The organism is Flavobacterium sp. SM15 (genome assembly GCF_022012335.1).
Taxonomy (GTDB): Bacteria; Bacteroidota; Bacteroidia; order Flavobacteriales; family Flavobacteriaceae; genus Flavobacterium.
The window spans coordinates 1-57,671 of sequence record NZ_JAKLTO010000004.1 but is presented as its reverse complement, the minus strand read 5'-3'; the positions used below and the strand labels follow the sequence as shown (position 1 = coordinate 57,671).

Sequence of the window (57,671 nt, the reverse complement as noted above, 5' to 3'; positions counted from 1 at the left end):
CGAGGCATATAACTATCAATTTGCCGGTAAAATTTACAATGAAGCAGAAGATGAAATCATTTACATTATTAAATTTTCACCTAAAAAAAACAGGGCGTTATATAACGGAACTCTTTATGTAAAAGAATCAGACTATGCTGTTGTAAAATGCAACTATAATTTAGAGGAAGGCAAAAAAGTTAGCGGTTTCAACTTAAAATTGATATTGGGCGTTAAAGCTGCAGAAAATGCCGGTTCAGGTACGCTTATTTTCAAAAAAGATCCAGAAAGCAAAAGTTATTATTTACAGTATGCCTATGAAGAAACAGGAAACTACTTTTATATAAACAGACCTCTAAAATTTATCGAACTTACTAACCAGGAAAAAGATGTTGTGGCTCTGGATATAAAAATAGAAGGTAACTCGATAAACAAAACCGAATTATTGAATATTTCCAGTTCTGAAATAACCGAAAATGAATTTGATAACTATAAAGAAGCTGATTTCAATTTTATTCAACTAAAACGATATGATCCTAAAATCTGGCAAAACCATGTTTCGTTAGAACCTTTGGAGGAAATGAAGCAATATCATGTAACAGAATAAAATCTAATAAAAAAACCCGAATCATCAGATTCGGGTTTTTTGTATTTCAATTATATCTTTTAAACTCTTCCTTTCAAAGCATTAAAAACCCATGCATTAGCCAAAAAGCCTACTCCTACTGCAGAAAATCCCCATCCGGCAACATCTGCATATCGGTAAATGCCCAGACCGATCAACAATAATCCCATTATCATCATAATTAAAGTAGCCCAACCTAGCACTGTGTTTTTATTCATCATCTTGACTTATGTTTTATATTTTGAGGATGCAAATTTCGTGATTTTAATTGACTTTGAAAAATATACCTTATTAAGGTTATGACGCTTTTACCACTTTAGAAGCCATTTTCCCAGCTAAATACCCCATTGGAATATACGCTAAAATTAAATCAACAGCCATAAACCATACGGGTGCTGGCAACATAAAACAGTTTGAAATTCCACCTAAAAGAAAAAGCACTCCAATACCAATGGCAATTCTCATTTTATTAGTTGCTGCAAGTTTAGCGGCTACAAAAGCTCCTACAAGTGTCCCTAAAGCATGAGCAAGAAAAGGAAATAAAAAATGCTTAGGTTCAAACAAATGTATTGACGCTTTTAAACCTTCCAAGGTAGTAACATCGGTTCCGTTTGGTGGTGGGATCACTTTTCCGCTTATTGAAATCAGGAAGCCGTTTACAAGACTTCCAATTACAGCTCCGGCAATTACCGCCAGTACATTTCTTACTATTGGATTCATGGTATTTTGTTTTTGGTTTGTATGACTAATTTAATTAAAAATCTTTACCAACATCTCTTTAAGCAAATCTTCCATTGCTAAATTGTTAGCTCCTACACCTTTGCTTTTCACATCAATGTCTCTTAAAGCACTTATAATAGCGCTTACCTTCTTCATTGGATAATTACGCACTGCAACTTCATAATCTCCAACAAAATAAGGATTGATTTTAAGCACTTTAGCCACATTAGCTTTCGATTTATCTTTCAAACCATGATATTGCAACAATTGGGAAAAGAAGCCAAACACCAAGCCAATAGTAAGTACAATCGGGTTGTCTTTTGGATTTTGGGCAAAGTAATCTGCAATTTGGTAGGCTTTTAGCTGATTTTTCTCCCCGATGGCTTTTCGCAATTCGAAAGGATTGAAATCTTTACTGAAACCGATGTTTTCCTCAATAATTGCAGGGGTTATCGTATCTCCTGGTTTTAAGATGATAGCCAACTTGTCGATTTCATTAGCAATTCTGCTTAAATCGGTACCAAGGAAATCTACAAACATTGCTGCCGCTTTGGGTTCAATACTTAGTTTTTTTCCTTGCAATACCCTAGTAAGCCACGTCCCTACTTGATTTTCATATAGTTTTTTACTCTCGAAAACCACTCCGGCTTTCTCTAAGACCTTAGTTACTTTTTTACGTTTATCGAGTGTTTTGTATTTGTAACAGAAAACCAAAACCGTCGTGGGCTGCGGATTTTCTGCATACGTTTCCAGCTTATCAATGGTTCGGGATAACTCTTGAGCTTCTTTAACGATAACCACTTGTCGGTCTGCCATCATTGGAAAACGTTTTGCATTACCAATCACGTCTTCAATGGAAACGTCCCTCCCGTATAAAACCGTTTGGTTAAAATCGCGCTCGTGTTCCTGAAGTATGTTGTCTTCGATATAATCCGCCAATTTATCGATGTAATAAGGCTCTTCCCCCATTAAAAAATAAATTGGTTTGATCGATCCGGCTTGTATGTCTTTTATGATTTTTAGTACTTCGTCCATTTCGGTTTTACGTGTATAGCGCGGTTGGCAGTTTAAATGAAATACCTATTTTTGTTTCATGCAAAAACTGAATTTCCCGACTTATTCGTTTCGGTTCAAAAATAGCGAAAATAAAGTCTTGATCTTTGATGAAATCCGTAAAAAGTTTGTGGTGCTCACTCCGGAAGAATGGGTGCGCCAACATGTGGTTCAGTTTCTTCTGCAGGAAAAAAAATATTCAAAATCGTATATCAATGTTGAGAAATCCATAAAAATTAATGGATTAACCAAGCGTTATGATGTTGTTGTTTTTCAGCCGAATGGAAAAATATTTTTACTGATAGAATGCAAAGCGCCCGAGGTTTCAATTTCTCAGGAAACCTTCAATCAGATTGCGCGCTACAATATGATTTTGGAATCTGAATATTTAATGGTTACCAATGGGCTAAATCATTACTTTTGTCAAATGGATTTTGAGAAGGAGCAGTACCGGTTTTTAAGAGAACTTCCTGATTTTATTTCCAATTAAAAAACAAATCTGCAAATACATTGAACAAAATAGCCGTAGTCATATTAAACTGGAATGGTGTTAAACTATTGGAACAATTTTTACCTTCGGTTGTTGGCTATTCTCAACAGGCGACTGTTTATGTGGCCGACAATGCTTCAACCGACGCCTCTTTAGACTATGTAAAAGCAAACTTTCCCTCTGTAAAAATTATTGAAAACAAAGGAAATTATGGTTATGCAAAAGGATATAACAAAGCCCTGCAATTTGTAGAAGAAGACATTTATGCACTGGTAAATTCGGATATTGAAGTTACCGAAAACTGGTTAGAACCCCTACTTGATTTATTTGAAAGTGAACCCCAAACAGCCATCATTCAGCCAAAAATTCTAGACTTCAAAAACAAGGAATATTTTGAATATGCCGGTGCGGGCGGTGGTTTTATTGATCAATATGGTTTTCCGTTTTGCAGAGGACGTATTTTTGAAACCATAGAACAAGACCACGGGCAATACAACGACATCACACCTATTTTCTGGGCTTCAGGAGCGTGTTTGTTTATTAGAAAAGAAGTCTTTCGTGAGTTACAAGGTTTTGATCCGGATTTTTTTGCCCATCAGGAGGAAATCGATTTATGTTGGAGAGCCTTCAACAAAGGATACAATGCCAAATACTGCGGAACCTCAACAGTGTATCATGTTGGCGGAGCAACTCTGGAAGCAGGAAATCCTAAAAAAACCTACCTGAATTTTAGAAATTCTCTTTGGATGCTGCTGAAGAATCTTCCGAAAAACAAGTTGATTCCTATTCTTTTTATTCGACTTGCTTTGGATGGAATAGCCGGAATTCGGTTTTTATTACAAGGAAAACCAAAACATTTATGGGCAATTTTGAGTTCACATTTTGCATTTTACTCTCAGATTTTCAGGTTTTTAGACAAAAGAGACAGTCAGCAGCACGCAAATTACTTTAAAATAAAATCTATAGTTTATCGTTACTTCGTAAAAAGCGGTAAGATTTTTGATGTTAATTTTTAACATTAGTTTATCGTTTTAAACTATTCAAGCCTTACAGAACTTACTAACTTTGTAATTCATTATTAAAATCATTAATCATGAGAAGAGTATTTATTATCCTTTCCGTAGCAGCAATTACCCTTACATCGTGCGGATCTAAGAAAAAAATTGCCGAATTAGAAGCCAAAAACAAAGAAATTCAGGATTTGCTTAACACCTGTACTGTAAAACTTAACACCTGTCTTACAGAAAAAGATGCCTTAAACAGCCAAAACGAATACCTGAAAAAGAACAACTCAGACCTTATAAACAGCTCCAAAGAAATGACTGTTTTAACAACAAAAGGAGCTGAAAATCTTGAAAAATCATTAGAAAGTTTAAAGGAAAAAGACCTAAAAATTTCTCGCTTACAAGATGCTTTAACCAAAAAAGACAGCGTTACTTTAGCATTGGTAACCAGTTTAAAACGTGAGGTTGGAATTGACGATCCGGACATCAACATCAACGTTGAAAAAGGTGTGGTAATGATCTCCATTGCAGACAATCTTTTATTCAAATCTGGAAGTTACGAGGTAAGCGACCGCGCTAAAGGTGTTTTAAGCAAAGTTGCCAAAGTAGTTAACAGCAAGCCGGATTTCGAATGTATGGTGGAAGGTCACACCGATAATGTGCCTATCAAAAACGCAGTCCTTTTAGACAACTGGGATTTATCGGTTAAAAGAGCTACTTCTATTGTACGTGTGTTACATAAAGATTTAGGAGTGAATCCGAAGCAATTGATTCCGGCCGGAAGAAGTTACTATATTCCTTTAGCGGATAACGATTCTCCGGCAAACAGAGCAAAAAACAGAAGAACAAGAATTATTATCATGCCGAAAATCGATCAGTTCTACGATATGCTAGAAAAAGAGATGAAAAATTTGAGCAAGTAATTTATAGTTAACAAAAAACGCTTCGGAATTCCGAAGCGTTTTTCTTTATGTTTAACTTCAAAAAAACTATTTTTCTATAAAGTGATTTAGTCTAAAAACCCCAACAAATGCAGTAACACTTTCCTTTTATCTTAAAACCTGTACAACGACCACCACAACTGCATGAGGTAGATGCTGATTCTTTGGATTGGGCTTTAGTTTCAACTTTTACCGGATGCTCTTTAGTGCTAACAGGACAATTACAATTATTTGTATGCACTGTGATATTTTTTGAAAATGATGACATTGAAAATAACAAGACAACGAAGCAAGAAACAATCAATATCAAAGTCCTTTTTACCTTTTTGTATTTTTCATTTGCTTCCATGATTTTTCTTTTTTCAAATTAACAAATCAGCTCATATTTTATACAAAGTTACTAAATATCAACGTTTTAATACATTTTTAAACTATGGATTATCATGCCGAAAATTGATCAGTTTTATGATATGATTGAAAAGGAAATGAAGAATTTAAGCAAGTAGTTTCATAATAAATAAAAAAAGCGCCTTGAAAAATCGAGGCGCTGTTTTTTATATCATCTTTAATTCTCTTTTGAGCATTAGTTTTTCAATGACAACAACAATTACAATTCCTGCTGTGTACATCAACAAATCCCCCAGGAAAAAGAAGTACCGATAACAATTCTGGCCAATTTTGATTTTTCTAAATGAAGCCTTTCTACAACATTTAAAAACTGAAGAAATTCAATTGTGAAAGAAAACATCAATACCATTAAAGCCGCAGGTAGAACTGATAATTTAAGAAAGGATTTCAAAAAACAATAAATCAAAATCACTACCAAAACATCACCCAGATAAGGCCTTACGAAGTTGTCATCAATAAAAAGTGCTATAAAAACCTCAACAAAAAAAATGAAAATTGCTAAGCCAAAATACTTTTTGTTGAATGTGAGCATAGATTTATTATGTGATTGCAATTAAAGAATATCCAAACTCCCTTTACCTTCACGAACAACAACTGGTTCCCCTTCAGACAAATCAATTATGGTGGAAGCTTCGTTATCTCCATAACCTCCATCAATAACCAAATCTACAAGGTTTTGCCACTTTTCGAAAATCAGTTCCGGATCTGTGGAATATTCTAAAATCTCATCATCGTCATGTATAGAAGTCGTAACAATCGGATTTCCTAGCTGACGAACAATCTCCAATACAATATTATTATCAGGCACACGAATACCAACTGTGGTTTTCTTCTTAAATTCTTTAGGAAGATTATTGTTCCCTGGAAGAATGAAAGTATATGGCCCCGGCAAGGCTCGTTTCAGGATTTTAAACGTTGAAGTATCAATCTGTTTCACATAATCCGAAAGATTGCTCAAATCATGGCAAACGAAAGAGAAATTCGCTTTTTCTAACTTCACGCCTTTAATTTTAGCAATGCGTTCTAAAGCTTTGGTATTGGTAATATCACAACCTAACCCGTAAACCGTATCGGTCGGATAAATGATTAAACCTCCATCACGAAGTGTTTTTACTACTTTGGCAATTTCTTTTTCGTTGGGGTTTTCCGGATATATTTTTATGAATTGTGCCATTTGTACTATCTCTAAAGTTAATAATTACATTCTCAAAAAAGTTTTAACCTTACTGTCAGCTGAAATTCTTTTCAAAAATTCAGTTTTAGAATTATCAATTCGTGCATATTCACCAAACGACGTTTTAAAAATAGAATTTGATTTATTTTTTTTCCAAGACACCTTTCCTTCGCCGTCACTTTTTCTATAAATATACTTATTTTTCCACGTTTCTGTCGAATCAGGATTTATTTCTAAATTCGTTTCGATGTTTAAATACTCCTGATCATAGCGTAGCATTACCCCATCTTTTACAATCTCATAATTTCCTTTTAAATAAGAATCTTCGTGCAAACAATAAGCAACCTCGATAAATTTACTTTTATCAATGAAATAAAAATTACTTGAACAGCAGTCACAGCCTAATTCCAAATCACCATTATCATCCAAGCTTGTGGCGGTAATAAATAATTGATTTTCAAAATCATTCCTTAAGGGAACTTTTACATCTTGATTATTCTCGTTTTTAATTAATACATTGGTTCGCTTTGAAGTATTGCTGTTATTGCATGAAACTAAAAAAACAAGAAATAGCAAAAAAGATATCTCATTAAATTTCATATTCTTACCCAATCACATCCAACTTAGCAAAACGAAGCAACAGTTTCTTAATTCCACCAACATCAAACTTAATTTCCGCTTTCTTGTCTGCTCCTGCTCCTTCAAGATTCAGAATCTCACCTTTTCCAAAACGCTCGTGCATAACGATATTTCCAACGGCTAAATTCGAATCGAACAAATTTGTTTTATTATTTGATGATGTACCCGAAACCGGCTTCAACCTGCGGATATTCATACTTGGACTCGGCTCATTATCCGTAATGTATTTTGGTGGTGTCCCAGCTACCGGTTTTGATAAACGCAATTTTGATTTATCCACATCGCCAAAAATATCAGTGTTAATAATTGGTTTATAACGGTAATTGGTTTCCACTGGTGTTAAGTATTCCAAATACTGCGGATCGATTTCTTCAATAAAACGGGAAGGCTCACTGTCTACCAATTTCCCCCAGCGGTAACGCGACTGCGCATAAGTTAAATACGCCTGATGCTCGGCACGGGTTAATGCCACGTAAAACAAACGACGTTCTTCTTCGAGTTCGCTTCGCGTATTCATACTCATCGCGCTCGGAAACAAATCTTCCTCCATACCAACAATAAATACGGTCGGGAATTCCAGTCCTTTAGCCAAGTGAATGGTCATTAACGCCACTCTATCGTCGTCACCGGTATCATTATCCAAATCTGTGGCCAAAGCAACATCTTCAAGGAATTCTGATAACGCACCGCGTGCTCCGTCTACTTCTTTCTGACCTTCTGTAAAGTCTTTGATACCGTTTAAAAGCTCTTCGATGTTTTCGATACGGGCAATTCCTTCCGGTGTCCCGTCTTTTTTAAGCTCCTGAATCAAACCCGTTTTCTTGGTAACATGATCCGTTAGGTAAAAAGCATCCTGATTTTCATTTATGATTTGAAAACTCTTAATCATGGTCACGAAATCCTGTAACTTATTCTTAGTACCGGAATTCAGTTTTAAATCGATTTTATCAATATGTTCCATTACTTCGAAAATGGAACGTTTGTAGTGATTCGCTGCTACTGTAAGCTTTTCAACGGTCGTATCTCCAATTCCTCTTGCGGGATAATTAATGACACGAACCAGTGCTTCTTCGTCTTTAGGATTGATAACCAAACGAAGGTAACACAAAACGTCTTTGATTTCCTTACGTTGATAGAACGATAACCCTCCATAAATACGATATGGAATATCGCGTTTACGAAGTGCATCTTCAATAGCACGCGATTGTGCGTTGGTTCTGTATAAAACCGCAAACTGACCGTTGTGCATTTGCTGCTGCATCTTCTCTTCGAAAATGGTTGAGGCGATGAAACGTCCTTCTTCACCATCGGTTATACTGCGATGGATTTTGATTTTCGGGCCGAAATCGTTGGCAGTCCAAACTACTTTATCAAGCTTTACTTTATTCTTATCAATAATGGTATTGGCTGCTTCCACAATATTTTTAGTGGAACGGTAATTTTGTTCCAGACGATAAGTTTGCACATTATCGTAATCCTTTTGGAAATTCAGAATATTGTTGATGTTTGCCCCACGGAAAGCATAAATACTCTGCGCATCATCTCCAACTACACAAATATTCTGAAAACGGTCGGAAAGTGCGCGAACAATTAAATATTGCGAATGGTTCGTATCCTGATACTCATCCACCAAAATATAACGGAATCGGTCCTGGTACTTGGCCAAAACATCCGGAAAACGATTTAATAACTCATTGGTTTTCAGCAGCAAATCATCAAAATCCATTGCTCCGGATTTGAAACAACGTTCCACATAATTTTGGTAGATTTCACCCATACGCGGCTTTTTGCTCATCGCATCGGCTTCAATTAATTCGGGATTGTTGAAATAGGCTTTTACCGTAATCAAACTATTTTTATACGAGGAAATACGTCCGAAAACCTGCTTCGGCTTGTAAATATCCTTATCCAACTGCATCTCCTTGATTATCTGACCAATCAAACGAACGGAATCCTGAGCATCATAAATGGTAAAATTGCTCGGATACCCCAATTTATCAGCTTCAATTCGTAAAATTTTCGCAAATACCGAGTGAAAGGTCCCCATCCAAAGATTTTTGGCTTCGGCACCAACAATGTCGGTAATACGTTTTTTCATCTCACGTGCTGCTTTATTGGTAAAGGTTAACGCAAGAATATTGAACGCATCTACATTCTGATGAATTAAATTGGCAATACGAACGGTAAGTACACGCGTTTTTCCGGAACCGGCTCCCGCGATTACTATCATTGGACCGTCTTTCTGTAAAACCGGAGCGCGTTGTGCCTCGTTAAGCTGGTTGATTATCTGCTGCATTTGATCTTTTGTAGCCACTCGTAAAATATCTTATTAAGGTATAATTCTGAATTCAAAGCAACAAAAATAGCCATAAAAAAAAGACATTCAAATCCTGAATGCCTTATTATCGTTTTAATTAAAGTTTCGTGGCCAAATCTTCAATTATCTTTCGTTCATCGTCTGTTAAAGTTAAGCCGGAATCCATTTCCCAATAATTGGTTATGATGCTATTTCGCTTGTTGTTAAGGGATTGGTCTTTATACACATCGTCTTTATCATAAGGAACCATTTTTTTATCGAATTGGGTGGTCACAAAATAATTCTTTACTTCGATACGCTCTGTTTCTTTTTTCTTGGTGTTTCTTGAAAAACCAATTTCTTCGTTGGAACTTGACAAATAATAATCTTTCCCGTCGTACTTATAAACGGCATTAAAAATCGAATGGTAAATTTTTCCTTTTACAACGTTAAAATCTGTTGTATTGGCATAATCGTAACGTTCTTCTGAAATGGCAGAATGAATTTCAATAATGATGTTTTTCTGATAGTCATACACGATTGTAAAATCCGCAAGATATTCCTCAACATCTTTCAGCGGATAAATTTTCATCATATACCAGTCACGGTTTCCCGGAAAAGTCTTGATTTCATAATCGTATTTCTTACGGGCAGAAGATTCTATAACGCGGTTCAAATACCTGAATTCGTAGTAATTATTAATCAAATCGTTCAGATTATAACCTAAAGGCATTTTCTTTTGAAAGTCTTCATTTAATAAGCCGTAAAAACGGTTTTGCTCCACAAGGATATCGGTCTTAACGTTCTTAGGATTGCCTTGTATGCAAAAATTAAGAAGCCCATCGTTAAACGAAGTATACTTATCGTTCTTCTTAAAAAACTCTCGGGTGTACACTTTCAAATTTACAGGAACGGTTAAATTTTCAATGGATGTTTTCACTACTTTTTTCAAAATTTCCTGCGGATGGTTTTTAGTAACAATAACCTCTTCCAGAAATTTATTGGTGCGATCAAGATAAATGATGTTTTCTTTCTCCGTTAGGCTTGAAGTATTAACAATAAGTGTTTCAAAGGAAGCGTGTGAAATTTGAAGACGGACAGGTTTTTTGGTGAAAAGCTTAAAAACACCTTCCGAGTTACTTACCAAACCCTGCTTTGATGGTAAAACCGTTATGGAAGCTCCTTCTACCGGTGTATTATTTTCCTTATCCAACAATTTAACTACGATTTCCGTGTTTTGAGAAAACACACTGATCGGAATAAGTAACAGTAAGAAAAATAGAAGTTTCTTCATAAAATCGTATTTAGAGCAAAACAAAAATAAATAAAAAGCTTACAGTATTTTCAACTGAACATTATATTTTTATTTTTGTAAAAATTAAATTATTATGGATTACTCAAAACTTATTGATATAGCGGCTTATACTTTACCTTCTTTAATCACGGGTGGAGTTGCCTATTACTTTTTTAACGCCTATTTGAAAAATGAAGATGGAAGAAGACGTTTTCTGCTTCACAAAGACGCTCAGAAAAATGCGCTTCCCTTGCGTTTACAGGCTTATGAGCGCATGGCTTTATTTTTGGAACGCATTAATCCGGGTAAATTGTTGGTTAGGATCGCACCGCTTTCTACTGATAAAAATGATTATGAAGCGCTGTTAATCCGTCATATCGAACAGGAATTCGAGCACAATTTAACGCAACAGGTTTACTTAACTGACGAATGCTGGAATGTTATCCTGACTGCAAAAAACACGATCATTCAAACCATCAGAAAAACAACATTGAAAGCAGAAAACGCAGATAAACTTCGAGAAATGATCTTAACCGATTTAATGGAAGCACAATCTCCTACTGTTTTAGCCTTGTCTTTTATCAAAAACGAAATAACCGAAATTATCGGATAAAAAAAAGCCCTGAATTTCAGGGCTTTTTTAGTACTAATTGTCTCTAATAATATGTGCAACTCCAGAAATAACTAGGGGTTCACCACCACCAAGCGTTGATGATCCAGAAAATGCAATATCAATATAATCACCAACAGCCCCGTATTTATTTATTTTAATAATACAGGTTTGGGCTCCGGTAGATGAACTTATACTATATCCGTTTACAATATTACCTTGAACACGTCTAAAGCCAATACCTATTGCAGTATTTGGGAGTGAGTAAGTACCAACATTTGTTGAATTACCATAAATTGAAACACCTGGCTGATTGAATAATCCAGAATTGCCCTGAATATATAAGGGATTGTAACTTCCCACGTGAGAATCGATATTATTAAAAATATAACAAACCGGGTCATTATTAACTTTGTATGAAATAAATTCTGTTACAGAATTACAAGCTGGGATATCACCTAGATTAGTGACAGCAGATGAGAAAGAATAATTTAAATCTCCGGTAGTCTGCATGCCTTCTATATCAAATCCGATCAAACTAAAATTATTGTTTGCATTACAAACTAATGTTCTAAAATTAAAATTCCCATCTGTAACATTACAAATCAATGACTGATTTCCGTTAACGAGCTTCACATATCCATTAGTAACTTTAGATTTATCACATTTAACCAAATTTCCAACAACATTAGTTGGCATGACATTATCTAGTACAATATTGATGGTAGTATCTGATGAAAAAGGTCCAATTGTAGATGTGTAAACCACATTTGAACACAAATCAATTATTTTCATTGTCAATACTTCATTTGAAGGTATTAATCCAGATACTTGACCATGATCATCCGCTTGTGAAATAACCGGATTAGTAGAATTATTTCGAATTAATTGAACGCTTACATAAGGCAACTGGTTACGACTGGCATCAAAAACATTTACGGTTAATGAAACTGTTGGAAATTGAGCATCACAATTCCACCATGAAAAAATGGGAAACTCTTCCAACATAATTACTTCCAACTTTTTGAGCACTTCCTTCTTCTTTCCAATAGCCATTTACCTCATCAAAATGCCATAATGGAATAGTAGTAGGTGCGTTGGATAGTTGTGCATCGTCAATATCCATAGTGATTTGAGCTGTATGACCATTTGCTATTTGAAGTTTCTGCCCTGATGCTCCTTTTAATTCCACATTCATCATACCATAAGTTTCCAGTATTTTTTCATTTCCGTCTTTATCTTGAGCATAAAGCATTCCCGGCATCAAACTACTTAAATTTCCATTGGATGACTCCAAGTGATACATAAAAACCTGAACTGTTCCCGAATAAGCGTTCCCGTTTTCATCTTGAAATGCTCCATCAAAATTTACTTTGGTTCCGTTTGGTAAAGTTACTTCGCTGGTTGTTCCGGATTGAACTGTTTGCACAGGCACATTGGTAATCATCATGATTTTTACCTTGTTCTTTCCATCAGTTGGAATCAATGCTCTTGAACCATCAATATATCCTGATTTTTTCGTGATTATGTATGCAAAATTTTCATAAACATCAGCTCCATTGATAATGAAAACACCATTCGCATCAGTTTGTACTGTATTAGTACCAATTTTAACTGACACTCCTTGAATTGGGTGATTAGCTTCATCTACAACCTCTCCAATAAAATCGCGTGAAATCTAATTTCCAAAATTTTCCTTAAAATCTTCATTCAAATTATTATTCTCAGAATTATCATCATTCGAATTACAGCTCAAAGTAATTAGGAACAATAAAAAAAGCACTAATTATAAAAGAGATTTTTTCATATAAGGAGTTTAATTATCTCAAAAATATTAAAAAAACAAACTCTATTACACTAGCAAAAAATATCTTACAATAATTTCTTTAATTGTGATTTTTCATTCTCAGGTAGTGTAGGCAAAACTTCTTCAAAATACTTTTTAAATACTTCCTGTTTAATCAGTTCCCTGATTTTTTCTCTACAGAATTTCACAAACTGCCATTTATGATGCACCAATCCATTGATAAGATTGGGCAAAACGTTTTTATCCATTTTGTTTAGAAACAATAAATTGATAATTGCATTTTGTCTGGTATTTGCTTCAAATTTTGGTGTCGAATAACCTAATAGCTCATCGTAATAAGCAAGTTTTTCATCGGTTTTATACTCTTTTGTTGCTAAAGCTAAAGTTAACCATACGATTCTAGTGCTTCTGTCGGAGAAACCAACCCAACCATTAGTTTTGTTCAGAAGATTAATTCTATCGTCTGGAAAATGAGCCCATAAATATTTTAAAGACGTTTCTTTGGTTTCATAAGAAGCATCATTTAATAGTGTTTCATACTCCGATTTGAATTCAACGGGAATTTCTTTTAAACTTTTGGCAACAGCTTGTCTTACTTTTAAATTATTGGTTTGCAAAGCCAGTAAAAGCATTTCTTTTTTTTGTTTAAAAGGAACTTGCTGCAATTGATAAACGACTTCTTCTTTTAAAGGATAAAAACCATCCGATTTTAAAATCGCTTCAAACTGATTCTTTTTTTCAGCTAAGGGTTTGTCATAAAGTTCTGTGAGTGCTAAATACTCTTTGATAAATTTGTTCTTTTCAAGAATTGTCAATGCTTGCTGAACCTCAAAACCTTTTTGCTCCAGCCAGTTTTTCTTAAAAGCTTCCGTATCGAAATTGGAAACCTTTTTAACCTCATCAAGGAAATTATCGGTATTGACGTTTTGGAAACTATACTTAATCAAATAATTTTTAACTGCTTTCCTGAAATTATCGGCTCCAATATTTTCGCGTAAATAATGCAAAGCCCAAGCGCCTTTCTGATAAAAGGTAAGCGAACTCGCCTTTTCATTCATCAAGGGAATCGTGTCTGTTTTTGAAGCTCGTTGCAATGTTTCTGCCGTTTGATATAATTCGTAATTGAAATGATCTTCCCCAAACAATTCCTTTTCCGCCAATAAAGCATAATAAGTAGCAAAGCCTTCCTGCAACCAATGGTGTTTGGAAGATTGCGCCGTTACCAAATCTCCAAACCACTGATGCGCTAATTCGTGAGCGTTTACATTAGTATAGGTTCTGTCATTAAATCCGATTTCATCTACCACAAAATCCTGAGCAAAAATGGTTGACGTCGTGTTTTCCATTCCGGCATACAAAAAATCCATCACCGGAACTTGGCGGTAGATTTCCCAAGGATACTTCACGCCTATTTCCTGTTCAAAAAAGTCGAAAATCTCTTTGGAATATTTGTAGGTTGTGGCGAATTTGTCTTTGTCTTCCTTTTTCAGATAGAATTCTAAAGGTGTTCCTGATTTTGTAATTTCGGTTTGTTTTGTGAATTTCCCGATGGCAAGCATAACCAAATAAGAACTCATCGGTTTTTGCATTTCATAATACCAAACTTGGCAAGAATCTAAAAGCGCACCTTTTACAAATTTACCATTTGTGAGTACCGTAAAATTTTCATCATAACAAACAGAAACAGCAAAAATCACTTTCTCGTTCACATCATCAAAACTCGGGAGCCAATGGCTGGTGTATTTCCCCTGCCCTTGGGTCCAAATCTGATCGTCAACAAAATACATGGTTTGTTTTGGTTTTGCGGAATAGGTAAATTCAAGTTTATTTTTCCCTTTCTTATAACCTTTAAACAAGTTTAATGATTTACCGGAATTCTTAAAATTTACTTGCTTGCCATTAATCTTGACTTCGGAAAACTCCATCTTAACCGCATCGATTTTAATAGTATCGATTTTCGATTTAACCACAAAATCATAAACCACTTTTCCGCCAATGGATTTCTCTATCGCATTAGGAGTAAGATATGCCTGCATCGAAATAAAATCAACTTTCTTAGTTTGTTGAGCAAGTGCTATGGAGCTTATCAGAAGGAATAAATACTTCATTTTTCAGTTATAAGAAGTTCAAAAATACAAAGGAATTTCGGACTTTTTAGTAAGTTTACACTCAAATTAATTTCCGTGAAAACAAAAGCAATTTTTAACTGGAGCAGTGGCAAAGATTCTGCTCTGGCTTTATATAAAACTCTTCAAAATCCTGAAATCGAAATTGTTTCGCTTCTAACAAGTGTGAACAAGCAATACAATCGTATTTCCATGCACGGGGTTCGCGCTGAACTTTTAGAACAACAAGCTGCAAGTATCGGTTTACCACTCCATAAAATGGAAATTCCCGAAATGCCAACTATGGAAGTTTATGAAGACGTAATGCGTGAAACCTTAAAACAATACACCAATAATGGCGTAACGCATTCAATTTTTGGCGATATTTTTTTAGAAGATTTACGAAAATACCGTGAAAGCAAACTAGCTGAAATGCAACTCGAAGGAATCTTTCCACTGTGGAAAATTGACACTAAAGATTTAATTAAAGAGTTTTTATCTTTAGGATTCAAGACAATTGTTACTTGCGTAAACGAACGCAATCTTGATAAAAGTTTTGTAGGCCGAATCATCGACGAACAATTTATTGCTGATTTACCTGATGATGTAGATGTTTGTGGAGAAAACGGAGAATTTCACACCTTTACTTTTGACGGCCCAATTTTCTCTAAACCGATAGATTTTGAACTAGGCGAAATCGTTTACCGAAAATATGAAAAACCGAAAACTGACACTTCAAACACAGCTTGTGACACGAATGATACTGAAGCTTTTGATTATGGTTTCTGGTATTGTGATCTAATTCCGAAATAAAACATCAGCTATGACTGCAGAATTACATAAAATAATTGCCTTTTTAGAAGAAATTGAACTCAAAACCATCGAAAAAGAATTAAACGACGATACTTTTCTGCCAGGACTTGAGTTAGGTCCGGATTGTCTTTACATTGATTATTCCAAATTGCAATATCCGGGTGATATACTTCACGAAGCCGGACATCTTGCCGTAACTTCTGCAAGTGAAAGAAAACTTATCGGTACCGATGCTATGGCTAAAGAATGGCCGTCTCAGGGCGATGAAATCGGTGCCATGTTATGGTCATATGCTGCAGCTAATCATTTAGAATTGCCTCTTGAAGTCGTTTTTCATAAAAATGGCTACAAGGGAAATTCTGATTGGCTCATTGAAAATTATTCGCAGAAGAATTTTATAGGATTACCTTTTTTGGAATGGGCCGGACTTGCCCTAAGTGCTGAGCGGGCTGAAAAAAATAACCGCAAAGCTTTTCCGGTAATGCAAAAATGGTTACGCGATTAATATGGACAACTTAATAAGACACATAAAATTCCCTATGGTTTTCGATGTGGAAAAATTGAAAATCGATGTGGAAAAAGTAGTGCCAATAAACTGGGTGGATCATTTCAATAAAAATGATTATGTTGGGAATTGGTCTTCCATTGCATTGATGTCGGAAGATGGGAAATCGGAAAACATTAGCGCAATGAATTTAGGGAACAAAAGCCTTATTTACACCGAAGCACTTAATTCCTGCAACTACTTTAAAAAAATCCTTGATGAACTATTATTCGAGAAAACATCGGTACGTTTATTACGATTAGCTGTTGGTGCGGAAATAAAACCTCATAAGGATTATTGTTTAGGTTATGAAGACGGATGCTTTCGTATTCATATTCCAATCATAACAAACCCGGAAGTTGAATTTATTCTAAACAATGAACGAATAATAATGAACGAAGGGGAATGCTGGTATATCGATGCTAACTTTACCCATTCCGTTACCAATAAAGGAAATGAAGATCGAATTCATCTGGTAATTGACGGAATCCGAAATAAATGGACTGATGCTTTATTTTTTAAAGAAGCTGACCAAACCAATTTCATCAAACCAGTTCCTGAATTAAAAGAAACAGATAAAGAACGAATCATAGAAGAATTGAAACGACAAAACACAGCTACTGCCACTAAAATTATCCAAAATTTGAGGTAAATAATTTGGTTGTGTTTTTCTTTTCCGATTAAAAACTATCTTAGCGGTATGCAACAAAACCTGCTTGAAACTCCCATAGAATATTTAAAAGGCGTTGGCCCACAGCGCGGGGATTTGTTGCGCAAGGAACTTAATATTCATCGTTACGGCGATTTAATCAATTTATATCCAAATCGTTATATTGACCGAACCCGATACTACAAAATCAATGAGTTGCAAAACAGCAATTCGGAAGTTCAAGTTGTCGGGAAAATCATCAATATAAAAACCGTTGAACAAAAAAAAGGAAAACGCTTAGTTGCCACTTTTGTTGACGATACCGGACAAATGGAACTCGTTTGGTTTCAAGGTCATAAATGGATACGCGAAAGTCTGAAAATCAATGTTGTGTATGTGATTTTTGGCAAAACCACTTCGTTTAACGGTGTTTTTAATATGGCGCATCCGGAAATGGAACTGCTTGAGGAACATAAAGCAAGTTTAAGAAGCGCCATGCAGCCGGTTTATCCAAGTACGGAAAAACTGAGCAATAAAGGGATTTCCAACAAAGTCATCAACAAAATAATGCAGCAATTGTTCATGGAAACCCAAGCTTTATTTACAGAAACTTTACCAGGTTATTTACTGGAAGAGTTGAAGCTGATTCCGAAAAACGCTGCCTTATTCAACATCCATTTTCCTAAAAATCAGGATTTTTTAGCTAAGGCGCAATTTCGATTGAAGTTTGAAGAATTGTTCTTTATTCAATTACAACTCATTACCAAAAACCTCATCCGAAAACACAAAATAAAAGGACATCCCTTTGAAAACGTTGGCGATTATTTTACCAATTTTTACAACAATCATCTTCCGTTTGATTTGACCAATGCTCAGAAAAAAGTACTTAAGGAAATTCGAAATGATTTAGGAAGCAACGCACAAATGAATCGTCTCTTACAAGGTGATGTGGGTTCCGGAAAAACCATCGTAGGATTAATGAGTATGCTTTTGGCTTTGGATAATGGATTTCAAGCATGTTTGATGGCTCCGACAGAAATTCTTGCCTCTCAACATTTCAACGGAATCACGGAATTAGCCAAAGACTTGAACCTCAACATAAAACTATTAACCGGTTCTACTAAAACTGCCGACAGGAAAATCATTCACGAAGAACTTGAAAATGGCAGTTTACACATTATCATCGGAACCCATGCTTTGCTTGAAGATAAAGTGAAGTTCAAAAATTTAGGTTTAGCAATAATAGACGAACAACATCGTTTTGGTGTAGAACAACGAAGTAAATTATGGAAGAAGAACGAAGTGCCACCACATGTTTTAGTGATGACCGCAACGCCAATTCCCCGAACTCTTGCCATGAGTTTATATGGTGATTTGGATGTTTCCGTAATCGATGAATTACCACCGGGACGAAAACCGATAACAACAGTGCATCGCTACGACAACAATCGTTTGAAAGTTTGGAAATTCATTCGCGATGAAATTGCGAAAGGAAGACAGATTTACATCGTGTATCCGCTCATTCAGGAATCTGAAAAAATGGATTATAAAGATTTAATGGATGGTTTTAATGGAATTACACGCGATTTCCCTTTACCACAATATTCGGTTTCCATCGTTCACGGACAAATGAAACCAGCGGAAAAAGATGCTGAAATGAAACGTTTTTCTGAAGGTAAAACCAATATTATGGTGGCCACAACCGTTATCGAAGTTGGTGTAAATGTTCCTAATGCCAGCGTAATGATCATTGAAAGCGCCGAACGTTTTGGTTTATCGCAATTGCATCAGTTACGCGGTCGTGTTGGTCGTGGTGCCGAACAGAGTTACTGTATTTTGATGACCGGTCATAAATTAAGCAACGATACCAAAACACGAATCGAAACCATGTGTTCCACTAATGACGGTTTCGAAATAGCGGAAGTCGATTTAAAACTACGAGGACCGGGCGATATTATGGGAACCCAACAAAGCGGCGTCTTGAATTTACAGATTGCCGATTTAGTCAAGGACCGTGAAATTCTGCAATTGGCACGTCATTGTGCCATTAAACTTTTAAAAGATGATGCTTCGATGGAAAAACCGGAACATCAGACTTTACGAAGGGTTTTTATCGAACTTGGAAAAAAACAGAATATTTGGAATTATATCAGTTAAATTATGAATTATGAATTATGAATTATGAATTATGAAATCATTTAATTTTTAAATCTTTCAATTAAAAAATGGTACAATACAATACTAAGGACTGGATTACTTTTATTTTTCGTTTTCATAAGTCGGATACTTTTCGTCAGTTATTGCCTATTATGTTTTTTATTGGACTTTATTCCGGAATTGTTGGCTGGTTGGAAGTGGAGTATCTAAATCTTCCCGAAAAAAGCTATGTAAGAAACCTTGGCACTATGCACGGAATGCTTGGCTTTGTAATTTCTTTATTATTGGTTTTCAGAACCAATACTGCTTACGATCGTTGGTGGGAAGGCCGAAAAATGTGGGGAAGTTTGGTAAACAACAGTCGAAATTTTGCTATAAAACTTTCTGCGATTTTAAAAAACGACCATGACAGGGCTTTTTTTAAAAAAACGATTCCGAGTTATGCTTCAATTTTAAACAAACACCTTAAAAACGAAGAAACCGGATTAATGCTCTTTGAAGGACTGGATTTAAAAATCGATCATGAAAAGCACCGTCCGAATCAAGTGGCAAAAATGATGTTTGAGAAGATAAACGATTTGTATACTTCAGGAAAAATAACCGGCGATCAGCTGATTATTCTTAACAATGAAATACAATCGTTTACAGATATTTGCGGCGCATGTGAACGGATTAAAAATACGCCTATTCCCTACTCTTACAGTGCATTCCTTAAGAAATTCATTTTCTTTTATGTGATGACCTTACCTTTCGGATATGCTTTTTCTCTTGGTTATTATGTAGTTCCGGTTGTTGTATTCATCTTTTATGTTTTGGCGAGTTTGGAGTTGATTGCAGAAGAAATAGAAGACCCTTTCGGGAACGATGAGAATGATTTGCCAACCAAAAAAATATCGGAAAACATCAAACGTCATGTAGAGGAAATTTTGTGATATTATTAGAAATTTAAAGCAAACGAAATTTATTTTAAGTATATTTATTTATCTGAAAACAAACGAACTGCTTATTTCTTTTGCCTAAATGAATAACATAAGAACATTGCTCCAAACTCCGGTTCTATCCAATGAAAAATCATTAAAAACCTTAGTAGAGAACCGCACGGTGTATTCGCTGAACAATTGCGAATTGAATCTGTTTGAAACCTATCAGGAATCACAACTCGTTCCTTTAAAATTTAACGACTTGGTAGTAACCAGTATGTTACGAGGCAAAAAAGTAATGCATCTTTTTGATGATCCTGAGTTTGAGTATCTCCCGGGCGAAACGGTAATCATTCCATCCAATGTAGAAATGAAAATTGATTTTCCTGAGGCTTCAAAACACAACCCTACACAATGTTTGGCGCTGGCAATCGATCATTTTAAGATTAACGAAACCCTGCAATTCTTAAACGAACGTTATCCCAAAGAAGGACAAAACAATTTCTGGAAACTGGATTATGATAATTATTTCTTCTACAACAATGTAGAATTGGCTTCGACCATTAACAAGCTGATTAAAGAATGTATGAGCAATTCCATTACCAAAGATGCTTTAGCGGATTTGACCCTTCAGGAATTATTGGTGCGTATTATTCAAACCCAAACGGCAAAAGCCATTAATACCAACAAACTAAACGATAAAAACAACCCAATGGTTCCGGTTTTGGAATACATCCGAACCAATATCCGTGAAAACATAAACCTGAAAGACCTCAGCAATAAAGCTTGCATGAGCCCAACTTCGTTTTACCGCTATTTCAAAAGAGAATTAGGTATGAGTCCAATCGAATTTATTCTCAATGAGAAGATAAAGCAAGCTAAACAACTTCTGAAAGATCCAAACATTCAGATTAACGAAGTAAGCTATGCTTCAGGGTTTGAAGACTCGAATTATTTCATCCGGATCTTTAAAAAATATGAGGGCGTTACCCCAAAACAATATCAGTTAATGAACTTTGTAAATTAGTAGGTATAGTAACGAACCGGTTCCAGATTTTTCAATTCCTCTTCAGTAAACAAACGATAACGGATCACAAACGTTTTGCCGTAAGGAGCTTCTAAAGAAAATCCGCCAACACCAAAACCTTCAGCAATATCTAAGGTAAAATGGGCGTGTTTCCAGTACTCAAACAAATCTTTATCGAGCCAGAAATCAATTCCTTCTACCTGACCGATACAAACATCTGCAGTTCGCAAAAAAACAGCATTTTTCTCCAGACATTGTGGTTGCGTTCCCTCACAACAACCGCCCGCCTGATAAAATAATAAATCCCTGAACGATTTTTTAAGCAAAACAACCATTTCTTTTGCTTTGTCGGTTATTTCAATTCTTTTCAACATACTTCCAATTTTGCAATTAGTAAAAAAGTGCTCCCGAAAGAGCACTCTTAACAAACAACCAGAAACTTCAACTATTAAAAAAATCCTAACTTATTTTTGTTGTAAGAAATCAGCATGTTTTTGGTTTGTCGGTAATGATCCAGCATCTGTTTATGGTTTTCACGACCGATTCCCGATTGTTTATATCCCCCAAACGGAGCACCAGCCGGATAGGCATGATACTGGTTCACCCAAACACGGCCCGCTTGAATTGCTCTTGGAACCAAATACAACTCATGTGCATCCCTTGTCCAAACTCCCGCTCCTAAACCATAAATGGAATCATTGGCAATTGCAATGGCTTCTTCAGTGGTTTTGAATGTAGTAACCGCTAAAACTGGCCCGAAAATTTCTTCCTGGAAAATGCGCATTTTATTGTTTCCTTTAAAAATTGTCGGTTGGATGTAAAAGCCATCGTCCAAATCGTTTCCAAAAGCATTTACTTCGCCACCTAACAAAAGTTCTGCCCCTTCTTCTTTTCCTAAATTGATGTAAGTCATTATTTTATCCTTCTGTATTTTGGAAGCCTGTGCTCCCATCATCACATTAGGATCTAAAGGATTTCCCGTTTTTACGCTTTTTACACGCGCAATAAGTAGTTCCATAAACTTGTCGTAGATGGATTCATGGATCAGTAATCTTGAGGGACAAGTACAGATTTCTCCTTGATTCAAACAATATAAAGCTGCTCCTTCTAAAGCTTTGTCTAAAAATTCATCGTCGTGATCCATTACTGATGGGAAAAAAATGTTTGGCGACTTTCCTCCTAATTCCAAAGTTACTGGAACAATATTTTCCGTAGCGTACTGCATCACCATTCTTCCCGTAGCAGTTGAGCCGGTAAAGGCAGCTTTGGAAACTTTTGGATTGGTCACCAAATGTCTTCCCAATTCTGCACCAAAACCGTTTACGATATTTACAACGCCCGCCGGAAGCAAATCACCTATGATTTCCATAAGAACCATAATCGATACCGGAGTATTTTCTGCAGGTTTCAATACTACACAATTTCCTGCAGCTAATGCAGGCGCTAACTTCCAAACTGCCATTAAAATCGGAAAATTCCACGGAATGATTTGCGCCACTACTCCTATTGGCTCGTGAACAATCAAAGAAACCGTGTGCTCATCCAATTCGTTTACAGAACCTTCTTCCGCCCGGATTACACTGGCAAAATAACGAAAATGGTCAATTGCTAAAGGAATGTCGGCTGCCATGGTTTCACGAATCGCTTTTCCGTTATCGACCGTTTCGGCTGCAGCAATCAATTCAAGATTGTCCTCGATTACTTGTGCAATTTTAAATAATAAATTACTTCTGTTAGTTGCTGAGACTTTACTCCAGCTTTTAAAGGCTTCGGCAGCTTTATCCACCGCTAGATTGATATCTTCTTTAGTAGATCGGGCGGCTTGGGTAAAAACTTTACCGTCGATTGGGGAAACTACATCAAAATACTGACCGTATATCGGGGCTACAAATTTTCCTCCAATATAGTTATCATACTTAGACTTAAACTCGGGTCTTTGAATTAAATTGCTCATAATTTCAATTTGTTATTTGTTTGTTTACTTCCAAATTTAGTTTCAAAGCATTGTTAAAAAATAGCACGATATTTCCAATTAACAGCACATTTTATGCAAGATAAACCGCTTGTTTTCAGAAAGTATGTTTCAGAATTATGAAATCTATGTTAAAGAAATTTTTTAACTTTAAAGAAAAAACGATGCTACGAAAACCATCAATTTTGTTGATTGCATTACTGATATCATTATTCATGAGTAATTGCAAAGAGAGTGCAGCCAAAGAAATTGCCGAAAAACACAATTACTTTCAAAAAAGCAATGATTCCATTCAAACCGGAGGTATAAAAGTAATCCCGATTGAAACCTCTAAAGGCAAATTCAACGTATGGACAAAACGTATCGGCAATAACCCGAAAATAAAACTCTTATTATTAAATGGAGGTCCCGGTTGTACCCATGAGTATTTCGAATGTTTTGAAAGTTTCTTGCCCGCAGAAAGCATTGAATTTATTTATTACGATCAGTTAGGGTGTGGCAATTCAAACAATCCGAATGATGTTTCCATGTGGGATTTACCACGCTATGTGGAAGAAGTTGAACAGGTTCGTAAAGCATTGAATCTTACAAAAGATAATTTTTATCTGCTTGGCCATTCCTGGGGAGGTATTTTGGCGATGGAATATGCGTTGAAATACCAAAACAACATGAAAGGCCTGATCATTTCCAACATGATGTCTGATGCTCCAGCCTACGGAAAATATGCTGATGAAGTTTTAGCCAAACAAATGGATCCGGAAGTTTTAAAACAAATTAGGGAAATCGAAGCGAAAAAAGATTTTTCCAATCCAAAATACATGGAGTTGCTTATGCCGCATTTTTACAATAAACATATCTGTAGAATACCAATAAAAGAATGGCCGGAGCCTATGAACCGCTCCTTCTCCAAAATGAATCAATCGCTATACGTGACCATGCAGGGACCAAGCGAATTTGGTATTTCAGGGAAACTGGAGAAATGGAGCTGTTTTGAAAAATTAAAAACCATTTCAATTCCAACGCTGGTTATCGGTGCAAAATATGACACCATGGATCCAAAACACATGGAAGCCATGTCAAGACAAGTTCCAAAAGGACGTTATTTGTTCTGTCCCAACGGAAGCCATATGTGTTTTTATGATGATCAGAACAATTATTTTAACGGTCTGATTTCGTTTCTTAAAAAATAAAAACTTCAATTTTTCAGATTTATTTATAAATATTTTAACTTCTTAAATAGGTTACAAAGCTTATATTTGTGTCTTTTGTGGTATAAGAATAAACCTATGAAATCGAATTGGTACAATAAATTACTCTGTAAAGCTTACATCTTGTTGATACTAACAACATGTAGTTTTGTGCGCAGTCAATCAAAATGTTATAATTCCGATTTTTCAGCAGGTGATTTTACTGGCTGGACAGGCTATTATGGAACCTATCAAATACCCGGTCAGAATGAAGGAATTTTAGAAAACGATAGGCACGGTATAATACTTACTCCTTTTCAGGATTATAATACCTGTAACCAACTTACTTCCGTTCCACCCGGAGAAAATTTTTCAGCAAAACTTGGAAACTCAATGGGGGGTGGTGAAGCAGAAAAATTGGTTTTCAATGTTTCGGTAACTGAAGACACTGCTCTTTTTATCTATAAATATGCAGTTGTATTGGAGGATCCGGGACATCCAATGTCTGCACAGCCAAGATTCAGCATGCGGGTATTAGATTCTAACAACCATGTTATTAATCCAGCCTGTGGTGTTTACAATGTATATGCAGGGCAACCGAATCAAGATTTCAGAATTTGTGAACTAACTGGCGTTACTTGGCTTCCCTGGAAAACAGTAGGTTTGGATTTAACCCCTTACATTGGACAAAATTTATCCATAGAATTCATTACACGCGATTGTGCTTATCAGGAACATTTTGGATATGCTTATATAACGGCAAAATGTGTTCCATTAAGAGCAAACGTAAGACTTTGCAGCGAAGGCGATTCTTTTACTTTAACAGGTCCAAATGGTTTTGCATCCTATAATTGGTTTTATCAAGGACAACCTATAGGAACTCCATCACAAAGTATAACACTACCTCTTGCCGATTATGCTGTAGGATCCGTATTCCAATGTAACATGATTGCTTATAGTAATGGCAATACTTGTCCAGTAACTACCCAGGCAGTACTAACCGACCGAACAATTATAACTCCAAATTTTAACGAGACCGCTCCATGCAACAACAATAACAATACCAATCTGATCCCAATAAATTTTAATAACCAATCAACAATTGTAAATGGTGTAGTGACAGGATATCATTGGGATTTTGGAGATGATACAGAGTCTACCGAACAGCATCCTTCCCACATCTTTACAACTCCCGGAACTTATACGGTTAAACTCACAGTAACTTCCGAAAGCGGTTGTAGCTCAAGCATTTCTAAAAATGTTGTAATTGGAGTCAACAGTTTGCCTGAACCAATTCTTGATGCAAACTATACTTTTTGCTTTAGCTATTCATTAACGTTAGCCAGCATTAATGCAAACGGACAAAATTTACTTTGGTACAACTCTCCGACTTCGCTTACACCTTTACCTTTTAATCAGCCACTTACAAACACAACTTATTATTCCACACTCATAACAAACGGATGCCCAGGCCCAAGAAAAGCAGTAAACATAGAAGTTTTAACAGTTCCATTGCCTCAAGGGAATACTTTGCAAAAATTCTGTAAAATAGAGGTTCCTACTATTTCTGATTTAATTGCAACCGGAAATTCCATTAAATGGTATTCCTCATCTACCGCAACAACACCTTTAGCAACCACAACACCTTTAACAACTAACACTTATTTTGCCTCACAATCTAGTTCTGAAGGCTGTGAAAGTAATAGGCTTGCCGTTTCTGTAATTGTAGATGACTTTACCTCAGATCTTCCAGATGATTATGATTTAAAATTATGCAACGATAGCAGCCCTGCCATAAGAGATTTGAATATAACTCAAAAAAGGTTACTGTTTTATGAGAGCATTTCTTCAACAACGCCGCTTTCTGAAAATCAAATTGTAAATGATGACAGTACTTTCTATGTATCTATGATTGATCCTATAACTGGTTGTGAAAGCAGTGATCGATTTGTAATAACAGTGCAATTCAAACCCTGTCAGGTTGAAATTTACAATATGGTTTCAATCGACAATAATTATTTAAATGATTATTTAGCCATAAAAAACATTGAGTCCTTTCCAGAAAACTCCCTTGAAATTTATAATCGTTACGGACAACTGGTATATGAAACTCAACGTTATGGTATTGATGGTAATCTTTTCTATGGAATAGCCAACGCAGGAACTATATACAAAAAGGGCGAAAAGTTACCAACCGGAACCTATTACTACATTATTACTTACACTGGTAATAATTCGCTTATTAATGACACCAAAAAAGGATTCCTATATATTACCAATAATGAATAACTTTTTCAAGAACATCCTTCATTTGGTAATTGTTTCCATTACCCTATTAAGCAATTCCGTTTGGTCCCAAAACGACCCGAAACTTTCCATTTTTAATTACAATCCTTTACAATACAATCCAGCTTTTGCCGGTTCTGCAGACGGGTTTTATATTATAGGAATTCATTCTACACAATGGTATGGTTTTGAAGGAGCACCAAATACACAATACTTATCAGCTCATACAAAATTACCTGAAAGCAAAACAGGTTTAGGTGTAAGCTTCTATAACGATACGGCTGGACCTGTAAGAGAATATAACATCGATGGAAATTATGCCCATTATTTAGATTTAAACAATAATTATAAACTTGCATTAGGGCTAAAAGCTGGATTACATTCCAACATACTTGATATCAACTTGTTAAAAAGACAGCATCCTGAAGAAGACATTTACGGTTACGACAAAACACAAAATCTAACACCGGTTCTTGGAGTTGGATTTAATCTATATAACGAGAAGTTTTACATCGGTGTCTCAACTCCTAATCTGCTTACAACAAAATATTACAATCCCTCGTTTGCCTATGTTTATGCAAAAAGAAAAGGATATTATTATCTAACTACCGGCTATAAACTAACACTCGATCACGAGTTTACATTAACACCTGCAATTCTTACAAGAGTCACAGAAGGCGCACCGATTAGCGTGATGTCTTCATTAAATTTGAATTGGAGAGAAAAATACCTGGGCGGAATCAATTTTGAATACAACTCAAGCATAGGTGCTTTTTTTGGCGTTAAAGTTTTAGAAAATTTAAAGGCCGGTTATGCTTACGATTACTCGATCAATAATTTCAGTAATTACAATAACGGCATTCATACTTTCTTTTTAAGTTACACCCTCGAAAACAATAATAGCGAAAAGTGCTCGTGCCACATTTATTAGAAGTGCTTTCAATTAAAAATCAAATTGATTCATTATCGAATTATACTTATCTTTGCACACTTATTAAAACGATACAGAAATGCGCATATCCTACAATTGGTTAAAACAATTCATAAAATTAGATTGGAATTCGGAAGAAACCTCTGCATTATTGACCGATTTAGGTCTTGAAGTAGAAGGCGTTGATAAATACGAAAGCCTTAAAGGAGGACTTGAAGGTGTTGTGGTAGGACATGTTCTTACCTGCGTTCAACATTCCAATGCCGATAAATTAAGAGTAACCACTGTAGATATTGGAGCGGAAGCACCAGTGCAAATTGTTTGTGGGGCTCCAAATGTAGCTGTTGGTCAGAAAGTACCTGTGGCTACCATCGGAACCAAATTGTATGACAAAGAAGGAAACGCTTTCGAGATTAAAAAAGGAAAAATCCGAGGGGAAGAAAGTCATGGAATGATTTGTGCCGAAGACGAATTGGGTCTAGGTGAAGGTCATGACGGAATCATGGTTTTAGATGAAAAACTGGTTCCGGGAACTCCGGCTTCCAAAGTATTCAACATTGAAACCGATGAAGTTTTCGAAATCGGATTGACTCCAAACCGCGCCGATGCAATGAGCCATTGGGGTGTTGCCCGTGATCTACGAGCAGGTTTAATTCAAAAAGGAGTGAATCACACCGAATTGATGACGCCTTCGGTAAGTAAATTCAAAGTTGAAAAACGTACCCTGAAAGTAGACGTTAAAGTTGAAGATTCAAAATTAGCACCGAGATACTGCGGGGTTACCATTTCAGGAATCACTGTAAAACCATCACCAAGCTGGTTACAGAACCGTTTGAAAGCAATCGGTTTAACTCCAAAAAACAATATTGTAGACGTTACTAATTATGTTTTACACGAATTAGGACAGCCGTTACACGCTTTTGATGCAGCGAAAATAAAAGGAAGTAAAGTTGTTGTTAAGACAATGCCGGCGGGAACCAAATTCGTTACCCTTGATGAGGTCGAACGAATTCTACACGAAGAAGATTTAATGATTTGCGACGAAAGTGGCCCAATGTGTATTGCTGGTGTTTTCGGAGGTAAAAACTCGGGAGTTACTGAAAACACAAACGCTATTTTCCTTGAAAGTGCCTATTTCAACCCGGTTTCCATTCGTAAGACTGCAAAACGTCATACCTTAAGTACAGATGCTTCTTTTCGTTTTGAAAGAGGAATCGACCCAACTATTACTGAATATGCTCTAAAACGTGCTGCCCTATTAATTCAGGAAGTTGCCGGAGGAGAAATCACTTCAGATCCTATCGATATTTACCCTAAAAAAATTGAAGATTTCTCAGTTTTATTGAACTTCAACAACGTAAATAAAATCATCGGACAGGAAATCCCTAAAGAAACAATCAAAAAAATATTGGTGTCGTTAGACATAAAAGTAAACAGTGTTTCTGATGCCGGATTAGGTTTGGTTATTCCTGCGTACCGTGTGGATGTTCAGCGTGAAATCGATGTAATTGAAGAAATTTTGAGAGTTTACGGATACAACAACATTGGTTTTACCACAAAACTAAATGCTTCCATTTCAAACTCATCAAGAACAGAAGATTATAAAATTCAAAACCTTATTGCTAATCAATTGGTTTCACAGGGTTTTAATGAAATGATGGCGAATTCTTTAACCTCTCCAGACTATATCAAGTTGTCGGACAAATTAAAAGAAGAATTCAATGTACTGATGCTTAATCCGTTAAGTAACGATTTATCTGCTATGCGTCAATCGTTGCTTTTCAGTGGATTGGAAGCAGTTTCGTATAACATCAACCGAAAAAAGTCAGATTTAAAATTATTTGAATTCGGAAAAAGTTACCACAAAATGCCTTCAGGTTATGAAGAAAATAAGCATTTGACTCTATTAGTAACCGGAAACAGGCAAATGGAGAATTGGAATTCCTCTGAAAAACCTTCGGATTTCTTCTTGTTCAAAGGATATGTTAATGCTATTTTATCACGATTAGGATTAGAAAAAACGACCAGTCAACCTCTTGATAATGATGTTTTTGCTGAAGGTATTGCTTATTCGACAGGAAAAGAAATTCTTGTAGAATTCGGTACCGTAAAAAAATCAATACTGAAACATTTCGATATTAAACAGGAAGTTTTATTTGCAGATTTTAACTGGGGGGAAATCCTGAAATTAATTTCGACTAAAATTAAATTTGTTGAAATACCAAAATATCCGGAAGTTAGACGTGATTTGGCTTTGCTGGTAGATTCTTCAATTCAATTTGAACAGGTTTATTCTATTGCTAAACAAACTGAAAAATCGCTTCTGAAGGATATCAATTTGTTTGATGTTTATGAAGGCACAAACCTACCGGAAGGAAAAAAATCGTATGCTGTAAGTTTTATGCTTCAAGACAATTCCAAAACGCTTACTGATGCTCAAATTGACAAAATCATGAGCAAATTACAGCAAAATTTTGAAAAAGAGATTGGGGCAACCTTAAGATAATATCTTTTAAAAAAAGCATATTTAAGAATCCTGCAAGTCAAGTACTTTGCAGGATTTTATTTTATAAATACTCACATATTTACTTGATTTTCAGCAAACAAATAACTAAATTAGAGTAATCATAATATTCATGATGATGCTTCTAAAAAAGACAAATATTCATGAAAAACTGATTACTAAACGCAGTAATTCAGGAACAATATCGGATCAATTAGAAACCGTAAGGCTTTTACTGGCTAAAGAGGAAGACAAACGAATTGTCATTAGAAAGAAACTGTATTCTAAATCTGAAAAAAACTTCAATGCCTTCGAATTCGATTTGCTGAAAACTGAAAGAATCTTTCACATAAAACAAATAAAAGAAACCTGCATCGAATACCGTTTGCGTTTTTTAGACAGCCATTTATACAAAGTGCCTTTTCCAGAAGAAGTAATCACACAAATCAAATATCTGGAAAAACAACATCAAATTCAATTGGAAGGGTTTAAACTAATGGCACCTTCCAAAGTATTTCAGTTAAAACGATACGATGATCCGATTCTCTTTGCTCCTATTGGAAATGATTATTATTATCTGATACATAAATGGGGTAACGATTTACACCCTCTAAGAAAGTGGCTTGTGTTACCTTTTAGAAACTTGCCAAATCTTTTATTGTTCTTTATGGTAGTCAGCTTTATTTGCAGTGCATTACTTCCTGATAAATTTTACGGCATTGAAATGAATGGTACCATGAAATTTGTTTCATTCCTGTTCATTTTTAAATATTGGTGTGCTGTAGGTTTGTATTATGGAGTATCGCATGGCAAAAACTTCAACATCAATATCTGGAATAGTAATTTTGGAGGATAACTTAAAGCAAAAAAATCCCGACTACAATTTGCAATCGGGACAGGAAGTATGAAATTAACTAAAGTTAATTTTTAATAAACTTCGTATTAGCTGTTCCTTTATTAGAATTAATTTTAATAAAATAGTTTCCAGCCGATAAACTTGAAACATCTACTTTATTTACATTCTGTGCATTCGGAATAACCAGAACCAACTGACCTAAAGCGTTGTAAATATTTATCGAACTTATTTTAATAGTTTGTTTGGTTTCAATATTCAATACATCGTTTATTGGGTTTGGATATACCGCGAAATAATATCCATAATCAAAATCCTGATTACTTAATGCTTGAATTGTAGTTACAGCTGTATTTGTTATAATCGGTAAGTTGTAATCAAAATAAATGCTTGCTGAATTACTGAAAGTATCTCCTTCTACCAAAGTAGGTTTGGTCTTAATTTTAAACACAACATAACCGTCATTATTTGCATCATCAAAAGGAAGATTAATGTTTTCGAAAATAAATTCTACTTTATCATCCTTGATTCTTGTAAAATAATTGTGACTACCTTTAATTGGAACAATTGAATTAACATCAAACTTATTAGTGTCGATCATGTCTTTTACCACGATGTTTTCTGCTGGATAAGTTCCTGTATTTTCAAAACGAATCATGTAATGCACATACTTCCCTACTTCGTTTAACGCCAAAGCATTTCCTTGCAAACAAGTTTTATCGTTTGGATCAAAAGAATTTACTACTATTTGATTAAATACAAAAGTATTATCCTGTGGTGTTTCATCTGCAACTATTGGGCTAAGTGCAACAGTAAAACCCAATTGATCTCCAGCATTAACCGCCGGTGTATCTGTTGGAGCATTGATACGCATTTTAACTCTAATTACTCTTTTTTCATAAGGCAGTAAATTAGTGTAATTCCAGCTTAAAGTATTTAAAGCTTGTGAATTGACTATCGGAGCTGCATCAATAACATCCATCTTTGAATCGTCAAAAGTTAATGCAATTGAACCTGATTGCACCTGATTTCCCTTATTTCGGTAAAGCAAAGCATACTCACTGCTAAAACCAGGTCTTGCTGGCATCAATGGTACTATTACAGTCTCTAAATCTGGATGAACACCATTCGCTTTCACACAAAAATCCTGAGAAAAAGGACTTGCTTGTGTTGGAAATGTAACGGATGTTGATACAGGTGAAACATTAAAATAAGTAGGATTTTCTAAAACAGGGGTTATGGTATGTGTACCCGCCAAAACCGGTATCGAATAATTTCCGGAAGGATATCCGATATAAACTCCCGAAGTAGTTCCATCTGTAACAGAATATTTTAAATTAGAAAAAATTGCATCTGATGCTTCACAACTTGTATTATAGTTAGAATCAAATTTCGAAGTACCTTCAATTCTATAAGTAGTTCCACCGGGAACAAAAGAACAATACGAATTAACACTACAATTAGTATAACCTTGTTGTATTACTCTAATCTGAAAAGCTTCTTGCTCGATATCATCAACACAAACATGTTGAAGATTAGGGTTATTTTGAATATCAAAAAAAACAGCTTGATTCCTGATGCCATTTTTTAAATTAATTGAATTTAGATTATTATTAGAACAGGAAAAAAAATCAAAATAAGTACCCGTAAAATCAAGCGAAGTTAGCAAGTTGTTACTACAATTAAAAAAACCTAATACTAAACCAGATACATCAATATTCGTTAACCGATTATTATAACAATGTAACAGCGTCAAATTCTCCACCCCAGCAACATTAAGGCTTGTAAGCTGATTGTAATGACATTTTAAACTGCCGAGATTAGTTTGACTTAAACCGTTTAAACTCAACAATTGGTTATTGCTACAATTTAGAGTTTGAAGATTCGTAAGGCTTGATACATCTATACTTGATAATTGATTGTGATCACAATCTAAAGTAATTAAACCTGTAAAAAAATTTATTCCCGAAAGATCTGAAATATTAGCATTGCTAATTTTTAATCCTGTAACAATCGATGCTTCAGCTTGGGTAATCTCTCCATCGCCATTTGCATCAATTGCAATGTTTGTATTATTACCGTAGGCTATAGTATTACCAGGTGCGGATTGTAATAATTTCGCTTTAAAATTAGCATCAGGGAAATTAATAACTTGAGCCTGTGAAATTGTTATCGTACAACACACCAACAGGAAAGAATAAAGTTTTTTCATATAGGGCTATCTTTACAAATATTAGATGCAAAATTTATATTTGGTTGCGTCGTAAGAAAAAAATCACAACCGTACTGGTTGGAATTTGTAAACTATTTCAAAAGTTATTGTTTAATAAACTTCGTATTAGCTGTTCCTTTATCAGAATTGATTTTGATAAAATAATTACCAGCCGATAAACTCGAAACATCAATTTTCCTCACATTCTGAGCACTAGGAATCACTAAAACCAATTGTCCTAAAGTGTTGTAAATATTGATAGAACTTATCTCAATTGTTTTTTTGGTTTCGATATTCAAAACATTATTTACCGGATTTGGATACACTGCAAAATAACTTCCGAACTCAAAATCCTGAGCACTTAACGCTTGAATAGTTGTTATAGCGGTATTAGTCACTATCGGGAAATTATAATCAAAATAAATACTTGCTGAATTGCTAAAAGTATCTCCGTTTGTTAGTGTAGGCTTAGTTTTAATCTTAAACGCAACATATCCATCATTATTTGCGTCATCAAATGGCAAATTAATGTTTTCAAAGATGAATTCGACTTTATTTCCGCTGATTCTCGTAAAATAATTATGGCTTCCTTTCATCGGGACTAATGAATTGATATCAAACATATTGGCATCGATCATATCTTTCACCACTATGTTTTCTGCGGGAAATGTTCCGGTATTCTCAAAACGGATCATGTAATGCACATACTTCCCTACTTGACTTGGAGCAATTGTTGAACCTTCCAAACACGTCTTATCGTTAGGATCGAATGAGTTTACAACAGTTTGATTAAGAACAAAAGTATTGTCATTTGGAGTTTCGTCGGTTGCAGATGTAGTAATTGTTGCCGTATAGTCTAAAACATCTCCAGTGTTTACAACCGGTGTATCTGTTGATGCATTAATTTTCATAGTAAAGTAAATCGATCTTCTTTCAAAAGGCTTTAAACCAGCAAAATTCCAAGTCAAATTATTAACTGACTGACTAGCCGGAACTAATGAAGTTGCCACCAAATCCATTTTTGAATCATCAAAATTTAAAGAAACAGATCCGGATTGCAACTGATTTCCTTTGTTTACATAGGTTAACTCATAATTACTGTTAAAACCAGGTCTTGCAGGATTTGTGGGTAACAAAACTATTTCTAAATCAGGATGAACGCCATTTGGACTTATACAAAAATCTTGAACGTATGGACTTACCTCTGTTGGAAATGTAACTGAAAAAGAAGCCGGAGAAATATTAAAATAATCCGAGTTCTCCAAAATCGGTGTTATATTGTGTGTCCCAGCCTGAACCGGAATAGAATAATTTCCGGAAGAATTGGCTATCATAGCTCCTGTTACCGCTCCATTAGATATAGAGTATTTCAAATTAGGTAAGTTAATATCTGAAGCATCACAACCATTACTATCTATATCGTATTTTGAATTACCTTGAATTGTGTAAAAAACACCTCCCGGAGTGAAGGAGCAATAAGAGTTTACAACTACATTATTATAGCCTAATGAAGCACAAATACTCAAAACATTAGAAATTCTATTCTCATCAACACATATATATTCTAGATTAGGACAATCATTAAAATAAATCCCACTAGCAATCGCACTTGTCCCTATTTTATAGAATATCTGTTTTAAGTTTGGATTATCATAACAGAATAATTGTGTTAAATTATTCATGTGTGAAACGTCGATTGAAGTAAATAAATTGGACTGACAGGCTAATCTTAAAAATTTAGCATTGGAAAGATCAAGAGCTGTTATTTGATTTTCATAACAAAGCAATTCAATAGCAGATGGATGTATATTTTGTACTGTTAAAGTCGTCAATTGATTATTATAGCACTTTATATACTGAAGCATAGGAAAATCAGCAATCGAAAGACTTACTAAATTATTGTCCTGACAATTCAATTCAAACAACCTAGGTAAATTAGAAATAGTCAGGCTTGTTAATTGAGTGTTATTTCTACAACTCAAACTAATCAATTCATTGTGATTGGTCAATGCCAGATTAGTAATTAAATTATTATTACAAGTAAAAAAAGTAATATTATCAAAAAACTCCAAACCCGTTAAATCAGAAATATTTGATGAACTTACATCTAAATTAGAAACAGCATGCGCTTCAGTTTGAGTGATTTCTCCATCTGAATTAGCATCAATTCCCAAAGAAATAAGCTTTGCCTTAAAATTAGCATCCGGAAAATTAATGTTTTGGGCATTGGAAACTACAAAGCAGCCAAAAGCAACTAGCAAAAAGTAAAATTTCTTCATTAGGTACATTTAATTAACAAATATATTAAATCAAACAATAAAAAGCTTTTTCTTACAATATGTATACAACCGAATTAGAAACGAATTTGTTAAATATTAAACAAAATCCCAATTGTTTGCGATTGGGATTTATAAACATAGTATAAATATTATTTCTTGATAAACTTAGTATTTGAAGTTCCTTTATCAGAATTGATTTTGATAAAATAATTACCAGCCAATAAACTCGAAACATCAACATTTGAAACATTCTGAGCATTAGGAACCACTAAAACTAACTGTCCCAATGTGTTGTAAATATTGATTGAACGCACTTCGATAGTCTGTTTGGTTTCAATATTCAAAACATTATTTACCGGATTTGGATACACTGCAAAATAACTTCCGAACTCAAAATCCTGAGCACTTAACGCTTGAATAGTTGTTATAGCGGTATTAGTCACTATCGGGAAATTATAATCAAAATAAATACTTGCTGAATTGCTAAAAGTATCTCCGTTTGTTAATGTAGGCTTGGTCTTAATCTTAAATGCAACATAACCGTCATTGTTTGCATCATCAAATGGCAAATTAATGTTTTCAAAGATGAATTCGACTTTGTTTCCTGAAGTAATATTGGTCACAAACGAATGGCTTCCTTTAATTGGCACCAATGAATTAATATCGAATTTATTGGTGTCGATCATGTCTTTCACCACGATATTTTCTGCCGGAAAGGTTCCGGTATTCTCAAAACGGATTATGTAATGCACATACTTCCCTACTTGACTTGGAGCAATTGTTGAACCTTCCAAACACGTTTTATCGTTTGGATCGAAAGAGTTTACAACGATTTGGTCTAAAGTAAATGTATTGTCATTAAGTGTTTCATCAATATTTACAGAAGTTATTGTGGCAGAATAATTCAAAACATCGCCACCATTTACAGCCGGAGTTTCCATAGGAGAATTCACGTTTAGAATTAAAGAGATTTCTCTGGTTTCAAAGGGCTTCAAGTTGACAAAATCCCATGAAAGCTGGTTTATTGTTTGATTGGTTAGTGTCGGATTAGCTGAAACAAAGTCTAAAACAGCATCATCAAACGTTAGGTTTATCGAACCGGATTGTATCTGATTTCCTTTATTTTTAAAAACCAACTTATAATTAGCATCAAAACCTGGTCTAGCCGGGAGAGTCGACAATAAGACAACTTCCAAATCAGGATGAACACCATTTGGAATCACACAAAAATCTCTAATCAAAGGACTTGCCTGACTCGGAAAATTGGCTATCACATTGGTTGGTGAAATTGCAAAATAGGCAGGATTTTCTAGAAATGGTGTAATTGTGTAGGTTCCTAAAGTAACCGGTATAGCATAATTCCCTAAATCATTTGAGATAAAACTTCCGCTATTGGTTCCATTGGTAATAGTAAATCTTAAATTTGGAAATGTTGGATCCGAGGCATCGCAACCGTTATTATTACTATCCCATTTCTGATTCCCTTTAATTTCATAATAATCACCGCCTGGGGTAAAGGAACAATAGGTGTTGATGTTACAGTTTGTTAATCCATACTCCGTTAATTTGGATTGGAAATAATTAATCTCATTCTGATTTTCATCCGTACATATATAGTGCAGGTTTGGGTTATTTCCAAAATCAATTAACTCCGTTTTACCGTTTTTAACTTTTAAAATCTGTAATTGATTGTTTCTACAATCAGCAATTAAATCATCATCAATATAAATATTGTTCATAAAATCAAGCATTTGAATCTGATTGTTAGAACAATTAAAACTTTCTAAAAAGGTAAAACCTGTTAAATCCAAGCTCGTTAATAAATTATTACTGCAGTCAAACGTATTAATACCTCCAGCAATACTGCCAATAGTAAGATTCGTCAGTAAATTATTGTTGCATAACAAGGTATATAGTCCATAATCCGGTAAATTCAACGTAGCTAATTGATTAGATGAACAATCTAAATAGGATAACCCGTTTACATTGGAAAGATTCAATGAAGCAAGCTGATTACCTGAACAGTTCAAAGTTAATAGGTCTGAAAAAGTATCACAATTTAAAGTTGAGAGTTGATTATTAGAACAATAAAAATATTGGATCCAATTAACAGCCGAAGAAATAGCTGTTATACTGGTGAGGATGTTATTTGAACAATCTACACTATTGGCTCTGTAAAAATGATTTAAACTAAGGCTTGATAAATTATTATAGGATAAGTCCACTTCAAATAGGGTTGGAAAATTAATCGTAACCAAACTACTCAATTGATTGTGTGAACAACGAATCGTATTCATATTTGGTGAATTTGAAAAATTCAAGGACGTTATCTGATTATTTACACAATCTATATATTCCAAACTAGCCAAGCCGGTCAAATCCAAAGACGTTAGTGCATTATTATCACATTCAATTCCTCTTAAATTAGCCAATCCATTTACATTTAAAGTCTGGAGTGCATTAGAACTGCAATGCAATGCATCAAGATTGGTGAGCGCTCTCAAATCTAAGCCCGTAAGCAAAGAATTATTGTTACAGTATAAAGTTTCAAGATTCACAAAACCAGAGATCCCTTCCATTGATGCAACATTAGCCCCGTTAATATTAAGCAGCTTTATTAGTGCAGCTTCACTAACACTAATTTCCCCGTCTCCGTTAGTATCGATAGTAACATAACCGGAAGCATTCCAAGCTACAATATTTGAAGGATTTGCCCCTACCAACTTCGCTTTAAAATTAGCGTCGGGAAAGTTGATAATTTGCGCATTAACCCCTGTAATAAGACAAAGAGACATTAATAAAAAGTAAAGTTTTTTCATAATAGAAATTTATTTGCCAAATATATTAATTCCAACAAAGCCACTGCAAAATTCCTACAAATATTTATTGTCAGGCTAATAACATGCAAAGATTAACCAACATGATGTGACAAAGGAACGAAACATACTACTTTACTTTGAACCTAAATAGGTTGGTTAACGTATTAAATTGATACAATAACTTAATTTTTACAGTACTTTTTACAATGCATTCAATTCTGTTTTCAATACATTAAAAAACTTTATCAATTCTTATGGTTTTATTTTCAAAGAATTGAGTCATTTTACTAATCTATTGGTCTAGTCCATTAATTTATTAAGAATATTAAATAAAAAAAGGAACTAACTAGGCTATTTTTCAGTAAACCCCAAAAAAAATCCCAACCGTTTCCGATTGGGATTTATAAACATAGTATAAATATTATTTCTTGATAAACTTAGTATTTGAAGTTCCTTTATCAGAATTGATTTTGATAAAATAATTACCAGCCGATAAACTCGAAACATCTACTTTATTCACATCCTGAGCGTTAGGCACCACTAAAACTAACTGTCCTAATTGATTGTAAATGCTGATTGAACTTACTTCGATGGTTTGCTTGATTTCGATATTCAATTCATTATTTACAGGATTTGGATACAAGGCAAAATAATTTTCGAAATTGAAATCCTGAGTGTTTAACACCCCCATAAAGGTTCTTGCAACATTGGTTACAATTGGAGTACCATAATCAAAAATAATACTTGCTTTATTAGTAAAACTATCATTAGCAGTTAAAGATGAAAGCGTTTTAACTTTAAAGGCGATATACCCATCATTATTGGCATCGTCAAAAGGCAGGTTAATATTTTCAAAAAGAAATTCAACTCTATTTCCCACAATACTCATTACATAATCATGACTGCCTTTAATGGGTGTTAATGAATAAATGTCAAACTTTGAAGTATCAATCATATCTTTTACCACAACATTTTGAACGTTTGATGTTCCTCTATTCTCAAAACGAATCAGATAATGAACGTACTTTCCTGCCTCACTAGGGGCAATTGAGTTTCCTTGTAAACAAGTTTTATCGTTAGAATCAAACGAATTAACTACGGTTTGACGATAAGCAAAAGAATTATCTGCCGGATAATAATCTGTTCCCGAAGACAGGGCTATTGTTGCTGTGTAATCCAACGCAAAACCTTCTGAAACTGATGGAGTATCTGTTACCGAGTTAACCCTCAAGGTAAGATTTAATGCGCGTGATTCAAAAGGTTTCAGATCCGTAAAACTCCACGAAAGAGTATTAGTCGCCTGACTTTGAAGCACAGGGCTAGCACTTACAAAATCTAAAACATCATCATTAAAAGTCAGGTTTACTGTTCCTGCACTCACAGCATTCCCCTTATTTTTTATCAATAGGTCGTATTTGGCATTTTCACCTGGCTGCGCATTGTTTAGTGGCACCAATACAACCTCAAAATCTACCTTATTTAAATTGTTGCTCGCCGGCCAGAAATTAAAGTTCTTGACCACGGTTTCTCCTCCATTTTGATAAATAAAATTATAACTTTCCTGAGGACCGTAAAACAAGTCCGGGTTTTCAAAACGAAGATAAGCCCAACCACTATTAACACCCGGAACAAAATAAAATGAATAATTCCCCGCAGTATTAGGAGTAATTGATGAGGCTTTCATGGTTTCATACACTCTAAGATTGTTTACAATTGCTCCGGGGCCTGTTATATTGAAAGGATTGGAATAAAACCTTACTGCCCCTGTTAGTGTATTCTTATCATAAGAAACGTTGTTACAGTAATAATTAACCTCAACATCACTAAAATTAAATTGTACCAATAAACGTTCAACAGATTCCATTTCCAATTCATCAGCACAGATGTATGCTAAATTGGGGTTATCATGAAAATCAGAAAAATTTTGACTAAATCCATTGGTTACGCCATTTTTAACAATCAAACTTTCCAAACGATTAGAGAAACATCGGAACAATGATAGACGAGGTAAATACTCAAAACTCAAGGTTGTTAACAGGTTGTTACTACAAATTAAGTTACTCAAAAAAGGTTGAGAAGTTAGATTCAAATCTACAAGTTGGTTGTTGTCGCAATGTAAGTACTCTAAACTCGGCAGCGAACTTATATTAATTGAGGTTAACAAATTCGAACTACAGTACAGGAATTTTAATAGTGGCAAACCATGAGCGTCTAGTGTCGTCAAACGATTATTGTTACAGCTGAAATTATAGAGTTGATTTAAGCCCTGAATATCTATAGCTGTCAATAAATTATTTGCACAGTCTAAATTTACCAAATTTACTAAACTCTGTATATTCAAGGTGGTTAGCCTGTTACCAGAACAATACAAATCTTGCAGGTTAAGTGCAGGTGCAACATTTAAGTTATTTATCTGATTTCCTCCACAGGACAATGTAGTCAAATTAAGCAGTCCCTGACAATTTAATTGCGTTAATTGATTACTTAATAAATTTAAAGTTGTCAAACTATTTAAACCGGTTAGATCAATCGACGTTATCTGGTTGTTAAGGGCAATTATACTTTGAACATTGGACAAACCCGTTAAATTCAAGGTAACGATTCGGTTATTTCGACATTCTAAAGAGGTAATATTTACCAAACCACTTAAATCCAAACTACTTAGCAAATTAAATCTACAATCCAGAGTTACCAAATTGGTTAATGCGCTAACATTCAAATTGTATAACATATTGTTACCGCAATTCAGGAAAGTCAGATTTGTAAAATAAGACAATTCACCTACATTAGTGATCTGATCAACTGCCGGCGTGTATAGATTGTTGATATTAAGATGACTAACTTGCAATGCCTCATTGACTTCGATTTGACCATTATTATTAGAATCTATCTTAAAATAGTTACCGCTCAAATTTTTAGCTATCGTATTACTGGTACTTGCCTGCAAGAGCTTTGTCTTGAATTTTTGGTCTGCAAAAACGATTGTTTGCGCACTTACTCCTTTAAAAAGCATCAATGCAAACAATAAAAAGTAAAGTTTTTTCATTTGGAAAATTTAGTTACACAAAGATATCAAAATCAGATTATAAATAAATTTTCTTACAATAAAAACAACCATTCAAAAACAAAAAAATCCCAACTGTTTCCTATTGGGATTTGTAAACTATCATAAAAGTTATTATTGCTTAATGAACTTCGTATTAGCTGTTCCTTTATCCGAATTTATTTTGATAAAATAATTACCAGCCGATAAACTCGAAACATCTACTTTAGCCACATTCTGAGCATTCGGAACCACTAAAACCAATTGTCCTAATTGATTGTAAATGCTGATTGAACTTACTTCTATGGTTTTCTTGGTTTCGATATTCAAAACATTGTTTGCAGGATTTGGATACACTGTGAAATACTTCTCAAAATTGAAATCCTGAGTACTTAACGCCTGAATTGTTGTTGTGGCGGTATTAGTTACAATCGGGAAATTGTAATCGAAATAAATGCTTGCTGAATTACTAAAACTACTCCCCGTTGTCAAGGTAGGTTTTGTTTTTATCTTGAAAGCTACATAACCATCATTGTTCGCATCATCAAATGGCAGATTGATGTTCTCGAAGATGAATTCCACTTTATTACCATTGATTCTGGTGAAATAATCATGGCTTCCTTTAATTGGAACAATTGAATTTACATCGAATTTTGCTGCATCAATAATGTCTTTTACAACAATATTCTCTGCCGGAAAAGTTCCGGTATTCTCAAAACGGATTAAGTAATGCACGTACTTCCCTACTTCGCTTGGTGCAATTGTTGAACCTTCAAGACAGGTTTTATCGTTTGGATCGAAAGAGTTAACAACGGTTTGATCTAATGTAAAAGTATTGTCGGCAGGAGTTTCATCTGTTGCCGCCGATAGTATCGTTGCCGTACAATTTAAAACATCTCCTGCATTTACAGCCGGTATATCTGTAGAGGCATTAATGTTCATAGTAAAGTAAATCGACCTTTTTTCAAAAGGCTTTAAACCAGCAAAATTCCAAGTCAAATTATTAACTGACTGACTAGCCGGAACTAATGAAGCTGCCACCAAATCCATTTTTGAATCATCAAAATCTAAAGAAACAGATCCGGATTGCAGCTGATTTCCTTTGTTTATATAGGTTAACTCATAATTACTATTAAAACCAGGCCTTGCTGGATTTGTGGGCAACAAAACAACTTCTAAATCGGGATGAATGCCATTTGCAGTACTACAAAAATTTTGAGTAAACGGACTGGTTTGCGTTGGGAAAGTTACATTTACCGATGATGGCGACAGTGTAAAATAGGAAGGATTTTCTAAAACCGGTGTTATCGTATGTGTACCAGACTGAACTGGAATTGAATAGTTTCCCGAAGTATTAGTAATCATTACAGCTGAATTTGCTCCGTTTGTGATAGTATATTTCAAATTAGGAAGATTCACATCTGAAACATCACAATTTCCATTAGTATTGGAATCAAATTTAGCATTACCCAGAATAGTATAAAAATTTCCTCCCGGAACAAAGGAACAATAGGAATTAACAACACAATTTGAATAACTTAAAATGCTCAACATATTTCCTAAAGCTGTGATTTGATTTTCATCAGCACATATATATTGAAGGTTCGGTAAATTATCAAGATTGAAATCTTCATATCTTCCATTTTTAACAAACAAACTCACTAATGGATTATTACCACAAATTAAAGTAGAAAGATTTATCAATGAACTACAATCAATCGTAGTAAGTTGATTATAATCACAATTCAGTGAATTCAAATCAATTAAGCCATTTAAATTTAAAGACGCTAATTGATTATTTGAACATCTTAAAGAGGAGAGATTTGTTAATCCATTAATATTTAGATTATTTAATTGATTATTTGAGCAGCCCAAATTATTCAACATATTTAATCCGTTAAGATTAAGAGATGTTATATTATTGTCGCTACAATATAAATTAACAAGGCTAACTAAATTAGAAACATTTAATGACGTTAATAAATTATTTGAACAGTTTAATGTGGCTAATCCTAAACCAAAATTTCCTAATTGTAATGAAGTTAATTGATTATCAGAACAATCAAAATAGTTTATTTGTGAATTACTGAAATTAATATTAGTCAAATTGTTATTGTGGCAATCTAGTGTCTGCACAGTTTGCCCAATTGTAAGCGATGTCAGTTGGTTATTATAACAATCTACTGATAAATAATAATTTGAGTTGCTAAGATCTAAAGCAGTTAACAAATTATTATTGCATTCTAAAACATAGAGACGTGTTAAACCTGACAAGTCCAATGATTGAAGTTGATTAGAAGAACAATAAAGGTTTGTTAAATTTGTAAAACTTCCTATCCCAGTCAATGATGAAATAGAACTATTAGAAACATCTAAATTAGTTTTTGCTAAAGCTTCTGATGCTTGAATATTTCCATCAGAATTTGTATCAACTCCTAAAGAAATCAATTTCGCCTTGAAATTCGCATCCGGGATGTTAACAATCTGGGCATTGACACCCATAAAAAGACACAAAGCCACCACTAAAAAGTAAAATTTCTTCATTTGGTTAAATTTAACGGTGTAAAGATATGTAAATGAATAATTTAAATTGAATTTTCTTATAAAAACGATCAATACCCACATACACACCTTGTGAATGACGTTAGAGACGTGTTTTAATACGTTACCTAACGTGGTAAATTGATAAAATAACTGTATTTTTTAAGTTTACTCTTCAATGTAATTAGTTCTGTTTCGAATTGATCTAGTTCGTTCAGTAATTTTTTCAATTCTCTTTATGAAAAATTAAAGCAATTCATTAAAAAATACAGTTACGTTCTTAATTTTTATAGTTATTTTTTAAATTCTTTCGGTTATTTTTTCAATCCCATAAGCTTTTTTGTAAAAAAATTGCTTCGCAGCAGGCTTGCAATGATAAATACATAAACACAAGCATAAAAAAAGCCCCGCAAATGCGGGGCTTTTCAATATTTAAGAATATCAAAGATTACTCTCCTTTATCCATTCTAGCTTTTAATTCAGCTAATGCGTCGATATCACCTAAAGTTGATTTCTCAGCATTGTTTGAAGATGAAGCAACATTGTTAGACTCAGCAGCTTTCACGTTTTTCTCTTCTTCTTCACGGAAGATAGCAGTGTGAGAAGCAACTACTCTTTTGAATTCTTTGTTGAACTCAATTACTTTGAAGTCTGCAGTATCACCTTTTTTCAATTTCTTACCGTCTTCTTTCTCTAAGTGACGAGTAGGAATGAAAGCAACGATATCATCACCAAACTCAACAGTTGCACCTTTGTCTACGATTTCAGCGATAGTTCCGTTGTGGATAGTTCCAACAGCGAAAGCATCTTCGTATTTATCCCAAGGGTTAGCTGTAGTTTGTTTGTGACCTAAAGACAATTTACGTCCTTCTACGTCTAACTCTAATACAACAACATCTAATTTATCACCTACGTTAACGAATTCAGATGGGTGTTTGATTTTCTTAGTCCAAGAAAGGTCAGAGATGTATACTAAACCGTCGATTCCTTCTTCTAACTCAACGAAAATACCGAAGTTAGTGAAGTTTCTAACGATACCTGTATGCTTAGAACCTACTGGGTATTTAGAAGTAATGTCAGTCCAAGGATCTTGCGTTAATTGTTTGATACCTAAAGACATTTTTCTTTCGTCTCTGTCTAAAGTTAAGATAACTGCCTCAACAACATCTCCAACTTTTACGAAATCCTGAGCTGAACGCAAGTGCGTAGACCAAGACATTTCAGAAACGTGGATTAAACCTTCAACACCTTCAGCAACTTCGATGAAAGCACCGTAGTCAGCAAGAACTACAACTTTACCTTTCACTTTGTCACCAACTGCTAAGTTAGCATCTAAAGCATCCCAAGGGTGAGCGTTTAATTGTTTTAAACCTAATTGGATTCTTGTTTTCTCATCATCGAAATCAAGGATTACCACGTTAAGTTTTTGGTCTAATTCAAGAACTTCAGATGGGTGGTTGATTCTTGACCAAGATAAGTCAGTGATGTGGATTAATCCGTCTACACCTCCTAAGTCAATGAACACACCGTAAGAAGTGATGTTTTTAACAACACCTTCTAATACTTGTCCTTTTTCTAATTGACCGATGATTTCTTTTTTCTGTACTTCAATATCCGCTTCGATAAGCGCTTTGTGAGAAACAACAACATTTTTGAACTCATGGTTGATTTTCACAACTTTGAACTCCATAGTTTTGTTTACATATTGATCGTAATCACGGATAGGTTTCACGTCGATTTGAGAACCTGGCAAGAACGCCTCGATTCCGAATACGTCAACGATCATACCACCTTTAGTTCTGCATTTTACGAAACCGTTAACGATTTCTCCAGTTTCGTTAGCAGAAATAACTCTATCCCAAGCTTTGATTGTACGTGCTTTTCTGTGCGATAATACTAATTGACCTGATTTGTCCTCACGAACGTCGATTAATACCTCTACTTTGTCTCCAACTTTTAAGTTTGGATTGTAACGGAACTCGTTTAAAGAGATAACACCTTCAGATTTAGCGTTGATGTCAACGATAGCATCTCTTTCAGTGATTCTAACAACAACACCTTCCACTACTTCTTCAGCATCTGTAGAGATGAATGTTTTAGCTACTAATTCTTCGAATTCCTGTAAGTTTTTTTGATCTACTGCATCGATACCTTCTTCGAAGTTATGCCAGTTAAAATTCGCCAAAAACTCTTCTTGTGTTTTATTGATTTCAGACATGTCTGATAAAAAATTTGTATTCTGTTTCTCTCGTGTTTCATAATGCAGTAGAAAAAACAGAAGCGTTTTACATATAAATTGTTGATACCTAAAGGAAACACTTCTCGCCAAAAGGTGTGCAAAAGTAGTGATAATTATTGAATTACCAAAGATTTATTAAAGGAAAAATCAAAAGTAATAAGGGATAAGTTGCTAGAAATAACTTATTTTATTTTGAAGCGAAAGGTTTAGGCTTTTATGGAAACCATTTTCCCGCTATCCGCGCTACGCGGTAGCTTGCTTCTATCGGGGCTATTGGAAAACTGCATTGAATTTCAGGCAACAAAAAACCCGACACTTCGTATCGGGTTTTCTTATATTAATGTGTTATACTTTCCACATCTTTCGGATTGTGTTTGTGTTTGAACAACACCGCAAAAGCAATTGCAATAATCAAAGCATAGGCTGAAAACGCCAACCAGATGTTATGCCAGTCTCTTTGTCCGTTATCTGTAAAGTAAGTGTCAATAACATAACCGCTGATTAATCCTCCAAAGAACGCTCCAAAACCGTTAGACATCATCATGAACAATCCTTGCGCGGAAGAACGAATCTTAGAATCCGTAGTGGTTTCCACAAAAAGAGAACCTGAAATATTAAAGAAATCGAACGCCATTCCGTAAACAATACAAGAAAGAATAATCATCCATAATCCTCCTTCAGGGTTACCGAAAGCAAACAATCCAAAACGCAATACCCAAGCCAACATACTGATTAACATTACCTGCTTAATTCCGAAACGCTTTAAGAAAAAAGGAATTGCAAGAATGAACAACGTCTCTGAGATTTGAGAAATTGACATGATGATTGTAGAATATTTCACTACAAATGAATCTGCATATTGTGGAATCTTCTCGAATTCAGATAAATACGTATCTCCATACATATTGGTTAATTGCAATGCACCACCCAAAAACATAGAAAAAATAAAGAACAACGCCATTTTATAATCTGCAAAAAGCTTAAAAGCATTTAATCCTAACGATTGAATTAAAGAAGCATCTTTCGAGGTTTTGTTCTGTGGTTCACAAGCCGGCATCGTGAAGGAATAAATCCCAAGTACAATAGCAGCAAAAGCAGAAATATAAAACATATTCGCCGAAGCTTTGTTTCCGGTAAGATTCGTAATCCACATGGCAACAATAAAACCTACTGTCCCCCAAACCCGAATTGGCGGAAACACCTTTACTACATCAAAATTATTGCTCTTCAGGATTGTATATCCGATTGAATTTGACAATGAAATAGTTGGCATGTAACACATCATTGCTGCAAAAATCACCCAGTAAAATGCTGACGGGCTGTCAACTTGTGGCAAATATGCAATAGCCAATCCGCCAATAATATGTAAAATACCATACAATCGCTCTGCATTCATCCAACGGTCGGCAATAATACCTGTGAGGGCTGGCATTAGTATTGAAGATAATCCCAATGTTGAAAAAATTGCTCCAAACTCGGCACCACTCCATTGTTTGGTTCCAAACCAGTAATTCCCGACAGTAATCAACCATGCTCCCCAAACAAAAAACTGGAGAAAACTCATTAAAACAAGGCGATTTTTTATATTCATTTCTTCTTTGTTGTATGTAGGTTATTAATTTTTTAAAAAGCCGGTAAATCTAACACTAAAAACAAAAAATCCAAAATAAATTCCACTTTTGTGTGCAAACTTACTTCGGATTTAAGGTATTAATCAAATATTAGGATTTTCAACAAGAATCTGTTTTTCAAACCTTTATTTTAAGATGTTTTTTTATTAAAATAACATCTCGCTTGAACTTAGCTCAATTTTGCCTTAATTAAATTCAGCACCAATTCAAACTGCTCTTCCCTACTCAATGCAGAATTATCAACCACAATGGCATCATCAGCTTTAACAAGTGGAGAATCCTCACGGTTAGTATCAATATGGTCGCGTTCTTTTACATTTTGCAAAACGTCTGCAAATGTTACCGACTGACCTTTTTCCAGCAATTCATCGTAACGACGTTTGGCTCTGGTTTCCGGACTGGCGGTCATGAAAATTTTAAGTTCAGCATCTGGAAAAACCACCGTTCCGATATCACGTCCATCCATAACAATCGCTTTGTTTTTTCCCATTTGCTGCTGTTGCTCAACCAGTTTTGAACGAACCTGAGAAATTTCAGCTATTTTGCTAACCAAACGAGAAACTTCAAGAGTTCGGATTTCGTTTTCCACATTAATCCCGTTAAGGTACATCTCGGCAAAACCCAAATCCGGATTAAACTGAAATTCGAGCTGCACTTTGGAAAGTTTATCAATTAATCCCTGTTTATCCAAATGAGTTTCCGAAACAAAGTTATTTTGCATCGCAAACAAAGTAACGGCACGGTACATCGCACCTGTATCTACATAAACATACCCCAATTCTTTAGCAAGCTGCTTTGCTAAAGTACTTTTTCCGGTAGAGGAAAACCCATCAATGGCTATGGTAATTTTTTTCAATTTTGGTTTATTTAAATTCAATTGGTAAAAATTCTTTTTCTTTAATTTTTCCATCCGGACAAGGATTGTCTACAAAACGGAATTCATTTGCATATATTTTCGGAGTCATGACCCAAATAATTTCAGAAGAAACCGAATTGTTGAATATGAAGTTAAACTTCCACAAAACCAATCCTTGGATTTTATCTACAATTTTAGCCTCTGCGGTTCCTTTACTGTTTCCGGATCCTCTAAAACTAAAGGTAAACAAATTTCCTTCTTTATTTAAGGAGGCCTTCTCGATTTCAAAAAAATCAGGTGATTCGAGTGTCCAATATATTCCTATTCTTCTTTGTTGAATATCAATTCTGTTTATTGAACCCTCACAAGGCTGGTACAATAAATACCCTTGATTGTCACGTTCTAGTCGAATCCATTGCTTTTCAAAAGTCTGAAAATCTTTCCAGCTTTCCAGTTTGTTCTGAGAAAAACCAAATTGGCTCAAAAAACAAATTAATACAGCAAAAACTCCTTTCATTTACTGAAGATTAATTGTCAATCCGAACAAACTCATATTAGAAGCAACAGTATAGCGTGAATAGGAATAATCAAATTTGATTTTATTGAAACGAAGCCCAAATCCAGCCGAAATTCCAGAAAAATTGCGCTGATCCAGTATTTTAAGTTCTTCGCCTCTTCGGAAGTTATAACTCAAACGAATGTTAAAACTTTTCTTCGGAAATAATTCCGCTCCAATAATCACGTGACGAAAAGCATTATTTAAAAAACCTACTTTTTCCTCTTTAGCCGGTCCATCGATTGTAGCCTCAGTTCTATTAGGATTGCTAAAGGCAATTTTCCATTGCTGAAGATTCTCCAAAGTTAAATGCCATCGCAAAGGAACATTTTCCATTTCCTGAGAAATTCCGGCAATAACTTCTAAAGGAAGCTGTTCCTGCTGTCCTGCATAAGTAGTTATCTGAGTTCCTATGTTTCGAACGGTTAAACCGATATTGATGTCGTTTTTTTCGTCGATATACAAAGCACCTAAATCTGCCGCTACTCCAAAAGAATTATAGGATTCCAGTGTAGAGGAAATAAATTTAGCATTTGCACCAATATAAACCGGAGTCCAGGGAATATTGTATGCATAACCCAAAGAAAGAGCAATCTCGCTTCCGGTAAATTCTCCGGTTTTCTGACCGTTTTCATCATATCCGTCAAACTTTCCGTAGTTTACATAATTTACTCCTGCGTGTAGTGTTTGAACGTGTCTGTCCCATGTGTAAGCGTAAGCTCCGGTTCCGTAGGTTACTTCCCCGAAATAGCTTCCGTAATTTAAAGAAAGATGATTGTCCATTTCAGGATTAATGGTCGCCGGATTATAAATTCCCTGATTCACGTCCTGATCATAAATAGTAACCGTTTTACCTCCCAAGGCAGCCTGACGTGGTGAAGTTACTAAATTCAGAAACTGATAGGTATATTTTCCACCTATTTGGCTGTAACTAAAAGCACAAATAAGCAGAAAAAAAGTAAGCAACAGTTTTTTGGACATTTTTTTTCGTTTCTGAATGTATAACGCAGTTGCGAAGATAAAATTATAAACGGGATTACACAAAAAAAGAGATTCCAACTTATTTCTAAATTGGAATCTCTTTCTTATAAATTTGTTATACTAGCTTTTTAGCATTTTTAACCTTTTGATCAGTGATGGCGATTTCCAAAACTTCGCTCATTTTATCAACATAATGAAAGGTTAATCCTTCTAAATACTCCGCTTTGATTTCATCAATGTCGCGTTTGTTTTCATGACATAAAATGATTTCTTTGATATTCGCTCTTTTGGCAGCAAGGATTTTCTCTTTGATTCCGCCAACCGGTAAAACTTTTCCTCGTAAGGTAATTTCCCCGGTCATAGCTAAGCTTTTCTTGATTCTTCGCTGGGTAAAACTCGAAACTAAAGACGTTAACATTGCCACACCGGCACTAGGACCGTCTTTTGGAGTCGCTCCTTCCGGTACGTGAATGTGTACATTGTAATTTGTCAGAACATCAGGATTGATTCCTAATTTTTCAGCATTGGCTTTAATGTATTCCAAAGCAATAGTAACCGATTCTTTCATTACCGTACCCAAATTTCCGGTCATGGTCATCCCGCCTTTTCCTTTGGAAATAATCGATTCGATAAATAAAATATCACCTCCAACGCTTGTCCATGCTAAACCGGTAACTACTCCGGCCGTTTCGTTGTTTTCGTATTTGTCACGTTCCATTCTAGGAACGCCTAATACTTTCACGATGTCTTCGTCTGTTACTTTGAAGTTGTATTCTTCCTCTAAAGCAATCGATTTGGCAGCGTTTCGAACCATTGACGCGATTTGTTTTTCCAAACCACGAACTCCGGACTCTCTGGTATAACCTACCACGATTTTTTCAATTTGTTTTTTTCCGATTTGCAACTCTTTAGCTGACAAACCATGTTCTTTTAATTGTTTTGGAAGTAAATGCTGTTTTGCTATTTCAATTTTTTCCTCGATAGTATACCCACTCACGTTGATCACCTCCATACGGTCACGCAATGCAGGTTGAATGCTGGAAAGGCTGTTAGAAGTTGCAATAAACATCACTTTAGACAAATCATAACCCATTTCAAGAAAATTATCGTAAAACTCCGAATTCTGTTCCGGATCCAATACTTCCAATAAAGCTGAGGATGGATCACCGTTGTGACTTGAAGAAAGTTTATCAATCTCATCCAAAACAAAAACCGGATTAGAAGTTCCTGCCTTTTTAATATTCTGTAAAATTCTTCCCGGAAGGGCTCCGATATAGGTTTTACGGTGCCCGCGAATTTCCGCTTCATCACGTAAACCACCTAACGACATACGGACATATTGTCTACCAAGAGCTTCTGCTATGGATTTTCCAATGGAAGTTTTACCAACTCCCGGAGGCCCATACAAACAGATAATTGGCGACTTCATATCATTACGCAATTTTAAAACCGCTAAATGTTCTATGATACGTTTTTTCACATCTTCCAAACCAAAATGATCACGGTCTAATATTTTCTGAGCATTTTTCAGATCGAATTTATCCGTTGAAAAATCATTCCAAGGCAGTTCTAAAAACAACTCTAAATAGTTGCGCTGAATACCAAAATCAGGAGATTGCGGGTTCATGCGTTGCAATTTGGAAATCTCCTTATCGAAATGCTGAGCCACTTTTTCATTCCATTTTTTAGATTTGGATTTCAAGCGCATATCTTCAATTTCCTGGTCGTGCGAAACACCACCCAACTCTTCCTGAATGGTTTTCATTTGCTGTTGCAGGAAATATTCACGCTGCTGCTGATCTAAATCAAATCGAACTTTAGATTGGATGTCGTTTTTAAGTTCCAGCTTTTGTTGCTCAATATTCATGAAACGCAATGTTTCCAAAGCTCTGTCTTTCAAATTATTGATCGACAACAAATCTTGCTTCTCTTTCACATTCAAATTCATGTTGGAAGAAACAAAATTGATTAGAAACGGATTACTTTCAATATTGCGGATGGCAAAAGTAGCCTCGGTAGGGATGTTCGGGCTTTCCTTAATTATCTGGATTGCAAGCTCTTTAATCGAATCGATTATCGCTACAAACTCTTTGTCTTTTTCATTTGGTCGAACCTCGGAAACTTCCTTTACGGTCGCTCTTAAATAAGGCTCATCGGTTGTAAGCTGATCGATTTCAAAGCGCTTTTTACCTTGAAGGATTACTGTTGTATTTCCATCGGGTAATTTCAGCACGCGTAAAATTCTCGCTACGGTACCTACTTTATTTATATCGTGGAAGGAAGGATCTTCAACTTCTTCGTCTTTCTGAGCAACAACTCCAATAATTTTATCACCGGAATTGGCATCGTTAATTAGTCGGATGGACTTGTCACGACCCGCAGTAATTGGAATAACAACTCCTGGAAAAAGCACAGTGTTTCGCAAAGGAAGAATTGGTAAATCCTTTGGAAGCTCTTCGTTGTTCATCTCCTCTTCATCTTCGGGAGTTAAAAGCGGAATTAATTCAGCATCAGTATCAATTTCCTGAAGTGACAAGTTGTCAAGTGTAAGTATTTTTTGATTTGACATAGTATTTTTAGGACTTTTTGTCATTAAACAATAAAAAAAGGACAGTCGTTCCTGATTAAAAAAACAACTATCTCATTGAATATCAATTACAAAGTTACGTTTTATTGAAATTCTTTAATAGTAATTGTCAATCTTTGTGCCAATAAAAAAGCTACCTTGCGATAGCTTTTCAAATTATAACTTGAATTCGTCTTTAATTTTTTGGAACACGCAGCAGCAGCAAAACTCCTGAAATAAAAAAGAGCGCTAAAAACACAATTGAATTTCGCATACTTCCGGTTAGTTGATCAATAAAACCGTAAAGCAACATTCCTATTACGATACCAATTTTTTCTGCTACATCATAAAAACTGAAAAAGGAAGCAGTGTCTTTGGTTTCCGGAAGAAATTTAGAATATGTGGAACGCGACAAAGCTTGGATTCCTCCCATTACCAACCCAACAAATCCGGCTGTGGCATAAAAATGAACTGGTAGCATAACAAAAAATGCACTAATACAAATCACGATCCAAATACAGTTAATCACAATCAACACCTTGATGTTTCCAAATTTTTCAGAAGCTCTTGAAGTAATTACAGCACCTAAAACCGCCACCAACTGAATAACCAATATACTGATAATTAAACCCATTGTTTTCTCATTATCGTCTTTCCAGGCAATTTCCTGTTCTCCAAAATAAGTAGCCACAAGCATCACGGTTTGCACGGCCATACTATAAACAAAGAAACTCAGTAAATAACGTTTTAAGCGAAGGTTTTCTTCTAATAAAAACCAAACTTTTTTAAGTTCTTTAAACCCATTAAAAATTACTGCTCCGTGAACTTTATTTCCGTTATTTCCTTTCGGCAAATAATAAAAGGTATACTGACTGAATAAAATCCACCATGCTCCTACAGATATAAACGAATAGCGCATTGCTTTCATCGCTTTTTCACCATCGGTCCCAGAAATTCCGAATAAATCAGGCTTCATAACCATCGCTAAATTAATAATCAATAAGATAACACTTCCTATATATCCCATAGAATAACCTCTGGCGCTAATTCGGTCTTGTTGTTCCGGAAAAGCCACATCTGGCAAATAGGAGTTGTAAAAAACCAAACTTCCCCAAAAGCCAATCAATCCAAAGAAGTAACATGCTAAGCTAAAGTAAATATTCTCTAATTCAAACCAACACAATCCGATACAGGAAACTGCTCCCAAATAACAATAAAAACGCATAAACGATTTTTTGTTTCCGGCATAATCTGCAATTCCAGAAAGTAATGGAGAAGTAAAAGCAACCACCAAAAAAGCAGCAGCAGTCACAAAACTTATCAGGGCAGTATTCTTAAAAGTAATTCCGAAAACATCGATATACAAATTACCTCTGTCTTTAAAAAGCTGCCCGTAATAAATTGGAAAAATCGCTGATGCAATGACTAAACTGTAAACAGAATTTGCCCAATCGTAAAAAGCCCAGGCATTTAGTAGCTTAGAACTACCTTTTTCAAGTTGTTTCATATTGTATAAATAAAAAAAAGCCACACCCAAAAGTGTGGCTCGAATATACATAAATTTTCTTACTTGAATGTTACGCCATATTTTGCAGCTTCCGCTTTTGCTTGTGGAATCAACTCTTTGATTTTGGCAATACGAGTTTGATCGGAAGGGTGCGTACTCATAAACTCAGGTGGTTTTTGCCCTCCGGCATTGGCAGACATTCTTTCCCAGAAAGCTACAGCCGTATCAGGATTGTAACCTGCAATTGCCATAAGTGTCAATCCAATCATATCGGCTTCACTTTCATGAGCACGGCTAAAAGGCAACATTCCTCCTAATTGAGTAGTCGCTCCATAAGCAGTCATGGCGATTTGTTGTGTTTCCTGACTTTTATTTCCAGTGGCAACTCCAACTCCAACAGCGCCTAATTGTTGCAGCATTCCTGCACTCATACGCTGCTGACCGTGATTTGCCAGAGCGTGAGCAACTTCATGCCCCATAACGGTAGCCATACCTGCATCGTCTTTACAAATTGGAAGGATTCCTGAGTAAAAAACAATTTTACCTCCCGGCATACACCACGCATTCACTTCTTTACTGTCTACAAGATTGTATTCCCATTTGTAATCATTAAGATATCCTTGGTAGCCGTTTGCATTAAGCCATTTTTCAGAAGCGGCTTTAATTTTCATCCCAACAGTTTCCACACGCTGAGCGTCTTTGGTTCCTTTAATTACTTTATTTTCTCCAAGAAACTGATTGTACTGTTGAAAGGATGATGGAAATATTTCACTGTTAGAAACCAAAGCCATCGTACTTTTTCCTGTAAAAGGGTTTTTAGCACAGGAAATCACAAGTGCTAACGAACCGGCTAATACTAAACTGGTTTTTAAATTCATAACGCAAGATTTTTAGTAAACAAAATTAAATAATTGTCCTATTATCATTGTTAATAAAGGTACAAAATATTATCATCATTTCCTGATACAAATAAAATGCCAAACGAGATTTAAGAATTATTTATCACTTCAAATCTCAAGAATGAAGTAACTTGCAGTATATTTTTACAGAAGATGAAAAAGCCCAAACATCAACAAACCATTAAGATTCCTAAAGGCATACTCTATACAGCTAAAGCTCTGGAAACAGTATCTCCAAGACTTACTACTTTATTTGCAATAAAACTTTTTACAACACCAATGCGCCATAAACTTCCTAAAAGGGAAATTGAAATGGATGCAAATTCCAAACAGCAACTTCTTAAAATAAACAGCATTAACAAAGAGGTAATGGTTTACAGTTATGGGACCTCACCAAAAAAAGTATTATTGATTCATGGTTGGTCCGGAAGAGGAACACAACTGGTAAAAATTGCAGATGAGTTTCTAAAACTAGGATATTCCACCATAAGTTTTGATGCACCAGGGCATGGAAAAGCACCCGGAAAAACAAGCAACATGACCGAATTTATTGCAGCAGCTCTTCAAATTGAAAAACAGTTTGGCCCATTTGAATATGCCGTTGGACATTCTTTGGGAGGCATGACTGTTTTAAATTCTATCAAACGAGGATTAAAAGTAAAAAAAGCCGTAATTATTGGTAGTGGTGATGTAGTAGAAGACATTTTAAACGATTTTGTGTTGAAACTAAAACTGAAACCAAACATCGCTGAGCGAATGAAATCCGACTTTGAAAACAAATTGGGTGAAACCATGAACAGTTATTCTGCGTATATAGCTGCAAAGGAAGTTTCGATTCCTGTTCTTGTAATTCATGATGAAAACGATGACGATGTTCCGGTATCAGCTGCACATCACATTTATGACCATTTATCAAACGGGCAAATCATGATAACCAAAGAGCTGGGACATCGAAAAATTTTAGGTGACAACAAAGTCATCAAAAAGATTGTAGAATTTATTCAGTAAAAGTCATGAAAAAAATTGTTTTGCTTTTGACGTTAAGTTTTTTCATCTCCTGTAATGCCCAGGAAAAAAAAACAGTTACCCAAACTTCATCTGCCAATGTAATGCCTAAAACAGAAGCGGAATGGAAGTCTAAATTATCTCCGGAACAATACGAAGTTTTAAGAGAGAAAGGCACCGAAAGACCCTTCACCGGTGAATATTGGAAACATTTTCAAAAAGGCATGTACGTTTGTGCCGCTTGTGGAAATCCTTTATTTACTTCTGATGCTAAATTTGATTCCGAATGTGGCTGGCCTTCTTTTGATCAAGCTATAAAATGCTCTGTTAACTATCACAATGACAGTAGTTTTGGAATGGATCGTACTGAAGTTACCTGTGCCAAATGTGGTGGTCATTTAGGACATGTTTTTGATGATGGACCCGTTCAAACTACCGGAAAACGCTTTTGTACCAATTCAGTATCTATAAAATTTATTCCAGCTAAAAAATGAGTTATCCAATAGAAAAAACCGAAGAGCAATGGAAAGCAGAATTAGGCGATGATAAATATCGAATTCTGCGTCAAAAAGGAACCGAATATCCCCATACTGGTGAATACAACCTGCATTTCGAAAATGGGACATATTGCTGTGGCGCTTGTGGTGAACCTTTATTTGAAAGCAGCTCAAAATTTGATGGACATTGTGGCTGGCCTTCTTTTGATGAATCAATACCCGGAAAAGTTGAGTATGTAAAAGACACTTCACACGGAATGCTTAGAGTTGAAATTCTTTGTTCAAAATGTGGAGGTCATTTAGGCCATGTTTTTAATGATGGACCTACAAAAACAGGTATAAGGTATTGTGTAAATTCCTTATCTTTAGATTTCAATAAAAAATAAACCATGACTTTATTTGAAAATCAGACCGATTGGACAACCAATTTAGACCCGCTTCTCAAGAAATACAAAGGAAAAAAGCATCCACTGGACTATGAAAATCTCTATCAGTTAATGGTGATGGTTATTTTATCTGCTCAAGATTCTGATGCCAATATTAATAAAATTGCACCTGCCCTTTTTCAAGTTTATCCAAATTTGGAAAGTTTAGCGGTTTCAAATGTTGATGCGCTGATACCTTATATTTCAAAAGTTCGAAATTTCGGAACCAAAGCTAGTTGGCTTCTTGAAATTGCTCAAGAACTTAAAGAAGATAAAAACATTCCGCTTACAATGGAAAACCTTGTTGCTTTGAAAGGAATTGGAAGAAAATCTGCCAATGTAATTATGCGAGAAATGAAAGCACCTGCCGAAGGTATTATTGCTGATTTACACGTTATTAGAGTTGCTCCTAGAATTGGTTTAATTTCAGAATCTAAAGATGGTAACAAAGTTGAAAAGCAATTAATGCAAGTTTTACCGAAAGATATTTGGGGTGAAATTGGTATGTCAATTTCATTTTTAGGAAGAGAAATATGCAGACCTACCAATCCAAAATGCGATGTATGTCCGATAAATAATTGTTGTGATTACAGAAATTTAAAAAACTGATCCCTTAATTAAAATCTAT

The 57,671-nt window shown here is 35.0% G+C and carries 46 protein-coding genes (1 of these 46 running past the window's edge); 20 read left to right on the top strand and 26 right to left on the bottom strand.

The features are described 5' to 3' along the window. Positions 1-586, top strand: partial view of a carboxypeptidase-like regulatory domain-containing protein gene (locus tag LZZ90_RS08050; protein ID WP_237790177.1) — the 3' portion only. It extends 941 nt beyond the left edge of the window; 586 of the gene's 1,527 nt are visible here — the last part of the coding sequence; the start codon falls outside the window, past its left edge; its stop codon occupies positions 584-586. Between the two features lie 59 nt (positions 587-645). Here the strand turns inward: LZZ90_RS08050 and LZZ90_RS08045 are convergent, their stop codons facing one another. From LZZ90_RS08045 to holA, 3 genes are all read right to left on the bottom strand, one after another. Continuing rightward, positions 646-822: a CAL67264 family membrane protein gene (locus tag LZZ90_RS08045; protein WP_237790176.1), complete on the bottom strand. Its 177-nt coding sequence runs from the start codon at positions 820-822 to the stop codon at positions 646-648. Between the two features lie 79 nt (positions 823-901). Beyond that, positions 902-1,324 carry a hypothetical protein gene (locus tag LZZ90_RS08040; protein ID WP_237790175.1) on the bottom strand — a complete coding sequence of 141 codons (423 nt, stop codon included), beginning with the start codon at positions 1,322-1,324 and terminating at the stop codon, positions 902-904. A 30-nt stretch (positions 1,325-1,354) separates the two neighbouring features. Next, a complete protein-coding gene (gene holA, locus LZZ90_RS08035) occupies positions 1,355-2,359 on the bottom strand; it encodes a DNA polymerase III subunit delta (protein ID WP_237790174.1) in 1,005 nt (334 codons plus the stop codon). Positions 2,360-2,417: 58 nt separating this feature from the next. On the opposite strand from holA, the gene LZZ90_RS08030 reads away from it, so the two are divergent. From LZZ90_RS08030 to LZZ90_RS08020, 3 genes are all read left to right on the top strand, one after another. Then, positions 2,418-2,867, top strand: coding sequence for a type I restriction enzyme HsdR N-terminal domain-containing protein (locus tag LZZ90_RS08030; protein WP_237790173.1), 450 nt, complete (start codon positions 2,418-2,420; stop codon positions 2,865-2,867). 20 nt (positions 2,868-2,887) lie between these two features. Continuing rightward, complete coding sequence (locus tag LZZ90_RS08025; RefSeq protein ID WP_237790172.1) at positions 2,888-3,883, top strand: glycosyltransferase family 2 protein; 996 nt, start codon at positions 2,888-2,890, stop codon at positions 3,881-3,883. Positions 3,884-3,960: 77 nt separating this feature from the next. After that, positions 3,961-4,794, top strand: coding sequence for an OmpA family protein (locus tag LZZ90_RS08020; RefSeq protein ID WP_237790171.1), 834 nt, complete (start codon positions 3,961-3,963; stop codon positions 4,792-4,794). Positions 4,795-5,440: 646 nt separating this feature from the next. Here LZZ90_RS08020 and LZZ90_RS08015 read toward each other — a convergent pair. The 5 genes from LZZ90_RS08015 to LZZ90_RS07995 form a co-directional block, all read right to left on the bottom strand. Continuing rightward, positions 5,441-5,752 (bottom strand): DUF2809 domain-containing protein, encoded by a 312-nt coding sequence (locus tag LZZ90_RS08015; RefSeq protein WP_237790170.1) that lies wholly within the window; start codon positions 5,750-5,752, stop codon positions 5,441-5,443. Positions 5,753-5,773: 21 nt separating this feature from the next. Further along, positions 5,774-6,394, bottom strand: coding sequence for an L-threonylcarbamoyladenylate synthase (locus tag LZZ90_RS08010; RefSeq protein ID WP_237790169.1), 621 nt, complete (start codon positions 6,392-6,394; stop codon positions 5,774-5,776). A 24-nt stretch (positions 6,395-6,418) separates the two neighbouring features. Further along, entirely contained in the window at positions 6,419-6,994 is a 576-nt protein-coding gene (locus LZZ90_RS08005) for a hypothetical protein (protein ID WP_237790168.1), read from the bottom strand. 4 nt (positions 6,995-6,998) lie between these two features. After that, positions 6,999-9,329, bottom strand: a complete 2,331-nt coding sequence (locus tag LZZ90_RS08000; RefSeq protein ID WP_237790167.1) for an ATP-dependent helicase — start codon at positions 9,327-9,329, stop codon at positions 6,999-7,001. Positions 9,330-9,447: 118 nt separating this feature from the next. Further along, positions 9,448-10,623 carry a carboxypeptidase-like regulatory domain-containing protein gene (locus tag LZZ90_RS07995; RefSeq protein WP_237790166.1) on the bottom strand — a complete coding sequence of 392 codons (1,176 nt, stop codon included), beginning with the start codon at positions 10,621-10,623 and terminating at the stop codon, positions 9,448-9,450. A 94-nt stretch (positions 10,624-10,717) separates the two neighbouring features. On the opposite strand from LZZ90_RS07995, the gene LZZ90_RS07990 reads away from it, so the two are divergent. Next, positions 10,718-11,236, top strand: a complete 519-nt coding sequence (locus tag LZZ90_RS07990; protein WP_237790165.1) for a hypothetical protein — start codon at positions 10,718-10,720, stop codon at positions 11,234-11,236. A gap of 33 nt (positions 11,237-11,269) precedes the next feature. On the opposite strand, the gene LZZ90_RS07985 is transcribed toward LZZ90_RS07990, so the two are convergent. From LZZ90_RS07985 to LZZ90_RS07975, 3 genes are all read right to left on the bottom strand, one after another. Continuing rightward, positions 11,270-12,253, bottom strand: a complete 984-nt coding sequence (locus LZZ90_RS07985) for a hypothetical protein (protein WP_237790164.1) — start codon at positions 12,251-12,253, stop codon at positions 11,270-11,272. Then, the gene (locus LZZ90_RS07980; protein WP_237790163.1) at positions 12,201-12,854 is read right to left on the bottom strand and encodes a hypothetical protein; all 654 of its coding nucleotides are present in this window, start codon (positions 12,852-12,854) and stop codon (positions 12,201-12,203) included. Before LZZ90_RS07980 ends, LZZ90_RS07985 begins: the two co-directional genes overlap by 53 nt. 251 nt (positions 12,855-13,105) lie before the next feature. After that, positions 13,106-15,148, bottom strand: coding sequence for a M1 family metallopeptidase (locus tag LZZ90_RS07975; protein ID WP_237790162.1), 2,043 nt, complete (start codon positions 15,146-15,148; stop codon positions 13,106-13,108). 75 nt (positions 15,149-15,223) lie between these two features. Between LZZ90_RS07975 and LZZ90_RS07970 the strand changes: the two genes are divergently transcribed. The 6 genes from LZZ90_RS07970 to LZZ90_RS07945 all read left to right on the top strand — a co-directional run bounded on the left by LZZ90_RS07970 (position 15,224) and on the right by LZZ90_RS07945 (position 21,255). Further along, positions 15,224-15,958, top strand: a complete 735-nt coding sequence (locus tag LZZ90_RS07970) for a diphthine--ammonia ligase (protein ID WP_237790161.1) — start codon at positions 15,224-15,226, stop codon at positions 15,956-15,958. A gap of 10 nt (positions 15,959-15,968) precedes the next feature. Then, positions 15,969-16,463, top strand: coding sequence for a hypothetical protein (locus tag LZZ90_RS07965; protein WP_237790160.1), 495 nt, complete (start codon positions 15,969-15,971; stop codon positions 16,461-16,463). Between the two features lies 1 nt (position 16,464). Beyond that, positions 16,465-17,154: an aspartyl/asparaginyl beta-hydroxylase domain-containing protein gene (locus LZZ90_RS07960; protein ID WP_237790159.1), complete on the top strand. Its 690-nt coding sequence runs from the start codon at positions 16,465-16,467 to the stop codon at positions 17,152-17,154. Positions 17,155-17,202: 48 nt separating this feature from the next. After that, positions 17,203-19,308 carry an ATP-dependent DNA helicase RecG gene (recG, locus tag LZZ90_RS07955; RefSeq protein WP_237790158.1) on the top strand — a complete coding sequence of 702 codons (2,106 nt, stop codon included), beginning with the start codon at positions 17,203-17,205 and terminating at the stop codon, positions 19,306-19,308. Between the two features lie 68 nt (positions 19,309-19,376). After that, on the top strand, positions 19,377-20,240 hold the full coding sequence (locus LZZ90_RS07950) for a bestrophin family protein (RefSeq protein WP_237790157.1): 864 nt from the start codon (positions 19,377-19,379) through the stop codon (positions 20,238-20,240). 88 nt (positions 20,241-20,328) lie between these two features. Continuing rightward, complete coding sequence (locus LZZ90_RS07945; RefSeq protein ID WP_237790156.1) at positions 20,329-21,255, top strand: AraC family transcriptional regulator; 927 nt, start codon at positions 20,329-20,331, stop codon at positions 21,253-21,255. On the opposite strand, the gene LZZ90_RS07940 is transcribed toward LZZ90_RS07945, so the two are convergent. Both LZZ90_RS07940 and LZZ90_RS07935 read right to left on the bottom strand, forming a co-directional pair. Beyond that, a complete protein-coding gene (locus LZZ90_RS07940) occupies positions 21,252-21,629 on the bottom strand; it encodes a DUF779 domain-containing protein (RefSeq protein ID WP_237790155.1) in 378 nt (125 codons plus the stop codon). The two genes, LZZ90_RS07945 and LZZ90_RS07940, sit on opposite strands and share 4 nt — an antisense overlap. A gap of 74 nt (positions 21,630-21,703) precedes the next feature. Further along, entirely contained in the window at positions 21,704-23,209 is a 1,506-nt protein-coding gene (locus LZZ90_RS07935; protein WP_237790154.1) for an aldehyde dehydrogenase family protein, read from the bottom strand. Between the two features lie 182 nt (positions 23,210-23,391). On the opposite strand from LZZ90_RS07935, the gene LZZ90_RS07930 reads away from it, so the two are divergent. The 5 genes from LZZ90_RS07930 (at position 23,392) to LZZ90_RS07910 (ending at position 30,990) form a co-directional block, all read left to right on the top strand. Further along, on the top strand, positions 23,392-24,417 hold the full coding sequence (locus LZZ90_RS07930; RefSeq protein ID WP_237790153.1) for a proline iminopeptidase-family hydrolase: 1,026 nt from the start codon (positions 23,392-23,394) through the stop codon (positions 24,415-24,417). 96 nt (positions 24,418-24,513) lie between these two features. Next, positions 24,514-26,703, top strand: coding sequence for a gliding motility-associated C-terminal domain-containing protein (locus LZZ90_RS07925; RefSeq protein WP_237790152.1), 2,190 nt, complete (start codon positions 24,514-24,516; stop codon positions 26,701-26,703). Continuing rightward, positions 26,696-27,631 (top strand): type IX secretion system membrane protein PorP/SprF, encoded by a 936-nt coding sequence (locus LZZ90_RS07920; protein WP_237790151.1) that lies wholly within the window; start codon positions 26,696-26,698, stop codon positions 27,629-27,631. The genes LZZ90_RS07925 and LZZ90_RS07920 overlap by 8 nt, the downstream gene beginning before the upstream one ends. A 79-nt stretch (positions 27,632-27,710) precedes the next feature. Beyond that, positions 27,711-30,137: a phenylalanine--tRNA ligase subunit beta gene (gene pheT, locus LZZ90_RS07915; RefSeq protein ID WP_237790150.1), complete on the top strand. Its 2,427-nt coding sequence runs from the start codon at positions 27,711-27,713 to the stop codon at positions 30,135-30,137. 130 nt (positions 30,138-30,267) lie between these two features. Continuing rightward, complete coding sequence (locus tag LZZ90_RS07910) at positions 30,268-30,990, top strand: hypothetical protein (protein WP_237790149.1); 723 nt, start codon at positions 30,268-30,270, stop codon at positions 30,988-30,990. Positions 30,991-31,054: 64 nt separating this feature from the next. On the opposite strand, the gene LZZ90_RS07905 is transcribed toward LZZ90_RS07910, so the two are convergent. From LZZ90_RS07905 to LZZ90_RS07845, 13 genes are all read right to left on the bottom strand, one after another. Continuing rightward, positions 31,055-33,199: a T9SS type A sorting domain-containing protein gene (locus tag LZZ90_RS07905; RefSeq protein ID WP_237790148.1), complete on the bottom strand. Its 2,145-nt coding sequence runs from the start codon at positions 33,197-33,199 to the stop codon at positions 31,055-31,057. Between the two features lie 104 nt (positions 33,200-33,303). Continuing rightward, positions 33,304-35,478: a T9SS type A sorting domain-containing protein gene (locus LZZ90_RS07900; RefSeq protein WP_237790147.1), complete on the bottom strand. Its 2,175-nt coding sequence runs from the start codon at positions 35,476-35,478 to the stop codon at positions 33,304-33,306. 149 nt (positions 35,479-35,627) lie between these two features. Continuing rightward, positions 35,628-38,297, bottom strand: a complete 2,670-nt coding sequence (locus tag LZZ90_RS07895; protein ID WP_237790146.1) for a T9SS type A sorting domain-containing protein — start codon at positions 38,295-38,297, stop codon at positions 35,628-35,630. Positions 38,298-38,718: 421 nt separating this feature from the next. After that, a complete protein-coding gene (locus LZZ90_RS07890; protein ID WP_237790145.1) occupies positions 38,719-41,343 on the bottom strand; it encodes a T9SS type A sorting domain-containing protein in 2,625 nt (874 codons plus the stop codon). Positions 41,344-41,475: 132 nt separating this feature from the next. Beyond that, positions 41,476-43,884, bottom strand: a complete 2,409-nt coding sequence (locus tag LZZ90_RS07885; protein ID WP_237790144.1) for a T9SS type A sorting domain-containing protein — start codon at positions 43,882-43,884, stop codon at positions 41,476-41,478. 445 nt (positions 43,885-44,329) lie between these two features. Continuing rightward, entirely contained in the window at positions 44,330-46,099 is a 1,770-nt protein-coding gene (gene rpsA / locus LZZ90_RS07880) for a 30S ribosomal protein S1 (protein ID WP_237790143.1), read from the bottom strand. A gap of 358 nt (positions 46,100-46,457) precedes the next feature. Next, entirely contained in the window at positions 46,458-47,711 is a 1,254-nt protein-coding gene (locus tag LZZ90_RS07875; protein WP_237790142.1) for a nucleoside permease, read from the bottom strand. Positions 47,712-47,920: 209 nt separating this feature from the next. Then, positions 47,921-48,607 carry a (d)CMP kinase gene (cmk, locus tag LZZ90_RS07870; RefSeq protein WP_237790141.1) on the bottom strand — a complete coding sequence of 229 codons (687 nt, stop codon included), beginning with the start codon at positions 48,605-48,607 and terminating at the stop codon, positions 47,921-47,923. A gap of 7 nt (positions 48,608-48,614) precedes the next feature. Continuing rightward, positions 48,615-49,124, bottom strand: a complete 510-nt coding sequence (locus tag LZZ90_RS07865) for a hypothetical protein (protein WP_237790140.1) — start codon at positions 49,122-49,124, stop codon at positions 48,615-48,617. Then, positions 49,125-50,144, bottom strand: a complete 1,020-nt coding sequence (gene porQ / locus LZZ90_RS07860) for a type IX secretion system protein PorQ (RefSeq protein WP_237790139.1) — start codon at positions 50,142-50,144, stop codon at positions 49,125-49,127. A gap of 115 nt (positions 50,145-50,259) precedes the next feature. Then, the gene (gene lon / locus LZZ90_RS07855) at positions 50,260-52,713 is read right to left on the bottom strand and encodes an endopeptidase La (protein ID WP_237790138.1); all 2,454 of its coding nucleotides are present in this window, start codon (positions 52,711-52,713) and stop codon (positions 50,260-50,262) included. Positions 52,714-52,906: 193 nt separating this feature from the next. Further along, positions 52,907-54,217 carry an MFS transporter gene (locus LZZ90_RS07850; protein ID WP_237790137.1) on the bottom strand — a complete coding sequence of 437 codons (1,311 nt, stop codon included), beginning with the start codon at positions 54,215-54,217 and terminating at the stop codon, positions 52,907-52,909. Between the two features lie 59 nt (positions 54,218-54,276). Then, positions 54,277-55,095 carry a M48 family metallopeptidase gene (locus tag LZZ90_RS07845; RefSeq protein WP_237790136.1) on the bottom strand — a complete coding sequence of 273 codons (819 nt, stop codon included), beginning with the start codon at positions 55,093-55,095 and terminating at the stop codon, positions 54,277-54,279. 174 nt (positions 55,096-55,269) lie between these two features. On the opposite strand from LZZ90_RS07845, the gene LZZ90_RS07840 reads away from it, so the two are divergent. Genes LZZ90_RS07840 through nth form a run of 4 tightly spaced genes read left to right on the top strand, consistent with a single transcriptional unit; the run spans position 55,270 to position 57,652 of the window. Next, positions 55,270-56,124: an alpha/beta hydrolase gene (locus LZZ90_RS07840; protein WP_237790135.1), complete on the top strand. Its 855-nt coding sequence runs from the start codon at positions 55,270-55,272 to the stop codon at positions 56,122-56,124. Between the two features lie 5 nt (positions 56,125-56,129). After that, entirely contained in the window at positions 56,130-56,615 is a 486-nt protein-coding gene (gene msrB / locus LZZ90_RS07835) for a peptide-methionine (R)-S-oxide reductase MsrB (RefSeq protein WP_237790134.1), read from the top strand. After that, positions 56,612-57,004, top strand: coding sequence for a peptide-methionine (R)-S-oxide reductase MsrB (gene msrB, locus LZZ90_RS07830; RefSeq protein WP_237790133.1), 393 nt, complete (start codon positions 56,612-56,614; stop codon positions 57,002-57,004). The genes msrB (LZZ90_RS07835) and msrB (LZZ90_RS07830) overlap by 4 nt, the downstream gene beginning before the upstream one ends. A 3-nt stretch (positions 57,005-57,007) precedes the next feature. Continuing rightward, complete coding sequence (gene nth, locus LZZ90_RS07825; RefSeq protein ID WP_237790132.1) at positions 57,008-57,652, top strand: endonuclease III; 645 nt, start codon at positions 57,008-57,010, stop codon at positions 57,650-57,652. Positions 57,653-57,671 lie beyond the last annotated feature (19 nt).

Coding starts and splice junctions, on each gene's coding strand:
- LZZ90_RS07920 (WP_237790151.1), top strand. CDS start 26,696: ATGAATAACTTTTTCAAGAACATCCTTCATTTGGTAATTGTTTCCATT.
- LZZ90_RS08040 (WP_237790175.1), bottom strand. CDS start 1,324: ATGAATCCAATAGTAAGAAATGTACTGGCGGTAATTGCCGGAGCTGTA.
- LZZ90_RS07845 (WP_237790136.1), bottom strand. CDS start 55,095: ATGAATTTAAAAACCAGTTTAGTATTAGCCGGTTCGTTAGCACTTGTG.
- LZZ90_RS07995 (WP_237790166.1), bottom strand. CDS start 10,623: ATGAAGAAACTTCTATTTTTCTTACTGTTACTTATTCCGATCAGTGTG.
- LZZ90_RS07930 (WP_237790153.1), top strand. CDS start 23,392: ATGCTACGAAAACCATCAATTTTGTTGATTGCATTACTGATATCATTA.
- LZZ90_RS07905 (WP_237790148.1), bottom strand. CDS start 33,199: ATGAAAAAACTTTATTCTTTCCTGTTGGTGTGTTGTACGATAACAATT.
- LZZ90_RS07960 (WP_237790159.1), top strand. CDS start 16,465: ATGGACAACTTAATAAGACACATAAAATTCCCTATGGTTTTCGATGTG.
- LZZ90_RS08015 (WP_237790170.1), bottom strand. CDS start 5,752: ATGCTCACATTCAACAAAAAGTATTTTGGCTTAGCAATTTTCATTTTT.
- LZZ90_RS08045 (WP_237790176.1), bottom strand. CDS start 822: ATGAATAAAAACACAGTGCTAGGTTGGGCTACTTTAATTATGATGATA.
- LZZ90_RS07965 (WP_237790160.1), top strand. CDS start 15,969: ATGACTGCAGAATTACATAAAATAATTGCCTTTTTAGAAGAAATTGAA.
- LZZ90_RS07935 (WP_237790154.1), bottom strand. CDS start 23,209: ATGAGCAATTTAATTCAAAGACCCGAGTTTAAGTCTAAGTATGATAAC.
- LZZ90_RS07940 (WP_237790155.1), bottom strand. CDS start 21,629: ATGTTGAAAAGAATTGAAATAACCGACAAAGCAAAAGAAATGGTTGTT.
- LZZ90_RS08030 (WP_237790173.1), top strand. CDS start 2,418: ATGCAAAAACTGAATTTCCCGACTTATTCGTTTCGGTTCAAAAATAGC.
- LZZ90_RS07975 (WP_237790162.1), bottom strand. CDS start 15,148: ATGAAGTATTTATTCCTTCTGATAAGCTCCATAGCACTTGCTCAACAA.
- LZZ90_RS07910 (WP_237790149.1), top strand. CDS start 30,268: ATGATGATGCTTCTAAAAAAGACAAATATTCATGAAAAACTGATTACT.
- LZZ90_RS07990 (WP_237790165.1), top strand. CDS start 10,718: ATGGATTACTCAAAACTTATTGATATAGCGGCTTATACTTTACCTTCT.
- LZZ90_RS07945 (WP_237790156.1), top strand. CDS start 20,329: ATGAATAACATAAGAACATTGCTCCAAACTCCGGTTCTATCCAATGAA.
- LZZ90_RS07890 (WP_237790145.1), bottom strand. CDS start 41,343: ATGAAAAAACTTTACTTTTTATTGTTTGCATTGATGCTTTTTAAAGGA.
- LZZ90_RS07925 (WP_237790152.1), top strand. CDS start 24,514: ATGAAATCGAATTGGTACAATAAATTACTCTGTAAAGCTTACATCTTG.
- LZZ90_RS07950 (WP_237790157.1), top strand. CDS start 19,377: ATGGTACAATACAATACTAAGGACTGGATTACTTTTATTTTTCGTTTT.
- LZZ90_RS07840 (WP_237790135.1), top strand. CDS start 55,270: ATGAAAAAGCCCAAACATCAACAAACCATTAAGATTCCTAAAGGCATA.
- LZZ90_RS08000 (WP_237790167.1), bottom strand. CDS start 9,329: ATGCAGCAGATAATCAACCAGCTTAACGAGGCACAACGCGCTCCGGTT.
- LZZ90_RS07885 (WP_237790144.1), bottom strand. CDS start 43,884: ATGAAGAAATTTTACTTTTTAGTGGTGGCTTTGTGTCTTTTTATGGGT.
- LZZ90_RS08020 (WP_237790171.1), top strand. CDS start 3,961: ATGAGAAGAGTATTTATTATCCTTTCCGTAGCAGCAATTACCCTTACA.
- lon (WP_237790138.1), bottom strand. CDS start 52,713: ATGTCAAATCAAAAAATACTTACACTTGACAACTTGTCACTTCAGGAA.
- msrB (WP_237790133.1), top strand. CDS start 56,612: ATGAGTTATCCAATAGAAAAAACCGAAGAGCAATGGAAAGCAGAATTA.
- msrB (WP_237790134.1), top strand. CDS start 56,130: ATGAAAAAAATTGTTTTGCTTTTGACGTTAAGTTTTTTCATCTCCTGT.
- LZZ90_RS08010 (WP_237790169.1), bottom strand. CDS start 6,394: ATGGCACAATTCATAAAAATATATCCGGAAAACCCCAACGAAAAAGAA.
- holA (WP_237790174.1), bottom strand. CDS start 2,359: ATGGACGAAGTACTAAAAATCATAAAAGACATACAAGCCGGATCGATC.
- LZZ90_RS07875 (WP_237790142.1), bottom strand. CDS start 47,711: ATGAATATAAAAAATCGCCTTGTTTTAATGAGTTTTCTCCAGTTTTTT.
- recG (WP_237790158.1), top strand. CDS start 17,203: ATGCAACAAAACCTGCTTGAAACTCCCATAGAATATTTAAAAGGCGTT.
- pheT (WP_237790150.1), top strand. CDS start 27,711: ATGCGCATATCCTACAATTGGTTAAAACAATTCATAAAATTAGATTGG.
- LZZ90_RS07865 (WP_237790140.1), bottom strand. CDS start 49,124: ATGAAAGGAGTTTTTGCTGTATTAATTTGTTTTTTGAGCCAATTTGGT.
- LZZ90_RS08005 (WP_237790168.1), bottom strand. CDS start 6,994: ATGAAATTTAATGAGATATCTTTTTTGCTATTTCTTGTTTTTTTAGTT.
- porQ (WP_237790139.1), bottom strand. CDS start 50,144: ATGTCCAAAAAACTGTTGCTTACTTTTTTTCTGCTTATTTGTGCTTTT.
- LZZ90_RS07850 (WP_237790137.1), bottom strand. CDS start 54,217: ATGAAACAACTTGAAAAAGGTAGTTCTAAGCTACTAAATGCCTGGGCT.
- rpsA (WP_237790143.1), bottom strand. CDS start 46,099: ATGTCTGAAATCAATAAAACACAAGAAGAGTTTTTGGCGAATTTTAAC.
- LZZ90_RS07895 (WP_237790146.1), bottom strand. CDS start 38,297: ATGAAAAAACTTTACTTTTTATTAATGTCTCTTTGTCTTATTACAGGG.
- nth (WP_237790132.1), top strand. CDS start 57,008: ATGACTTTATTTGAAAATCAGACCGATTGGACAACCAATTTAGACCCG.
- LZZ90_RS07900 (WP_237790147.1), bottom strand. CDS start 35,478: ATGAAGAAATTTTACTTTTTGCTAGTTGCTTTTGGCTGCTTTGTAGTT.